At 59.9% G+C, this 47,493-nt stretch carries 46 protein-coding genes and 4 pseudogenes; 23 read left to right on the forward strand and 27 right to left on the reverse strand.

Annotated elements, in window-relative coordinates; translation table 11 throughout:
* Positions 1-134: 134 nt before the first annotated feature.
* From CPY51_RS29230 to CPY51_RS29250, 5 genes and pseudogenes are all read right to left on the reverse strand, one after another.
* On the reverse strand, positions 135-1,013 hold the full coding sequence (locus tag CPY51_RS29230) for an MBL fold metallo-hydrolase (RefSeq protein WP_111163818.1): 879 nt from the start codon (positions 1,011-1,013) through the stop codon (positions 135-137).
* A gap of 122 nt (positions 1,014-1,135) precedes the next feature.
* Positions 1,136-6,622 carry an AAA family ATPase gene (locus tag CPY51_RS29235; protein WP_111163820.1) on the reverse strand — a complete coding sequence of 1,829 codons (5,487 nt, stop codon included), beginning with the start codon at positions 6,620-6,622 and terminating at the stop codon, positions 1,136-1,138.
* 159 nt (positions 6,623-6,781) lie between these two features.
* Positions 6,782-7,612 (reverse strand): alpha/beta fold hydrolase, encoded by an 831-nt coding sequence (locus tag CPY51_RS29240; protein ID WP_111163906.1) that lies wholly within the window; start codon positions 7,610-7,612, stop codon positions 6,782-6,784.
* A gap of 350 nt (positions 7,613-7,962) precedes the next feature.
* Positions 7,963-8,373, reverse strand: coding sequence for a DUF302 domain-containing protein (locus CPY51_RS29245; protein ID WP_111163822.1), 411 nt, complete (start codon positions 8,371-8,373; stop codon positions 7,963-7,965).
* 12 nt (positions 8,374-8,385) lie between these two features.
* A pseudogene (locus CPY51_RS29250) lies at positions 8,386-8,778 on the reverse strand (DUF983 domain-containing protein).
* 380 nt (positions 8,779-9,158) lie between these two features.
* Between CPY51_RS29250 and CPY51_RS29255 the strand changes: the two are divergent.
* On the forward strand, positions 9,159-10,889 hold the full coding sequence (locus CPY51_RS29255) for a PAS domain-containing sensor histidine kinase (protein ID WP_244598820.1): 1,731 nt from the start codon (positions 9,159-9,161) through the stop codon (positions 10,887-10,889).
* Positions 10,890-11,043: 154 nt separating this feature from the next.
* Here CPY51_RS29255 and CPY51_RS29260 read toward each other — a convergent pair whose 3' ends face one another.
* The 6 genes from CPY51_RS29260 to CPY51_RS29285 form a co-directional block, all read right to left on the reverse strand.
* Complete coding sequence (locus CPY51_RS29260; RefSeq protein ID WP_111163824.1) at positions 11,044-11,829, reverse strand: phthiocerol/phthiodiolone dimycocerosyl transferase family protein; 786 nt, start codon at positions 11,827-11,829, stop codon at positions 11,044-11,046.
* Positions 11,830-11,853: 24 nt separating this feature from the next.
* Positions 11,854-12,096 (reverse strand): hypothetical protein, encoded by a 243-nt coding sequence (locus tag CPY51_RS29265; RefSeq protein WP_111163826.1) that lies wholly within the window; start codon positions 12,094-12,096, stop codon positions 11,854-11,856.
* Positions 12,097-12,235: 139 nt separating this feature from the next.
* The gene (locus tag CPY51_RS29270; RefSeq protein WP_111163828.1) at positions 12,236-12,700 is read right to left on the reverse strand and encodes a nuclear transport factor 2 family protein; all 465 of its coding nucleotides are present in this window, start codon (positions 12,698-12,700) and stop codon (positions 12,236-12,238) included.
* Positions 12,697-13,356 carry a pyridoxamine 5'-phosphate oxidase family protein gene (locus CPY51_RS29275; protein ID WP_111163838.1) on the reverse strand — a complete coding sequence of 220 codons (660 nt, stop codon included), beginning with the start codon at positions 13,354-13,356 and terminating at the stop codon, positions 12,697-12,699. The genes CPY51_RS29270 and CPY51_RS29275 overlap by 4 nt, the downstream gene beginning before the upstream one ends.
* 56 nt (positions 13,357-13,412) lie before the next feature.
* Entirely contained in the window at positions 13,413-14,381 is a 969-nt protein-coding gene (locus CPY51_RS29280; RefSeq protein WP_111163840.1) for an MBL fold metallo-hydrolase, read from the reverse strand.
* Between the two features lie 82 nt (positions 14,382-14,463).
* On the reverse strand, positions 14,464-15,453 hold the full coding sequence (locus tag CPY51_RS29285) for an alpha/beta fold hydrolase (RefSeq protein WP_111163842.1): 990 nt from the start codon (positions 15,451-15,453) through the stop codon (positions 14,464-14,466).
* 370 nt (positions 15,454-15,823) lie between these two features.
* Between CPY51_RS29285 and CPY51_RS29290 the strand changes: the two genes are divergently transcribed.
* Positions 15,824-16,657 (forward strand): response regulator, encoded by an 834-nt coding sequence (locus tag CPY51_RS29290; RefSeq protein ID WP_111163844.1) that lies wholly within the window; start codon positions 15,824-15,826, stop codon positions 16,655-16,657.
* A 101-nt stretch (positions 16,658-16,758) separates the two neighbouring features.
* On the opposite strand, the gene CPY51_RS29295 is transcribed toward CPY51_RS29290, so the two are convergent.
* Entirely contained in the window at positions 16,759-17,079 is a 321-nt protein-coding gene (locus CPY51_RS29295) for an NUDIX hydrolase (protein WP_111163910.1), read from the reverse strand.
* A 373-nt stretch (positions 17,080-17,452) separates the two neighbouring features.
* Here CPY51_RS29295 and CPY51_RS29300 point away from each other — a divergent pair, with 373 nt between their 5' ends.
* From CPY51_RS29300 to CPY51_RS29310, 3 genes are read left to right on the forward strand one after another with little or no spacing between them, the layout of a single operon-like run.
* Positions 17,453-18,226, forward strand: a complete 774-nt coding sequence (locus tag CPY51_RS29300; protein WP_111163846.1) for an alpha/beta fold hydrolase — start codon at positions 17,453-17,455, stop codon at positions 18,224-18,226.
* Between the two features lie 51 nt (positions 18,227-18,277).
* Positions 18,278-19,228 carry a helix-turn-helix domain-containing protein gene (locus CPY51_RS29305; protein ID WP_111163848.1) on the forward strand — a complete coding sequence of 317 codons (951 nt, stop codon included), beginning with the start codon at positions 18,278-18,280 and terminating at the stop codon, positions 19,226-19,228.
* A gap of 55 nt (positions 19,229-19,283) precedes the next feature.
* On the forward strand, positions 19,284-19,835 hold the full coding sequence (locus CPY51_RS29310; RefSeq protein WP_111163850.1) for a carboxymuconolactone decarboxylase family protein: 552 nt from the start codon (positions 19,284-19,286) through the stop codon (positions 19,833-19,835).
* 764 nt (positions 19,836-20,599) lie between these two features.
* Here the strand turns inward: CPY51_RS29310 and CPY51_RS29320 are convergent.
* Both CPY51_RS29320 and CPY51_RS29325 read right to left on the reverse strand, forming a co-directional pair.
* A complete protein-coding gene (locus CPY51_RS29320) occupies positions 20,600-20,995 on the reverse strand; it encodes a DUF6130 family protein (RefSeq protein ID WP_111163914.1) in 396 nt (131 codons plus the stop codon).
* A 258-nt stretch (positions 20,996-21,253) separates the two neighbouring features.
* A pseudogene (locus tag CPY51_RS29325) lies at positions 21,254-21,951 on the reverse strand (glutamate-5-semialdehyde dehydrogenase); the annotation flags it as partial.
* A 14-nt stretch (positions 21,952-21,965) separates the two neighbouring features.
* Here CPY51_RS29325 and CPY51_RS29330 point away from each other — a divergent pair.
* The gene (locus tag CPY51_RS29330; protein ID WP_111163852.1) at positions 21,966-22,388 is read left to right on the forward strand and encodes a winged helix-turn-helix transcriptional regulator; all 423 of its coding nucleotides are present in this window, start codon (positions 21,966-21,968) and stop codon (positions 22,386-22,388) included.
* A gap of 1 nt (position 22,389) precedes the next feature.
* On the opposite strand, the gene CPY51_RS29335 is transcribed toward CPY51_RS29330, so the two are convergent.
* From CPY51_RS29335 to CPY51_RS29355, 5 genes are all read right to left on the reverse strand, one after another.
* Complete coding sequence (locus CPY51_RS29335; protein WP_111163854.1) at positions 22,390-22,779, reverse strand: response regulator transcription factor; 390 nt, start codon at positions 22,777-22,779, stop codon at positions 22,390-22,392.
* An 80-nt stretch (positions 22,780-22,859) separates the two neighbouring features.
* Positions 22,860-23,516, reverse strand: a complete 657-nt coding sequence (locus CPY51_RS29340; RefSeq protein WP_111163856.1) for a response regulator transcription factor — start codon at positions 23,514-23,516, stop codon at positions 22,860-22,862.
* Positions 23,497-25,848: a PAS domain-containing sensor histidine kinase gene (locus CPY51_RS29345; protein WP_111163858.1), complete on the reverse strand. Its 2,352-nt coding sequence runs from the start codon at positions 25,846-25,848 to the stop codon at positions 23,497-23,499. The genes CPY51_RS29340 and CPY51_RS29345 overlap by 20 nt, the downstream gene beginning before the upstream one ends.
* A gap of 73 nt (positions 25,849-25,921) precedes the next feature.
* Positions 25,922-26,665: a CbtA family protein gene (locus tag CPY51_RS29350; protein ID WP_111163860.1), complete on the reverse strand. Its 744-nt coding sequence runs from the start codon at positions 26,663-26,665 to the stop codon at positions 25,922-25,924.
* Positions 26,666-26,675: 10 nt separating this feature from the next.
* A complete protein-coding gene (locus tag CPY51_RS29355) occupies positions 26,676-26,885 on the reverse strand; it encodes a CbtB domain-containing protein (RefSeq protein ID WP_111163862.1) in 210 nt (69 codons plus the stop codon).
* 179 nt (positions 26,886-27,064) lie between these two features.
* On the opposite strand from CPY51_RS29355, the gene CPY51_RS29360 reads away from it, so the two are divergent.
* From CPY51_RS29360 to CPY51_RS29380, 5 genes are read left to right on the forward strand one after another with little or no spacing between them, the layout of a single operon-like run.
* On the forward strand, positions 27,065-27,415 hold the full coding sequence (locus CPY51_RS29360; RefSeq protein WP_111163864.1) for an SH3-like domain-containing protein: 351 nt from the start codon (positions 27,065-27,067) through the stop codon (positions 27,413-27,415).
* Positions 27,412-28,080, forward strand: a complete 669-nt coding sequence (locus CPY51_RS29365) for a nitrile hydratase subunit alpha (protein ID WP_111163866.1) — start codon at positions 27,412-27,414, stop codon at positions 28,078-28,080. Before CPY51_RS29360 ends, CPY51_RS29365 begins: the two co-directional genes overlap by 4 nt.
* Positions 28,077-28,409 carry an SH3-like domain-containing protein gene (locus CPY51_RS29370; RefSeq protein WP_018482945.1) on the forward strand — a complete coding sequence of 111 codons (333 nt, stop codon included), beginning with the start codon at positions 28,077-28,079 and terminating at the stop codon, positions 28,407-28,409. The genes CPY51_RS29365 and CPY51_RS29370 overlap by 4 nt, the downstream gene beginning before the upstream one ends.
* Complete coding sequence (locus CPY51_RS29375) at positions 28,391-29,089, forward strand: aquaporin (RefSeq protein WP_111163868.1); 699 nt, start codon at positions 28,391-28,393, stop codon at positions 29,087-29,089. Before CPY51_RS29370 ends, CPY51_RS29375 begins: the two co-directional genes overlap by 19 nt.
* A 1-nt stretch (position 29,090) precedes the next feature.
* Positions 29,091-29,606: a cytochrome P460 family protein gene (locus CPY51_RS29380; RefSeq protein WP_111163870.1), complete on the forward strand. Its 516-nt coding sequence runs from the start codon at positions 29,091-29,093 to the stop codon at positions 29,604-29,606.
* Positions 29,607-29,683: 77 nt separating this feature from the next.
* Here the strand turns inward: CPY51_RS29380 and CPY51_RS29385 are convergent, their stop codons facing one another.
* Positions 29,684-29,992 carry a hypothetical protein gene (locus tag CPY51_RS29385; protein ID WP_111163872.1) on the reverse strand — a complete coding sequence of 103 codons (309 nt, stop codon included), beginning with the start codon at positions 29,990-29,992 and terminating at the stop codon, positions 29,684-29,686.
* Between the two features lie 153 nt (positions 29,993-30,145).
* On the opposite strand from CPY51_RS29385, the gene CPY51_RS29390 reads away from it, so the two are divergent.
* The 5 genes and pseudogenes from CPY51_RS29390 (at position 30,146) to CPY51_RS29410 (ending at position 34,589) form a co-directional block, all read left to right on the forward strand.
* Positions 30,146-31,651 carry a mechanosensitive ion channel domain-containing protein gene (locus tag CPY51_RS29390; protein WP_111163874.1) on the forward strand — a complete coding sequence of 502 codons (1,506 nt, stop codon included), beginning with the start codon at positions 30,146-30,148 and terminating at the stop codon, positions 31,649-31,651.
* Between the two features lie 79 nt (positions 31,652-31,730).
* Positions 31,731-32,116, forward strand: a pseudogene (locus tag CPY51_RS29395) (transposase); the annotation flags it as partial.
* Positions 32,117-32,802: 686 nt separating this feature from the next.
* Complete coding sequence (locus CPY51_RS29400; protein ID WP_111163876.1) at positions 32,803-33,117, forward strand: helix-turn-helix domain-containing protein; 315 nt, start codon at positions 32,803-32,805, stop codon at positions 33,115-33,117.
* 1 nt (position 33,118) lies between these two features.
* Positions 33,119-33,889: a type II toxin-antitoxin system HipA family toxin gene (locus CPY51_RS29405; protein ID WP_111163878.1), complete on the forward strand. Its 771-nt coding sequence runs from the start codon at positions 33,119-33,121 to the stop codon at positions 33,887-33,889.
* Between the two features lie 7 nt (positions 33,890-33,896).
* On the forward strand, positions 33,897-34,589 hold the full coding sequence (locus tag CPY51_RS29410; RefSeq protein ID WP_195909647.1) for an NUDIX domain-containing protein: 693 nt from the start codon (positions 33,897-33,899) through the stop codon (positions 34,587-34,589).
* A gap of 378 nt (positions 34,590-34,967) precedes the next feature.
* Here CPY51_RS29410 and tkt read toward each other — a convergent pair whose 3' ends face one another.
* Together tkt and CPY51_RS29425 are read right to left on the reverse strand one after the other, a co-directional pair.
* The gene (tkt, locus tag CPY51_RS29420) at positions 34,968-37,004 is read right to left on the reverse strand and encodes a transketolase (RefSeq protein ID WP_111163884.1); all 2,037 of its coding nucleotides are present in this window, start codon (positions 37,002-37,004) and stop codon (positions 34,968-34,970) included.
* Positions 37,005-37,346: 342 nt separating this feature from the next.
* Positions 37,347-38,246, reverse strand: a complete 900-nt coding sequence (locus CPY51_RS29425; RefSeq protein WP_111163886.1) for a LysR family transcriptional regulator — start codon at positions 38,244-38,246, stop codon at positions 37,347-37,349.
* A gap of 223 nt (positions 38,247-38,469) precedes the next feature.
* Here CPY51_RS29425 and CPY51_RS29430 point away from each other — a divergent pair, with 223 nt between their 5' ends.
* The 4 genes from CPY51_RS29430 (at position 38,470) to CPY51_RS29445 (ending at position 41,108) form a co-directional block, all read left to right on the forward strand.
* Complete coding sequence (locus CPY51_RS29430; protein WP_111163888.1) at positions 38,470-39,204, forward strand: SDR family NAD(P)-dependent oxidoreductase; 735 nt, start codon at positions 38,470-38,472, stop codon at positions 39,202-39,204.
* 75 nt (positions 39,205-39,279) lie between these two features.
* On the forward strand, positions 39,280-39,879 hold the full coding sequence (locus CPY51_RS29435) for an NADPH-dependent F420 reductase (RefSeq protein WP_111163890.1): 600 nt from the start codon (positions 39,280-39,282) through the stop codon (positions 39,877-39,879).
* 99 nt (positions 39,880-39,978) lie between these two features.
* On the forward strand, positions 39,979-40,401 hold the full coding sequence (locus tag CPY51_RS29440) for a nuclear transport factor 2 family protein (protein WP_111163892.1): 423 nt from the start codon (positions 39,979-39,981) through the stop codon (positions 40,399-40,401).
* 74 nt (positions 40,402-40,475) lie between these two features.
* Entirely contained in the window at positions 40,476-41,108 is a 633-nt protein-coding gene (locus CPY51_RS29445) for a class I SAM-dependent methyltransferase (protein ID WP_111163894.1), read from the forward strand.
* Between the two features lie 16 nt (positions 41,109-41,124).
* Here CPY51_RS29445 and CPY51_RS32590 read toward each other — a convergent pair whose 3' ends face one another.
* The 3 genes from CPY51_RS32590 to CPY51_RS29455 all read right to left on the reverse strand — a co-directional run bounded on the left by CPY51_RS32590 (position 41,125) and on the right by CPY51_RS29455 (position 42,885).
* Positions 41,125-41,274, reverse strand: coding sequence for a hypothetical protein (locus CPY51_RS32590; protein WP_154677745.1), 150 nt, complete (start codon positions 41,272-41,274; stop codon positions 41,125-41,127).
* Positions 41,275-41,281: 7 nt separating this feature from the next.
* Positions 41,282-41,581: a LysR family transcriptional regulator gene (locus CPY51_RS29450; protein ID WP_111163896.1), complete on the reverse strand. Its 300-nt coding sequence runs from the start codon at positions 41,579-41,581 to the stop codon at positions 41,282-41,284.
* A gap of 326 nt (positions 41,582-41,907) precedes the next feature.
* Entirely contained in the window at positions 41,908-42,885 is a 978-nt protein-coding gene (locus CPY51_RS29455) for a L,D-transpeptidase family protein (RefSeq protein WP_111163898.1), read from the reverse strand.
* 369 nt (positions 42,886-43,254) lie between these two features.
* Here CPY51_RS29455 and CPY51_RS32935 point away from each other — a divergent pair, with 369 nt between their 5' ends.
* Both CPY51_RS32935 and CPY51_RS29465 read left to right on the forward strand, forming a co-directional pair.
* Complete coding sequence (locus CPY51_RS32935; protein ID WP_195909648.1) at positions 43,255-44,403, forward strand: hypothetical protein; 1,149 nt, start codon at positions 43,255-43,257, stop codon at positions 44,401-44,403.
* Positions 44,400-45,017: a DNA cytosine methyltransferase gene (locus CPY51_RS29465; RefSeq protein WP_111163900.1), complete on the forward strand. Its 618-nt coding sequence runs from the start codon at positions 44,400-44,402 to the stop codon at positions 45,015-45,017. Before CPY51_RS32935 ends, CPY51_RS29465 begins: the two co-directional genes overlap by 4 nt.
* Here the strand turns inward: CPY51_RS29465 and CPY51_RS29470 are convergent.
* Together CPY51_RS29470 and CPY51_RS29475 are read right to left on the reverse strand one after the other, a co-directional pair.
* The gene (locus CPY51_RS29470; RefSeq protein ID WP_111163902.1) at positions 44,937-46,457 is read right to left on the reverse strand and encodes a Fic family protein; all 1,521 of its coding nucleotides are present in this window, start codon (positions 46,455-46,457) and stop codon (positions 44,937-44,939) included. The two genes, CPY51_RS29465 and CPY51_RS29470, sit on opposite strands and share 81 nt — an antisense overlap.
* A gap of 146 nt (positions 46,458-46,603) precedes the next feature.
* Entirely contained in the window at positions 46,604-46,897 is a 294-nt protein-coding gene (locus CPY51_RS29475) for a LysR substrate-binding domain-containing protein (RefSeq protein ID WP_111163904.1), read from the reverse strand.
* On the opposite strand from CPY51_RS29475, the pseudogene CPY51_RS29480 reads away from it, so the two are divergent.
* Positions 46,842-47,169 (forward strand): annotated as a pseudogene (locus CPY51_RS29480) (efflux RND transporter permease subunit); the annotation flags it as partial. The gene CPY51_RS29475 and the pseudogene CPY51_RS29480 sit on opposite strands and share 56 nt — an antisense overlap.
* Between the last annotated feature and the right edge of the window lie 324 nt (positions 47,170-47,493).

Below are 47,493 nucleotides of genomic sequence, written 5' to 3' on the forward strand. Positions count from 1 at the left end.
CAACACCGCGCAAATGCCTCGGCTACAAGACACCCGCCGAAGTCTTCCGCCAGAAACTCCTCGCGCAGATCAGGCGTACCGGTTAGCCTCCCAGAGCCCGCAGGTCGCGGTTCGCCATGAACTCACAGCACTTCTCAACCGCGCTGGAAACGGTAGGATGTCCCATTTCGCTCGACATACCCTACCCCCGGATAGGTCCAATGGTAACCGAGCACCCGAAGCTTCTCGTTCGCCGCCTTGTCCAACATCGCCGCTCTGTTAGTCAGCGCGATTTCCGGTTCCGTGTCGAAGCCGAAATGCCAGTGCGGGTTCTCGAAGGAGACGATGTCGTTCGGGATGACGTCGCCGGCGATGAGCAGATTTCCGTCGCCCGCCAGTTCCAGAGAGATGTGTCCGGGCGTGTGACCGCGTGTGCTGACCACGTTCATGCCCGGCAGGATTTCGTCTCCAGGCTTCACCATCGTCAGCCTGCCCTTAACGGCGGAGAGATCGCGCTGGGCGCCGCGCGCGAAGGCGTGCAGCGGTTCCGGCATCTTGGCCTCGTAGTCTGGATCCGTCCAGAACGCCAACTCGGCTTCGTTGACGTAGTAGCGCGCGTTCGGAAACAGTAGCGATCCGTCGGCTTTCGTGGTTCCGCCCGAGTGGTCCGGATGGACGTGGGTGAAGACGACCTTGGTGATGGATGAGGGATGGACGCCGAGCGAGGAAAGGTTTTTAGCGAGCCTGCCGTCGCTAGGCTGGAAATTCCCGCCTGCCCCGGTGTCTATCAGGATCAGATCGTCGCCGTGCTGGATGAGCGGAATGTTTGTCTGTAGCGGAGCGCTGTCGGCGTCGCCGCCAAGCCGTCCGATATTGCTTCTGATTTCGTCAGGACTGCCGTCAGGCATGAGTATATCCGACGTCAGTGTAATGTAGCCGTCGCTGAGGACTGTGATGTCGAAGCTCCCATGGCGGAGCTTGTGAAAGCCGCCCGCGAGCACGCCCGGCGGGAGCGCATCCTTCTTTAAAGTCATGTGGGTCTCCTTCGATCAGCTTCGAGGATCTTGCCGTCTCGAACGAAGAAAGGCGAGTGTGTTCCGGTGAGATGTTGTGAGAGCGATCCCGGACGAGATGACGTCGGCGTTGCATACCTCCGTCATTCTGGCGCTGGATACGCGTCCCGCGCCGCCTTCAGCGTAAATGAGAAGACGCTCCCGTTCGGATCGTTCGGTGTCGCCCAGAGTCGTCCCCCATGGGCCTCGACTATCGACCGGCAGATTGAAAGCCCGATGCCGAGGCCGCCCGGCTTGGTGGTAAAGAAGGCGTCGAAGATTGCATTCGTCGTCGACGCATCCACGCCGGGTCCGCTGTCCGCGACCGCGACGACTATATTCCCGTCGCTCGGCTTTTCGGTGCGCACCTGCAGACGCCGCGGTCTGCTATCGGACGATGCTATTGCCTCCACTGCATTAAGGATCAGGTTGAGCACGACCTGCTGCAACTGGGTCCGATCGCCCACCGTCGATCCCGTGTTCGTACCCAGTTCGGTCTCCAGCCTAATGCCATGCCGCTGCAGCTCGCCACGGGTGAGGATTAGAACCCCCTCGATCATCGCGTTCACGTCGACCTCGTCCATTGCCAATGGAGACTTCCTAGCCAGCGCGCGGATGCTCGTGATGACGTCTCCGGCGCGGTGGCCGTCCCGAATGATCCTCTCGGCCGCCTGGCGGGCCTCGCCGACGTCGAGCTGGTCGTCGCTAAGCCAGCGCAAACAGGTCGCGGCGTTCATCACGATGGCCATCAAGGGTTGGTTGACCTCGTGCGCGATCGACGCCGTGAGTTCGCCCAACGCCGTCAGTCGACCAGCGCGGGCCAGCAGTTCGTGAGCCTCCTCGATCCTTTTGAGGTCGTCGATGTCCGTATTGGTGCCGTACCATTTGAGAATGTTACCATGCTCGTCGCGCATGGGCGTGGCACGAATTAGAAAGGAGCGTGCCACCCCGTCGAAGCGGACTAGACGCCCTTCGATTTCGCCGGCTTGACCAGACGCTAGGGCCTGCGCCCATTTTTGAGCGACTTTTTGAACGTCGTCGGGGTGTATCGAACGCGCCCAGCCGCTGTCGAGCGATTCATCCGGCGGTATCCCGGTGAAGTCGTGCCATTGCTTGTTAAACACCAGCATCGACCCATCCGGCCGGCTGTTCCATGCCAGTGCGGGGATCATATCGTACGACAGTCGAAGTTCTTCGGCTGCACGTCGGGCGCGCTCGTGCGTTTCCTGTGCCTCGCGAAAGAGGGCCGCGTTCTCAAGCGAGATCGCTGCCTGGGACGCGAGGAGCTGAAGTACGGCCACCTGGTCCTGGGTGAACAGGTGGGATGACAGGCCGTTCTCGAGATAGAGCACTCCGACCAGTTGCTTCTGCTTCACAAGCGGAAGGCAGAGAATCGAGCTCGAACCAGTCTCTTCCACGTAGGGGTCGGACGAAAACAGCTCGGCGCTCCGGGCGTCGTCAAGGATGACGACCTCCTGCGTCCTGGTCACGTAGGTTAGGATCGTCTCCGGAAGCGCCCGCTCGAAACCCTCGAGCTTGACCGAGACACCCTCGTCATCGGTTAGCGCTTCGGCGACGATGCGCATTTCTCCTCCTTTCGGAAGGAGCAGCAGTCCGCGGACCGCACCGGAATGCTCGACCACAGTGATCATCAGACGCTCGACGAGGCGCTCGAGAACGATCTCGCCGGAAACGGCCTGGGACATCGATAGTACGGCGGCTATATCAAGATGCTGCGCCTCGGAGCCGAGTGAGGTTCTTTTGCCGTTGACGTCCGGGTTCAGACCCGGATTTTCGAGATCGAGCTGCCGGACCTTTCCGTTCGCACCCCACGCCAGATAGCAGGAGCGCGCGTCGCGCAGGAAGGCGGTCGCGCTAGTCTTCAGGTTGCGCTCTGAGCAAAACCGCGAAGCCAGTTCGTTTGCCATGGCTTCGTTCTGGATGAAGCCGTACTGCCTCGCCGCACGAACCGCTTCTTCGTAGAACCCAAGGGCCTCCATGTCGCGGCTTTCCAGCCGTGCCACTTCTGCGGCCACGAGGGCACGACGGTTCCCATGATTCTCGGGGCCGCTCTCGGCCCAGGCGTCGATCTGCTTCTGGTGCTGCCTTATCGCTTGGAAGTGTTCTCGTGGATCGTCGCCGGCTGCGACCTCGCAGACGGCTGCATGGATCAGCGCGGCGTAGAAATGGTATTCGGCGATGTCGATGAAAGACCTGGTGGCCCGCACCACGCTGCGAGCTTCGTGCTCGGCTTCGATCGCCGAAGCGTAGTCGCCCGCGACGTACCGCGCTTGCATCTGTTGGATCCAATACCAAGCAAGCGGGAGGATCAGTTGCGCGCCCGCGTCCTGCAGATGCTGCTGGTACAAATCCTTGTCTGGAAGCACGGAGCCTCCCGGCGCCTCCGGACCGTCGAGGCCGCGCAGCTCCCGAACAAGAAGTAGCTGGCCAATCGCCGCGTCCGCAGCAAGGCTGAAGCCCGTCTTTCGCGCCGATGCCAGGAAATGTTCGGCCTCCTCCTCCACCAGTGCCAGGTCGGCGCCTGCGACCAATAGGTGCGAAACCAGCATTTGCGCGGTCGTGACGATAAACACCAGGTCGCCCGCCGCGACGCCAACTTGGATCGCTTTCCGGCTGAACGTCTCCGATATGCGAAGGTGTTTCTTCCAGGGAACGACGAAGCAGGCGTAGCAGGTGTACGTTCGCGTCTTGAAGCGGTCCATCCCGAGCTCGTCGACCAGTGCGAGGCCCACATCACCGAAGCGGCCGCCGGAATCGTAGTCCCCGAAACGAAGGCCCAGCGCCACCATGATCGAAACGTAGGCATAAGCGGAGGCGTCGCAATTGCCGTGCTGCAGACTGAGCGAGACCATCTGCGTGTAGATGAGGTCTTCGAGATTGCTGTCGGTCAGGATGGCCGGAAGGATCGTGTATGCGAGGACGTCCATCGCGGCGAGCCAGTCGGGGTCCGTCATTCTTGGGAGGTCCTTGAGCCGTTCGATAGGACGGCCCGCGAGTAATCCGCGCAACGTCTCGATGTCCGCCCGCAGCTCCTGTTCGGTCGGATGTGGAGGCCACTCGATGCCGAAGTCGCGAAGATAAGCGAGAGCGACCTCGACGGCCTTCGCCTGATCTCCGAGCGTGACGTAAAGCGACGACCGCAGGCGCACGACCGCCGCGCCGTCTACGCGGTTCCCAGCACGCACCGATAGCTCGAGAAGATGGTCGTCGGCGACCGCGTGATCGCCGGTCAGGTATTCGCATTCCGCCCGCTGGATTTCGAGTGCGAATACGAGGTCATACCGCGTCTCCCAGTGCGACGGTTTTAGGAGGCCCAGGCCTGCGCGGAAATATCTCAGCGCAGAGGGATAGGCGACGGACGTCTTTGCGCGGATTCCGGCCTCGAGGAAGAGTCCAGCGACCTGCTCGCGTTCGTCGTCGTCGGAGACCAGTCCGAGTCCTCGTCCGAATTGGTCGATGACCTCGAATATGCGGTCTCGAACAACCGCCGGGACCAGGTTCGACATCAGAGCCCGGCCGATCTCGATATGAACGATCGGCCTTTCGGACTCCGGCACCAGCAGGTAGGCTGCTTCCTGCACCCTGTCATGCGCGAACATGAAGGCGTCGTCGACGCGCAGCAGGAACCGTGATTGAACTGCCTCCCACAAGATCGCGACGATCTGCCTTCTGGGCTTGCCGGATGCGATGCTCAATGTCGTCAGCGACGCTCCGGTCCCGAGGCAGGCCAGCAGTTTGACCGTCTCCAGCGTCAGACGAGGAAGGCGCCTCAAGTTAGACGCCACGAACTCGGCGACATTGTCGGCTATGCGGGTGTTCCGGATACGGTCGGCATCCCATCGCCACCTGCCCGTGTCTGAATCGTACCATACCAGCCCCTCCTCCTCCAATGAGGACAGGAACTGCAGGACGAAGAAGGGATTTCCTTCCGTCTTGTCGACGACGATTCTCGCCAGGGACCTGACGGCGTCGGGGTCCGATCTGAGCATGTGGCCCAGCATATGTTCGAGGTCCAGGGGCGCCAATGGACCAAGTCTCAATTCCTGAAGCGCGTCGCGATTGTCCCGTATCGCTTTGCGCGTTGCGCTGAACGGATGTTCTGGTGGAACCTCGTCGTCGCGGTAGGCGCAGATGAGAAGCAGGTTTCTAACGTCTGGATCCAGAGTGAGCGTTTCGACAAGCTCGATGGTGGCTGCGTCCAGCCACTGCACGTCGTCGATGAACAATGCCAACGGTCTGTCGGGACGCGCAAAAACTGCAAGGAAGCGACGGAAGACGAGATGAAAACGTGCCTTGGCCTCGTGGGGCTGAAGATCGGGAGCTGGCGGCGGCTCGTCGATGACCAGGGCAAGTTCCGGAACGAGATTGATCATAAGCTGGCCGTTCGGCCCCAGGGCTTCGACAAGTTCCCTCCGCCAGCGCTCCAGGTCGGCGTCGCCGGAACCCAGAATCTGACGGACAAGACCTCGGAACGCCTGCGCGATCGTCGCGTAGGGAATGTCGCGTGTGTACTGGTCGAACTTGCCGGATGCGAACAGGCCGCCGGTTTGCAGTGACTTCCGCAGCTCATGCACGACGGAGGATTTTCCGACGCCGGCCGGGCCGGAAACCAGCACCACTTCGGTAGCGCCTCGCGATTTCACCCGGTCGAATGCCGCCCTGATGGCGCCTGTCTGACGTGATCGGCCATACAGTCCTTCAGGAACTCGAAGACGATCTGCAGCGTCGCTGGAGGCCGCTTCGAACTCTTCGATGCGACCGGTCGAATTCCAACTGTCGAGGCAGCGCCGGAGATCGGCCTCGAGACCCGCCGCGGTCTGGTATCGGTCCTCCGGCCTTTTGGCGAGGAGCTTGAGGACGATACGCTCCAACACGGGCGGGACGGTCTCGTTTCGCTGATGAAGAGGGATCGGCCGCCGCGCGACGTGCGCATGCACCCATTCCACTGCATCGGCTGCCACGAACGGCAGTTCGCCTGTCAGTATCTCGTAGAGGACCACGCCAAGGGCGTACAGATCGCTACGGGCGTCCACCGACCGCTTGATGCGGCCGGTCTGTTCAGGGGCGATGTAGGGCAGCGAATTCAGCTCGCCGCGCTGATAACCTCCCGACGCTTCGCCGTCGTCCCCCTCGAGGCCGAAGCCGGTAAGCCACACCATTCCGGAGGTGTCGGCAAGCACGTTTGCGGGTCTGATATCCTTGTGAATGACGCTCCGAGCGTGGGCCTTACTCAGGGCGGTGGCGGCATTGACCGCGACGGAGAGGACGATCCCGGTATCGAGGGCATTTTCGCCGGAGTTGCTCAAAGGCATGCCGCCGCCGTCTGTCAGCACAAGATAGGTCTGGCCCTCGCGGCGCTCGAGAGCGATCGGTTTCGCCGCCCAGTCGGGCTCGAGGCGATCGGTCAGAAGCATTTCACGTTCGAGCCGCTGCAGGCCTCTATTCGAGGGTTCGGTCGAAACCAACGCCTTTATGAGTACGGAGTCGTCCCCATCCCCTGAGATGCCGCGGTAAAGAACGAAGCGGCCGTCCTCTTGTAGAAGCTGCCGCTGGTATCGAGACATGTCCATCACGATGCTCCGATCGGCCTTGCTACGAGCCGGCACGTGATCCTAGAACAATCGATGATGGCGATGCAAAAAAATTCCGGGGTCGGCGAAGAAGAGGCTAGGCCTGTATCTGCGCCGAGCCACCGTCCGCAAGAGTTCCGGCCCTCAGCCCTTCCATTTTCAGCCTTTGATGAATGCCAATATGTCCGGGTTTAGCACCTCCGGATGGGTCGACAGCATCCCATGCGGATATCCGTCGTAGGTCTTCAGAGTTCCGTTCTTCAGCAGCTTGACCGACAGCAGCGCGGCGTCCTTGTAGGGGACGATCTGATCATCGGTGCCATGCATGACGAATACCGGCACCTCGATCTTCTTCAAGTCTTCGGTGAAGTCCGTCTCCGAGAACGCCTTGATGCATTCGTAGTGGGCGTTCGCGGCGCCCATCATGCCTTGCCGCCACCAGTTGTCGATCAGCCCCTGCGAGATCTTGGCGTCAGTGCGGTTGAACCCATAGAAAGGGCCGGTCGGAACGTCGATGTAGAACTGCGCCCGGTTCGCGGCGAGCGCCTTGCGAAGCCCGTCGAACACCTCGATCGGCAGGCCGCCGGGGTTCTTGTCCGACTTCAGCATGACGGGAGGGACGGCGCCCGCGATCACCGCCTTTGCCACCCTGCCCGGTTTCGCCCGCGCGACGTAATGCACGACTTCGCCGCCTCCGGTCGAGTGGCCGATATGGACCGCCTTTTTCAGATCCAGCGCCTCCGCCACTTCAGCGACGTCGGCTGCGTAGGTGTCCATCTCATGGCCAGTCCGGCTCTGCGAGGAACGGCCATGGCCGCGGCGGTCATGGGCGATGACCCTGAATCCTTCTCCGAGGAAGAACAGCATCTGATTGTCCCAGTCGTCGCCGCTGAGCGGCCATCCATGATGGAAGACGATCGGCTGCGCGTCCTTCGGACCCCAGTCCTTGTAGAAGATCTCTGTTCCGTCCTTCACTTTCACAGTACCCATGAACTTGTTCTCCGTTGTTGTTTGTTTCGATCTGGCGGCGGCTGAGGCCGATGGACCGGCGGCCATCGCCAATGCGGCGACGGATCCTCCAAGAAGGGCGTCTCGTCTCGTTAGGAAAATAGCCGACGTCGATGTCATCTGAGCGATTCTCTGCGAATTGACGAATGACGCACGGGAGCGGCGCCGGCGGTGGTGATATGGTGGCCCTTCGCGCATGCCGGCCGCTTGCCATCAAACCGCGTGATTGTCGCGGTTCGATCGAGGCCGGTCTTTCGAAAAAGTCCGGTCTGGATGTTGGCGGCGGCCGACGAGGTCGCCTCCGTTCAATTCTAGCATCGCCGCGGTCACCTTCAGTCGGGAGTCTTGGTCGGACAAGCCCCACAGGCCTCGTCCGCGATCGCCTGCTGGATAGCATCATATCGGGCCGCGACTTCGCGCTTGACCCCAAGCTCTTCGAACATCTCCGCCATGGGGTGGAAGGCGACCGCCGAATTGTGCCCAGGCAGCTCCCGGATAAGAACTCGTAGTGGGAGGTCGAGCGCGGTCAGCGGTGTCTCCAGCATTACTGGCGTCCCGGCCTTCGGATTGCCGTAGACAAGCACGCGCGTCTCGGGCATCGACAGCCCGTTTTCCCGTGCGGCCTTCGCATGATCGATCTCCGTGAAGATCGTCATCCCAGCCTTTCCGATCGCTTTCCTGACCGTTCCCAGCGTCTCCCCGAAGTCGTGGATCGTGCGGTGCTCGGCGGGTTTCGAATACATGCGTAGCTCCTCTCAGTCGCGATTGGCTTCATCCTGCCGGGAAAGCTTCCCCTCCTCGGCCTTGTAGAAATACTGGCTGGCGACAAGCCACCCCTTGAGAGGGCGCAAGGGCCGAATGCACGTCAGGATCATGAATGGTCCCGTCACGAAGATCTGGGTCCAGATCGACGCCTGGTGGGCGACTGCAAGCCAGACCGAAAGCAAAACCGTTGGGACGCATGCGAAGCAAATCACGAAGAACGCGGGCCCGTCGGCGGGGTCGGCGAACGAATAGTCGAGGCCGCAGACCTCGCACTCCTTGCGCTAGGTAAGGAAGCCGTCGAACAGGCGACCCCGGCCGCATCGGGGGCACAGCCCGCGGACGCCGGTCCTGAGCGGCGACAACGGCGGATATTCATCATCCATTCGCGCCTCCAGTTAGGTGCGTTTCCGGCATTAACGCACCGGCTTCATCCCCTGTCGAGAAGCATATGCCTGCGGTGCGACCGCCATCGTACTTTACCGAAACCGGACGACAGCTTGCCGATATTTCGCGGCCTGCTACTCTGCCGCCCGGTTGCCACCTCATCCGGAAATACTTCATGGAGCTAAGGGCGGGCCTGCGAATGCTTCAAACGCTATCCGCCGACGCGGACTGCGAAGCGATCGCCGATGCCCTGACGACAAGTTGTCTTGCGTATGGGGTTGTCGATAAGGCCGCGGTGGTGCTCATGTCAGATGACGCCTCCGACTCGGATGTCCCCTCCAAGGTCATTGCGCAACTTCGAGCCGGAGAGTCGGCTGCGATGGCAGAGACCACCACGACATCCCCGGCAAGGATGTTCTTACCGCTGCACGGTGACGAGCGCCTCCTCGCGGTTTTGAAACTCGAAATCACGGCACCTCAAGGTTTAGACCCGCAATATCGCGACGAGTTTGAAATCCTCGCTGCGTCTGCCGCCGGGCAGATCGAAAAACGGACCGGACGGCGTGATCTTGACCAAGCGCGCGAGCGTGCGCGGCTGGCCGAGCGAGAGCTTAGACTATCCTGGGATATGTTGCCTGCGCACGCCTGGCATACCAGGCCCGACGGAACCTTGGAAGCGGTCAACAGGGAATGGTCGGGGTACTTCGGTTTGACCGAGGAACAGTCGTCCGGGTTTGGCTACACGCGAGTGTTCCATCCCGACGACATGCAAAAGGTCATGGATGTGTGGATGCGGTCCCTCTCCCAGGAAGTACCGGGAGAGGTCGAGACCCGAATGATGCGCGCGGATGGGGTGGCTCGCTCGTTCCTTATCCGTGCGGTGCCGGTGCGTGACGAGAACGGCAAGGTCATCAGGTGGTATGGCATCAACATTGATGTCGAGGACCTGAAGGTAGCGCAGGATCGGATCCATGAGAGCGAACAGCGTTACGCGGCAACGCTGTCGAGTATCGGCGACGCCGTTATTTCCACAAACGACAGAGGTCGTTTGACATTCATCAACCCTGTCGCCGAGGAGCTTACTGGCTGGACCCAGCTAGACGCTGCCGAAAAACCCGTCGCAGATGTGTTCCAGTTGATCGACGACGCTCGCGAACCAATCGGCGACCCAGTCTCGGAGGTACTCGGTCGGGAACTCGATCTTAGGATCGGCAACCAGTATTTCCTCCGGTCCAGAGCCGGGTTGGAATCGCTAATCGACGTGTCCGGCGCGCCCATCATCGACTCTCATGGCGACATGAAGGGTGCGGTCCTGGTCTTCCGGGACATGACCCAGCGAAACGAAACGGCGGAAGCACTGCGCAAATCCAAGGACGACCTTGCCCGAATGAGCCGTCTTACCGCGATTGGGGAACTGGCGGTTTCGGTTGCCCACGAGATGAACCAGCCACTGATGGCGATCGTTACGAACGCGGCGGCTTCTCTGAGCTGGCTGCAGGGAGAGCCCCCCAACATAGAGGAGGCTACGCACGCCATCGAGTGGGTGCTCCGGGATGGGCACCGGGCCGGAGAGATACTGAGCGGGATCTTGGCTCTGGCAAGGAATTCGCGCCCGAAGGTCGGCCCCCTACACATTCGGGCCGTCATCGAAGAGGTGCTGCAGTTGACAAGGGGCGAGCTCAGGCAAAAAGGGGTGGTCGTCGACACGGTATTCGACGACGCGGATGGCACGGTATCTGGGGATCGCATTCAGCTCCAACAGGTCCTGATCAATCTGATGATGAACGGCGCGGACGCGATGGCGACGATCGAGGACGAGCGAAAGACCCTGGGAATAGTCGCACGGCGGGCGAACGATGGCGTCATCCAGGTGAGCGTTTCAGACAACGGCGTCGGGCTCGATGCCGACACGGCCGATCGGGCGTTCGAGGCTTTCTTCACGACCAAGGCGACGGGAATCGGCATGGGGCTCTCGATCTGCCGATCCATCATCGAGGCGCACGGCGGTCACATCTGGGTTACGACTGAAAAAGGCAAGGGGAGCACGTTCAGCTTCACCCTGCCGCCTCCGTCATCCTCGCAAGAGCCATCCGCAACTCCTGAAGAATAGCGGGGCGTGGGGCGAAGCTGGTATAGGAGAGATGGACGCGTCCATCGAGATGACAGACGCCGATACACTGCTCCTGTTCGAACCCCAGACTGACAAACGGTCCATAAAGGGCTGAAAGATGCAGTTCGCCGTAATCGGTCCGAAAATCGAGCCTTCAGAGGTTCGACAGAACGATCTCGGCGCCGAGCACCGATGCGAATAGTTTTGAAGCCTCTCCAGTCGTCGTAACTTTCCTCATTGCGGCCTCGATCGCGCCGACGTTCGCAACGAGATGATCGCTGGTCTTCTCCAGTGAGAGCGCCGTGGAAAAGTGCCTGGCCTTTTCCCAACCGTCATTTATTTCGGGATCGTCCTCGATGACATTGCCGGCAACGCAGAGACAGAGATGGTCCGTAACCATATGCAGCCTGCGGCGAACATCGATCGGCGTAAAGACGCGGAGCGGCCCGCCGTCGAGGGGCGCAAGCTTCCGTTTCAGCACGCCCGCGAGTGCGGCGGACAATGCGCCATGAACCGTCGTTCCATAGGACCGCGCGCTTGACACGAGCGTCTCGGTCTCCCGTTCGTCGAGGGACAGAAATTGGACGCTCGGTTCGCCGGAAAAACGTCCGTGGTAGGCCACTGGCGGGCGAGACGGTGGCTGCGCCTCGGCAGCCGGGAGTTTGTGGAGATGCAACATGCTGCCGACCATCGCCTCAAGCGATCCGCAAGGAATCCTGTCCTCTATCTCGTGACCGGTAACGGCAAGTAGCAAATCTCTCATCCAGTGGTTCAGTGAGACGCCGTCGGCTATCGAATGGTGGGCGCACAGGACAAGAAAGGTGCGCTTGCCCTCCTCCATGACAACGGCCCGCAGAAGCGGTGGACGCTTCGCCTCGAAGGGCGTCCGGAGCTCGTATTGGATGATGTCGGGGAAGATCGGCGATGGTGCCGCCGGCATGCCTGAGCGGTATAGAGAGCCTCATCACCGGAACGAATGTGGGCTGCTCGCCGGGCGCGGCGCAGATGCCGCTCCAGATCCGGGGCGCGTCGCCCACCCGAGCTCGTCCAGGCAGTCCTGCCAGATGTCGATGGGAATCCTGCCCTCAACGACCGCGACGGTGACGGTGACGGTGACGAAATGGATCGGCAGGTTTTGATCCAGCAACCAGAAGAGCTTCTCGACGGCGCCTAGCGGTCGGGCTGAGATCTGATAATGGGAGTCCACGGCTCCACTCCTTCCCGGCGATTGACCAGAGTGTCGATCTTTCGTTTCGTCGGTCGATGAGGTCATTCTATGAGGTTACGGGTCGGAGGCGAACAAGTTCCGATGAGAGCGGGTGAGATGGCGTTGGTGCGACGGATGCTCAGAAACCGAAGTGGCTCAGGCTCCGGTGCCCATCGGGTCTCCTTCCGAGCGGCCAATCGAAGGCACGCTCCTCGGGATTGATCGGGTGCTCGTTGATGCTGGCGTGGCGATACTTCATCAAGCCGTCGGCGTTGAACTCCCAATTCTCATTACCGTATGCCCGGAACCAGTTGCCACTGTCGTCGCGGTGCTCGTAAGCGAATCGCACCGCGATCCGGTTTCCGGAGAACGCCCACAATTCCTTGATGAGCCGGTAGTCGAGTTCCTTCGCCCACTTGCGCGCGAGGAATGCTTCGATGGCGGGACGGCCGACGACGAACTCCGCGCGGTTCCGCCAATGGCTGTCGACGCTGTACGCGAGGGCGACCTTCACGGGATCGCGGGTGTTCCAGCCGTCCTCCGCCAGCCGCACCTTCTCGATCGCGGACTGGAGAGTGAAGGGAGGCAACGGTGGCCGGGTCATGTCTTGAATCCTTTGGGTGAGACTATCCGTGCGCCATTGGGCGCCGCGGATTTGAGTGTTGCTATCTCGGCTTCCAGTTCCTTGATCCGCGTGTCCCTGCTCTCGATCGCCTTCAGGACTTCGTCGGCCTCGAACCGGAGCGGAATATGCTGCGGGCAGTTGGCGTCCCAGGCTTCGACATGGAAGAGGATCACCTGCTCGGGTCTTGCCTGATAGCCTTCCGGCATCAACTGCTCGATGAGTGCCACGTCACCCTCTACAACGGTCGCCGTGCCCCAGATCTTCACCCGCGACCGGCTGCCGTAGTCGATCAGGAAGAGTTGCGCCTTGTCGTTGTCGACGAGGTTTCCCTGAGTGATGTATTGGCGGTTGCCAATGTAGTCTGCGAATCCCAGCGTGGTTTCGTTGAGGACACGGAGGAACCCAGGCGGCCCGCCCCGATGCTGGATATACGGCTGGCATTCCTTGTTGGCGGTGGCCATGAAGATGCTGATCTGCTTCTCGATGAAGTCCTTCAGGTCGGGCGTGATCGCTGTCGCCCATCCGCCGCGTTCCTCGACGCGGGCGTAGGACCGGCGCGATCCCTTCCTCTCCTGGACCTCCTTCACCGACGGCGAAAAGGCGACGTCGCTCGAGACATGTTTCTCAATATCCACGGTCGCCTGCCCTCCTTGTGTATCGACGGCCTCGCGCCGCCGCGGAGAGTTTCAGCTCAGACGCCTTCATAGGCAAGGCGGGTGAACAGCGCCGGAGAGATCGCCCAGTTTCCGAAGACGGGATCCCACGTCGCGGTGGGCTTTGCGGCGATCGTTTCATCGACACTTCTCCCATCCTTTTTCAGCTTGGCGACGTTTTCTCTGACGCCGACGAGCATGTCCCGCCAGGCGATCAGATCCTTCTTGTTCCCGATCTCACCGTGCCCCGGAATGACGATCGTCTGGTCGTCCACCATCTTGACGTTCGCTTCGGCGGCCTGGATCTGTCCGTCGATGCTCCCGCCTGTCGAGTAGTCGATGAAGGGATAGACGCCGTTCCAGAAGGTGTCGGCCACGTGGACGACGTTGGCTTCCTGGAAGAACACCGAGATGTCGCAGTCCGTATGGGCGGGCCCATAGTATTTCAATGCGAGCGTCTGGCCGTTCAGCTTCAGCGTCTCCTCGTCGCCCTTCATTAGCATCGTCGGCAGGGCGCTGTTCGGAAACGCCGGAAAGTCGAAGTCCCAGTCTTCGACACGGGTGGCGACCGTCAGATGCTTCAGCGTGTTCGGATGCGCCATGATCATGGCACCTTCGGAGTTGAGCCACTCGTTGCCGTCGGCATGGTCGAAGTGCCAGTGGCTGTTGATGAGATGCTTGATGGGCTGCGGACCGAGGTCGGCCAGCGCCTTCTCGATACGCGGGCGGGTCGCCGTGATCCCGGCGTCGACGAGCAGTTTTCCGTCGTCTCCGACGAGGACGCCCATGTTGCCGCCGGAACCGGACAACGCGCTGATTCCACCTCTAAGGTTGGTGGTTTTGATGTCTGCGACGGCAGCGGCCTCACGGATCTGGACGACGAGACTTTTTGCGGCGGCGAACACCTGCGACGGGGTGAGCCAGCCGCCCGTGGCCGCGAAGGTTGCGCCGCCGAGGCAGCAAAGGCAGAAGCCACGTCTCGAGAGGTTGTAGTCGTGCTTGGTCATTTTCCGGCTCCATCGTGTTGTGGCAGTCGCGGTGAAAGGGTGCCACCACGCAGGGAGGCGTGCGTGGTGGCGAGGCCTCGATCTAGTTCTGACTGAGTTTCCGATCGAGGAAATCGTGAATGAGTGGGGCCATCACCGGCAGCTTGTCCTCGAGTGCGAAGTGGCCTGTATCGAGTAGATGCATCTCGGCGTGCGGCAGGTCGCGCAGGTATGGGGACGCACCGTCGGCCGGGAAGATCTTGTCGTTCTTCCCCCAGACGATCAGCGTCGGCGGTTTCTTGTCCCGGAAGAACTTCTGGAATTCCGGATAGAGCGGGACGTTCGTTCCGTAGTCGTGGAAAAGGTCGAGCTGGATGTCATTGTTTCCTGGACGATCAAGCAACGGCTGGTCGTGGCCCCAGTTGTCGGGGTCGATGTGCGCCAGGTCGCTCATTCCATCGGTGTACTGGAACTTCGTCGTCTCCGGTTTGAAGAGCACCAAAAGAGCTGCCCGGTTCGCCGGCGTGTCCTCTTTCCAGTAGGCCTTGATCGGATCCCAAAACTCCTTGAGACCCTCCTCGTAGGCGTTGCCGTTCTGGACGATCAGCGCCGACACGCGGTCCGGATGCTTGAGGGCTAGCCGGTATCCGACTGGAGCGCCGTAGTCCATGACGTACATCGCGTATTCGTTGATCTTCAGTTTCCCAAGGAGGCTGTCGACGATGTCGGCGTAGTGCTGGAACGTGTAGGCGAACTTCGTGTGGTCGGGCGCGGCGCTCTGCCCGAAACCGGGATAGTCCGGCGCGATGACATGATATTTGTCGGCGAGGATCGGGATAAGGTTCCGAAACATGTGGGAAGAGGTCGGAAATCCGTGAAGGAGAAGAACGACCGGAGCGTCGACAGGCCCCGCCTCGCGGTAGAAAATGCTCGTGCCGTCGACGTCCACCGTGTGATAGGTGACTTGCGGGACGACCAGCTTGTGCTCGGCGGCGACCTTCTTCGCCGCATAGGACGTGGCCGGCAGCACTGTCGACGCCGACAACGCGATCGCTATGGCAAATGCAGTCCTGGTCATGATGGATCTGTTCATTTCAGCCTCCGGTTCTTTCAATGTGGATGCGGGTGCGACCGCGCGTTGCCTCGCTGATTTCGCTATCATTGCTACGCTTCAGGAGCGGAAGCGGCGAGCTAGTTGTCGTAAGGCGTCGTGAGTTTGCGTGAGGCGAAATTCCGACCGACTTCGCCAACTCGGTCGAATACCTAGCCATTGGTCTAGTTCTCCACGACGTTGTCAGGCCCGGACTGGCCATTGGTCGGATTGTTTGCATGCGGGGCCGCAGCTAGGCTTCCCCCGCAATCGCAGCAATTTGAGATCGCCCCACGCGCGTGGGGTACGGATTTGTTAGAGGCCGATCTTCAGCAGTAAGATGAACAATTGCAGCCGACGGGGGAAGTCAGCAATGCAAGTCCAATTCAACGATACGCTCGATCAACCGAACTCTTCGGACGGCTATACGCCTTACCCTTCCAGAGAGGCAAAGCGCCGGCCTTTCGACGGCTCCATTCGCTTTGGACGTTTCTGCGCCATTCCGCATTCCCGTCAGCTCCTACTGGATGGGCGTCCTCAGGATGTCGGAGGCCGCGCGTTCGATCTTCTTATGGTCCTTTTGAAGTCCAACGGCAGGATCGTCAGCAAGGACGAGATCCTTAACGAGGTGTGGCCGTCGATGGTGGTCGAGGAATGCAATCTCCGCTTCCAGGTGAAATCATTGAGGCGGGCGCTGGGCAGCCAGGGCGACATGATCAAGACGATCGTCCGAAGAGGTTACATGCTCATCAGAGACGACATGTCGTTCGAAGCGGGCGCGCGGTTCGACGCGGCTAGGTCGCCAGCAGTTTCGGAAATCGATGCTCCAGTGGTGGCGAAAACCGCCACGCCGCACATCGTCCTAATTGAGGACGACGAAAGCGTCAGGCGCTCGATATCGACGCTCCTGCGATCGGTCGGCCTCGGCATCGCCGCTTTTGAATCCGTCAATGACTACCAGGATCGCGGAAACGAGGATCAGCCCGATTGTCTTATCCTCGACGTCTGCCTGCCTGGTAGAAGTGGCCTAGACTTTCAGGCCGATCTCTTGAAGGCGGGAATACACTACCCGATCATCTTCATCAGCGGCCATGCCGACATCCGGATGTCGGTGCGGGCGATGAAGGCCGGCGCGGTCGAGTTCCTGACGAAGCCCGTTCGACATCAGGATCTGCTGAGCGCGATCGATATGGCAATCAACGCGTAGCCGCCATCTGATGGCTGCAGCGGAGCGTTGGCGCCGATCCGACGTCGTCAACGAAACGGGGTTCGCCTGGAGAACTTCTAAAGCAATCCCTTCAACTCGGGCTAGTCAACGAGAAGGGCGGCTTCGGACGCCTGCAACCATACGAGGTTGCGCTGTCCCTGCTCCGGAAAGTGCGACCGGGTCGTCGGCGTTTCCAGCAATGTCAAAATGCTCGCCGATGGACGAAGGGTGCCATCGGTGGCCAGACCTTTCATCGCCCAACCCTTGGGAATCGTCCAAAGCTTTGCTTCCCGCGTCGTTATGAGGAGAACCTCGACGCCGTCCTCCGCACACTTCCGATAGCATAAACCGCCGACCTGTTGAGCGGTCGACCCGTGCAACATGGCGTCAGCGTACTCGGCTAGGCGCGACAGATACGACATCGGTTTCTTCATGTTTCGTATGTGGCGCAAGACGAGTTCTCGGCAAGTCGGGGCCTCAAGCGCAGTTCGCAAAGGATGAAAGGGGCACATTGAAAAGGGAACCCGCAGGTCTCAGCGGGTTCCCATTATGCAAGTCACTGCACTGCCATGCTTTACATGAGTGCTGCACATATGCCCTTGCAGCATTACCAATATGGGCTCTCGTGGTTAATCGAGCGTTAAGTAGAAATGTCCGACCGCGCCGCACCGGATTTCACACGGCATCGCGACAACTCACACCAACTGACAGGCGAGCGTAGTAGCTTCACAGCAACGAAAACGAAGCGCGTCCGGGTCTCAGAGACCCCCAGCGCCCAGCGTGAGGTCACTCGCAATGAACAAATTGTTGTCCGGCGCGGCAATGGTCGCTGCTCTCCTCTTGGCTCAAAACGCGATGGCGGCGTCGAAGCCGACGATCGTCCTGGTCCATGGGGCCTTCGCGGAATCGGCGAGCTGGGACGGCGTCGCCGCCAAGCTGTTGAAGGACGGATATCCTGTCGTCGCAGTGGCCAATCCGCTCCGAGGTCTCAAGTACGACTCCGACTACGTCTCGGCGGCCCTGAAGTCCATCGACGGGCCTGTCGTCTTGGTCGGTCACTCCTACGGTGGCTCCGTCATCACCGACGTCGCGGTGGAAGGAACGAACGTGAAATCGCTTGTGTTCGTCGCTGGGCTTGCACCGGACAACGGCGAGAGCGCGGGAAGCCTTGGCAAGAAGTTTCCGACCGGGACGCTCGGCGACGCCCTGGCGCCGCCCGTCGTACAGCCCGACGGGAAGCACGATCTCTACATCCTGCAAAGCAAGTTCTGGAAGCAGTTCGCGGCCGACGTTCCGGAACCGAAGGCAGCGCTGATGGGCGCTGAACAGCGTCCTGTCACCGCCGAAGCCCTGGACGATCCTTCAGGAGATCCGTCGTGGAAAAAACTGCCTTCGCATTTCATCTACGGCACCGCCGACAAGAACATTCCAGCAGAACTCCATGAATTCATGGCAAAGCGTGCGGGCGCAAAGGAAACCGTCGGCGTAAAGGGCGCATCGCATGTCGTGATGATCTCCCATCCCGACCTCGTGTCCGCGATGATCGAGCGGGCCGCCGCCGACAAGTAGTGCGGCAACACGACGGCCGACAAATGGCGCCCTTTTCAAGAGGAGCAGCAGATGCAGACCGATACCGCCATCAAGGTGAGCTTGGGTAGGATACGCGACGTCTTCGAAACGATCGACGACTGCCTGCACGTCGAGCACTACAGCGTCGCCGACCCGAACATCTCCTTGGCGAAACTGACGCGGGAGAACGGAAACCGGGCGATCACCACCTCGCTCGGGTCCGGCGCCGGGACGTTCGTCGTCGCAGCCCGTGACTCCGAACTGCGTCTGGAGCAGAAGGGCCGCGTCCTTTTTCAAGGACTGATGATCGAGGACAGCGTCACCTTCGTGGAAGGTCCCGATCCCATTGCCGTCGAATTGCAGTCCGAGGCATGTCTCTATGTGCTCACCTTCCTGCGTGAGCCTTACCGGGGGCCGTGCTCCGTTGTCGGAGGACGGTTCAACATCCGCGACATTCGCCTCGCGGAGCTGATTGGCGAGATCTCCGAAAGTTCGCCTGCCCGGCGATGCGAAATCACCAGAGACTTTTCGAAGCTGGCATTCGAACACTATCGATCGCTGCCCAGAGTGCATCCCTTATCGGCATGGCGGCTGAGCAGAGTGAGACGCTACGCGGAATCCCGTCTTGATCGGCGGATGTCACTGGAGGAGCTGGCCGACGTCGCGGGGTTCTCGCGGGCGCATTTCGCGGCGACGTTCAAGGCCGCCACCTCGATGAGCGCTCATGAATTCCTTCTGCGGATGCGGATTCAGGCCGCAGCCAGGATGCTGATTACCACCGACGTGGCCCTCGTCGAAATCGCCCTGCAGACGGGTTTCCAGAACCAGCCACACTTTACGACGGTCTTCAAAAAGATCACCGCCGTCACGCCGCGAAAATGGCGGGACGCCCGTCGGTCCGCCGCAATGGCGCGTAGCCTCGAGCATGCGGTCGACGGCCCACTCGTCATCGAACATCTGCCACGTGAGCCGGAAGGATTCCTTCCGCACGATCTGCATTGAAGAGCCGCTTAACGCACAACGACTGCCGGAGCTGAAGCCACAAAGGAGATTGAAAATGGCTCGACTTCCAATTTTCGCGACACTCGAAGAGGCGCCCGAAGCTGCCAAGCCGACGCTGGAGGCGATCAAGAAGCAGATCGGCGCGCTGCCCAACGTGTTCCGCATGATGGCGAACAGCCCATCCGTGCTCGAAGCCTATGCAGCAGCCTTGAATGGTGCGCTTGGCAAGGGCAAGATCGACAAGAAGATCCGCGAGCGGATCGCATTGGCGATCGCCCAGATGAACGGCTGCGAATATTGCCTTGCCGCACATACCTATACCGGCACCCACGTGACCAAGCTCAGTCTCGAGGAGATCGCGGCTGCACGCCGCGGCGGATCGTCCGAAGCAAGGGCCGATGCCGCGGTGAAGTTCGCGGTCAGGGTCGCGGAAGCCAGGGGCGGCGTCTCCGAACAGGAGGTGGAAGGACTAAAGGCGGCCGGCTTCGATGACGGCGAACTGCTGGAGATCGTCGCGCACGTAGCGGCGAACACCTTCACGAACTACATGAACGAAGTCTTTAAGACCGACGTCGACTTCCCGAAGGTCGACCGCGAAGCCGCCTAGGGTGACCATGACGGCGCCGCTCTCCGATCGTGTTCTAATTCCGGTGGGCGGCCGCGTCGGACCAACTCGGGATGCTGGCAAGAGTCTCAGATGCGCCGATATCGTTGATTTAGTCGGTGCTTGATCGGCTTCCTACCTCGTGATTCACTCTCATTGTTGCTTCGAGAGCACGTACATTATTGATGCCGTCATGGGAAGCTCAAGTCCAAACCGAGCATCCTGCTAAGGATCAAGGCGACGAGCCCCACGCCTATTAGCGCTAGAATGAAGACTGCGGCCATCTTGCCGCCCGAGCGTAGTACCGCTCGCCTCTCCCCTTTCTCCCCTTGATCGTAATGCCACTTGATGGCGAAGAACATGGCCGTGCCTAACGCGAGAACCTTAAACGTAACGAAGACTATAGGGACCCAATCCATCATAAAGACCCTCTTGTGCATCAGCTAGGCGCCTTATGATCTCATCTTAGGCAAACGCATACTACTTGTTATGCAACGCTGATATGTAACAGCAGGTGGCGGCTTCCTGGCCTCGGTCGTTGGGTTCGGGAATGACCCCTTTGGGCCGTCAAGCGACCCGGTTGTAGATACTAGATGATCGAGAATATTTCCGTGAGATGTCGTTACTTCCCCTAGCCGCAAACGAACATGCCCTCGCGACGAGGTCCGCGAGGGCATGTTCTCCGGAGATCGCAGCCTGTAAGGGGGCAGGCTTCGCGGGAAAGGCGCGGTCCGCGGGCGATCGCCTAAGAGCTCGAACCCTTGGTACTATCCCTTCGCTGGCACCAAGAATTTGACCGTCTGCTCTGTGATGACGTGATGCCTCGGATCGGCCAGTTGGACGAGAACCTTGTGCTCGCCGGCCGGAAGTCCGACGACGATCAGCGTCTCGCCGCTGGCATCGACGAAGTGCCACGGCAGATCGTCGACGGTCACGTGGACGTGCCCTATGCGCGGCGAGACCAGCAGCGCACCTTCTCCAAAAACCGGAACGATGCGGATGTTCTCCGCCCGATACTGGATGAAGACCAATCCTCGGGACAATGGCTCCGGAAGCGGCGGATCGACGATGAGCTTCGGTGGCGGCTCGTCCTCGATGGCGATCAGCGGAGAAGGACCGATAACGTCTCGCGCAGTCTGGGACGACCGACTGGAGGGCGTCATCCCCGCGACGGCCAGATATTGGAGAGCGTGATGGCCCGCTCCTCCGGCAAGAACCAGATGGATCATGTCGACGGCGTTCGTCATGGCGGCCCTCCAAGCTTGGTTGCTATGATGGCGTGACCCGGACCTCGCGCGACGTCCGCCATCTCGTCGGCGATCTTCTGCCGGGCCGAGGGTCAAGTCGAGTGAGTTGGCGTGAGGCTAGGTGGTATGTCGTTTGGGAAGACCAGACCCTGCGGCCCAGTCTCGACGGGCATATCAGGGTCGAGCCTGCCCTGTCCCGATGACCTGCCACTTGTATGTCGTCAATCCTTCGAGCGCGACTGGACCGCGGGCGTGAACGCGGCCCGTCGATATGCCTATTTCGGCGCCGAGTCCGAATTCTCCACCGTCTGCATACTGGGTGGAAGCGTTCCACATGACGATCGCGCTGTCGACGCCCGTGAGGAAATCCGCGGCCACCGCCTCGTCGTCGGTGATGATCGCATCGGTATGATGGGAGGCATGTTGCGCAATATGCTTCATCGCACCTTCGACGCCGTCGACGATAGCCACCGAACAGATCGCATCGAGGTATTCCGTATCCCAGTCCTCCGGCGTCGCGGCGGCCATCCGGGGATCGAGAACCATCGCCTCCTCGTCTCCCCTTAAGGCGCACCCGGCATCGGCCAATGCGACGACGAGCCTCGCAGAGTGGGCATACGTCCGGTCGATCAAGAGTGTCTCTGTGGAGCCGCAGACGATTGTGCGGCGCATTTGGCATTGACGACGATCCTGTCGGCCATGTCCGGATCGGCTGCAGCATGGACGAAGGTATGGTTTATGCCATCCCGATGAGCGAGAACGGGGACCCGCGCCTCTCTCTGTACGCGCTCGACAAGCTCCCTCCCGCCGCGAGGAATGATGACGTCGACGAGCCCGTGGCTCCGTAGCAGAGCGCCTACTGCCGCGCGATCCGGAATGGTGGTCGATGCTGATCCTTCGAGAAGCACTTCACGGCTATACGCGTTTCGACCAATTCGAAAGGAGCCTCGGCATTGCACCGAGCATGCTGGCCCGAAGATTGAAGGCCCTTGTGGAAGCCGGAATGCTGGAGCGCATTCGCTATGAAGTGAAGCCGCAGCGATACGAATACACACCCACGGACCGATGCCGCGATTTCGAATCCGTGCTCCAATCGATGGTCGCGTTTGGAAATCGGCACTTTGCGCCGGAGGGCAAGAGCGTCTTGCTAGTGAATGATGAAACCGGGGGGGAAGCCGAGCCGCTGTTGATCGATGGCGTAAGCGGGCGATCGATGTCGGAGCCGCATTTCAGGTGGGCGGCTGGTCCTGCGGCGGACGACGCCCTCCGCGAACGATATGCTCGATCCGCGAGGCATGAAGGACCGTAGCCTAAGCGCCCTGCTGCGTCGCCAGCGCACCCCTGATAGCCTCGAGGAGATCCGTGGGACTGACGGGCTTCAAGAAAGTTTTTAGAGCGCCTGAATTCCTGGCGCGATCGCCGGCCGCGACGTTGGAATGGGCGGTGATCAGAATTGACGGAATCCTTCTGGTCATTCCGGATAGCCTGTCCAGCAGGTCCAGTCCCGAAATCCCGCCGAGCTGGATGTCTGTTACCAGGCAGGCCGCCGTGTGCAGTTCCGCCGAAGCGAGGAATTCTTCGGCCGACGCAAAGGCGACCACCCGCATGCCGTTGGCGCGCAGCAATCCTCTAAGCGCGTCGCGGACGGGCTCGTCATCCTCGACGCAAACCACCAGGGAGGTCTTCGGCGCATCAACCATCAATCGATCCTTCGCAGTAATTCTATCGCCTCGGTTGAAAATTCGCAACGCGACCAACGTCGTGGAAAACTCTTTTAGAACTAGCCTTTGGTAGAGGTGCTCGCCTGCTCGCCCAACTCGAGCAAATCATAATGCCGCACCAGTTCGGGAAGGGTATGAACATGCATCTTCTGCATGACGTTTCCCCGGTGAAGTTTGACCGTCGCCTCCGTGATCCCCAACGCGGTCGAGATCTGTCTGTTACGCTGTCCCTCCACCACCCGGATCAAGACTTCCTGCTCACGTTTCGTCAGCGTCTCGTAATCGGCTCGCGCACTCGCGGCCGCCTCCTCCTTCATCGTCGTCCGGCTGTCCCGCTTCATCGCTGCGTGCACGGCATCCAGAAGGTCCTGCTCGCGAACGGGCTTTGTCAGGAACTCGACCGCGCCCGCCTTCATCGCGCGCACGGCGATCGGTACGTCGGCGTGGCCGCTCATGAAGATCACCGGTCGGTGGAAGCCGCGAGTGCGAACCTCTTCGTAAAATTCGATGCCGCTCTGGCCGGGGAGCCGGACGTCCAGGATCATACAGGCGACGGACCCAAGCTGTCCCCTTGCCGAAAACTCCGTCGCCGAGGAAAATGCCGTCACGTTGAACTTCATGGACCGTAGCAGGCCGACAAGCGACTCGCGCACGCCGACGTCGTCTTCGATGACGACGACCTGCGCGGAGGCGTCTTCACGTTGCTTCTGGTTCATTTGCCCCCCTTGCATATGGTATCGCGAACTCGAAGACCGACCCTCCCGACGCCCGAAGTCGCGCGGACAACGTTCCGCTATGCGCTTCGATGATCGACCTGCAGATCGCCAGGCCCATGCCGGTGCCCTCCGGCTTGGTGGAGAAGAATGCTTCGAATATGCGCTCCGACGCAATAGGGTCGAGGCCATGGCCGTTGTCCTCGACCCGGACGGCGGCGCCATGAGAGCCGCGGTCCTCGCTGACGACGACGATGGTCCGGGCATGATCCTTTTCCGTCATCGCCTCCGCCGCGTTGAGCATGAGGTTTAGAAGAACCTGTTGAAGCTGGACCTTGTCGCCCCGGATCGGACGGATGGCCTGCGACAGGGAGACGGTTGCGCTGATCTGGCGGCTGCGAAGTTCGCTTCGCATCATTGTCATGACGTCGGCGACGACTTCGTTGATATTGACGATCGCGATCGACGGTCGCGAATTGCGCGCCATGTTCCTAACGTTCAACAGAACGTCTCCCGCCCGCTTCCCCTCCTTGACGATCCGTTCCGCGGCCATTATCGCTTCGTCCAGGTCGGGTTCCGGGCGGTCGAGCCAGCTCAGGCATGTGGCCGCGTTCGTGACGATGGCCATGAGCGGCTGGTTCATCTCGTGTGCGATGGAGACGGTGACGGCGCCCATCGCTGTCAGGCGGTTCATTCTGACGACGTCGGCTTGGGCTTTCCTTAGCGCCTCTTCGCTGTTCACACGGTCCGTCAAATCGATGATCGCCCCGAACACCTCGGGTTCCTGTTCGGGGTCCGTTTCGACGCGGACCATGCAGTGAACATGCCTGATCGAGCCGTCCGGCAGCAGTAGCCTATGTTCCGCCTCCCAGGGGACCCGATCCCGAATACCCGAGGCGTAAGTCTGATCGATTCGCTCGCGATCGTCGGGATGGACCCTCATCATCACCGCGTCATGCGTCAGAGGTTGGACAGGATCCAGTCGGTATATGTTGTAGGTCTCCGCCGACCAGATGATCTCGCCCGTCGAAGGCTTGATCTGGAAGCTTCCCACGTGGCTGAGCATTTGTGCTTCCGCGAGCGAAGCCTGTGCTCGTTGGGCGTCGGCGAGCGAACTGCGTATGCGCTCCTCTGAACGCCTGGCCTCGGTGACGTCGACGATCGTGCCGATATAGGCGCGCGGGTGGCTTCTCTCGTAGATCAGGCGGCCGCGGGCGTGAATGAACTTCACCGTGCCATCCGGCAGAACGAAACGGTGCTCGACGTTCAGTTCGTCGCCCTGGAGGGCCCTGCCGTGAGCCTCCGCGACCATTTCCCGATCCTCCGGATGCACCCTCTCCATCAAGGTCTCGAACGTTATTTCCGTGCTCGGAAGACCGACGATGTTCGTGCACTCGGCAGAACAGGTGAACACGTCCGATATCATGTCCCACGACCAACTTCCGGTCTCGATGATCCGCTGCGCTTCGGCCATCACGGCCTGGCTCTTGGCAAGTTCGAATTCCGCGCGTTTCAGGTCGTCGATGTCGGTGTTGATCCCGTACCACTTCCGGACCTTGCCATCGTCTCCGATGAGCGGGACAGCCCGGAGCATGAAGTATCGCGCCTCGCCGTCGTGCCTGAGGATGCGCGCCTCGACGCCGCCGGGCTTGCCAGCGACGAGTAGTTCGGTCCATGCTGCAATGACCTTTTGAACGTCGTCGGGGTGGAACGATCCGAGGAAGCCCATGCCGAGCGCGTCTTCACGCCCGATGCCTGTGTAGTCATGCCACTGCCTGCTCGCCTCTTCGAGCTCGCCACCGGGGCCGCCGATCCAGGTAAGGGCCGGGATCATGTCGAGGTTGAGCCTGAGCTCCCGCTCGACGGCAGCCGCTTCCTCCCGGACCGAACGCAGCTCTTCATCGGCCCTTCTCTTCTCCAGCGTGACGGTGAAGGCTGATGCAAGCCATTCCAGGTTTTCGACGAGACGTCTGGAGACGGGTTTTTCCTCCGCCTCCAGATAAAGCACTCCGTAGAGGCGCTCCGAGAGCCCGAGAGGAACGCATATGATCGAACGGGTCGGGTCGGAGACAGCCATTGTATTTCTGGAGCCGACCACTTCGCGAAGAACGGTCCCGTCGAGTTCATAAAGAGCCGCGGGCTTGGACAAGAACACGACACCTTCGGCGTTCGCCTCGACAGCGACCATGAGCCCGTCGTTGGTGGACGTCACGATGAACGCCCTTTCCGCTCGAGCCGAATGCATCGCCGCGATCACGAACTGCTCGATATCGCACTTCTCGGCGCCCTTTCGGAGCGTCGTTCCTGGGGGGTCCGCATGCGAGACGTCGTTCATCGGTGCGACTGCTCCGGGATCACATGCCGGGATGCTAGTCCTGGGGGCGTACGAAAGCCAGTTCGGAACGCAGTCAGGCGTTCGGTATCCTATGACGTACGACGCCCGCCGGGCGATCGTGCTCGACGACGTGTTCGGCCACTCGACCAAAGAGGAAGCCAAGCCCTCCCCAGACGATCAATTGCATCAATGCAGCGTGGAGGCGGAATTCGAACAGGAGACCTCTGGGGAAATCGCGGGGCGTTTCCGATACCGCAGGCATGATCGTCATCAACACGGCCGCAAGCGCGACCAACAGGCCGGTCGCTATTGCGAGCGACAATGCCATCCCCATCCGCCGGCGTATCCGGAAGGCGATCCAGACCGACGCGGCCATGCACACGGCCGATGCGAGGATCATGACGAAATAGAGTTCCGTCCTGACGCCGATCGTCTCCGCGCTCCCGACACCAGGCGGGCTTGCCGGGTACTTGAGCTGGGGAACCAGTACGAGGGCGACGTAGCCGGTCAGGGCGAGCGTCCAGACGGCCGACCGCGGCCGGACACTCAGACGGCCATGAAGGAAGGCCATCCCTATCGCAAGGAAGCCACCGAGCGCCGTGCAGTATGCGGCGACGCCCGTGAAAAGACCGGCGTTGCGTTGGGTGCTCCTAGAGATCGTGCCCTTCTCGACAGCCGCATGCTTGTGAGCACCGCCCTCCTCCAGGGAGATCGCGCGTTCAATGGTGGGTTCGGCGTAGACGCGTGCGAACGAAAAGGCGAACAGCGCGACAACCAGTCCGGACAGCAGTCCTGCGAACAGAAGTCTCTGAATCATGACGGTCGCCTCAGTGGCATGGAAAGCCGAGCAGATGCCGGCCGTCGTGGACGAACTCATGAACGGCGTCGCCCTGGATGAGCGACGTCGCGCCCTGCTCCGCACCCACGAAGTACAGGGCCATCAGCAGAAGGAGGCCGGCGAAGACGGTCCACGAGAGCAGTTCCTGAGGGGAGATCGGCGACGGACCTGGTGCTGGGTGGACGACTATGTGGGTCATCTTCGAATTCCTTTATACGGGGTGGAAATCACAGCCATCAGACCACATTCACCTGGCGCCGTTTATCGAAACCGTCCGATTGCGCGCGCCGTCGCCGCCCGTCACTGCATCGCACGAATTCGAAAGATCGGCCGGCCATGCACTTCTAGTCTCCCTCGAGAAACCTTTTGGAGGATCGGATGAAGTCCGCCCATGCACCAACCAGAAAAGTCGATGGCGTCGTGCCCGCCTTTGGCGAGCTGCCCATCTTCGCGGTCGGACAGTCGGTCAAGGTCTCGAACCGTGCACCCGTTGGCCACTACCGCGTCCCGACCTACCTGCGTGGCAAGACAGCCATCGTAGAGGCGATCATGGAGCCGAAGGCGGTCAACAACGAAGAAGAGGGGTTCGGCCGCAACGCGGGAGCAGTTCGCCACTACTATCGAATTGCCGTGCCGATGACGTCGATCTGGAGTGACTACGCGGGTTCGCCCGGCGACGGCCTTCGGATCGAGGTGTTCGAGACATGGCTGGAAGGAGTTTCACGATGAGCGGGCACGAACACGAAGACCACGGCCATGATGATAACCGTGATCATGACCACGCTCCGATCGTCGCGCCGGAAGCGCCCGGATACTACGACGTCATGGAGACTGCGTTTCAGGAACTGATGATCGAAAAGGGCTACTTCACCGCTGGCGAAATCCGGCGGCAGATCGAGGTGCTCGATTCCCGCAACCCGGCATTAGGTGCGAAGGTTGTCGCTAGAGCATGGCTGGACCCAGAGTTTAAGGGCCGCCTGCTGGAGAACGGCAGGACGGGCTGCGAGGAACTCGGCATCACCTTCTACGACGAAACCCAACTGATCGTGCTTGAGAACACATCGGAGGTCCACAACCTCATCGTGTGCACTCTCTGTTCCTGCTATCCGCGGCCGGTCCTGGGGCTTCCACCCGACTGGTACAAGCTGAAGCCTTATCGGGCGCGTGCGGTCTACGAACCGCGGAAGGTGCTCGAGGAGTTCGGCACGAACATCCCAGACGACGTCGAGATCCGCGTCAGCGACTCCACCGCCATTCAGAGGTATTTAGTCCTACCGATGCGTCCGGCCGGGACGGACGGTCTCGACGAGGAGCAGCTCGCCGCCCTCGTCACCCGCGACGCCATGATCGGCGTCATCCAGATCCAATCGCCAACCCAGGGAGTTGCGGCATGACCGGCAGCGAACAATTTGTAAAGCGATTGCCGAACGACATCGGCGGGCTCGAAGCACCGAAGATCGAAAGAGTGGAGCACGAACTGCTGCCATGGGAGAAACGGTGCCACGCGTTGGCGGACGTCCTCGACTTCCACAAGATCATCAACACAGAGGAGAAACGACGCGGCGTCGAATCCTTGGGGTCCGACCTGGTCGGCAAGCTTTCCTACTACGAGAGATGGATTGCCGCCTTCGCGAATATCGCCTTCCAGAAAGGTCTGCTCACGCCCGAGGAATTGGCGATGAAGATGGACGCCGTGGAGGCGAGATGGGCGTCGCACGCCTAGGGGTGGGTGGTACGCCATCGCGCAAATGCTTTGTCGAGGACGATGCGACCGTTTCGCTGTTCCGTCGGTCGCTGGCGGAAGGCGTGGGCACGGCGATGCTGATGATCGCGGTCGTGGGTTCAGGTCTTCACGATGGCAGCTCGCAATCGTCGTCAGCGATGGCGATCGCCGGCAGTCTGATCGGCTTGATACTGGCTTTCGGTGCGGTGTCGGGCGGACACTTCAATCCGACGATCACTTTGCTGCAGTGGGCCATGGGGAGAAGACGGCTGGATTGCACGGTCTGGTACGTTACGGCTCAGATCGTAGGAGGCGTGGTCGGTGCGCTGGTCTCGACGGTCATCTTTTCTGAGGCGCCCGGACTGCCAGGTTCGCAATTCCCCGCTATCTCGTTACTGGCGAGCGAGGGAGTGGCTTCGTTCGGCCTGATGACCGTAGTATTCTGTTGCTCGCGAAGCACGAACAAATTCGTGGGTCCGTTCGCCGTGGGCCTGTGGTTGATGGCCGCTATCCTATCGACCCCGACAGGATCTATCGCGAACCCTGCGGTGGCGATCAGTCTGCTCGCCACGCCCGCGAGCGCTTCGGTGGTCGCCGCGACGCTTTTCGTGATCGTTCAGATTGTCGGAGGAGGCCTTGCCGCACTGACGGTAGCGACGATCTATCCCGATGGAGGTTGAAATGCGAAAACTCACTGCGGTGGCCTCAGGCATTGCCGCGATCGGCCTATCGGTTGCCGCGGCAGGTGGCGCGACCGAAAACGTCTCACCGATCTACGGCGTCAGCCTTCCGGAGGGATACCGCGGCTGGCAGATGATCACTGTCGCCCACGAGGCAGGCAAGAACAACGATATCCGCGGCATCCTTGGAAACGACATCGCCGTGAAGGCGTTCCGCGAGGGGACGCGACCCTTCCCCGATGGATCGGTGATCGCCCGTCTGGCCTACGTCTACAAGTCGTCTCCGGAGAACGACGCGGTGTTTCCGACGCCACAGTCCTTCGTCGCGGGCGCCCCCACGAACGTTCAGATCAGCGTGAAGGACTCGAAGAGGTACGCAGAAAGCGGAGGCTGGGGATACGGTCAGTTCGAGAACGGCGTCGCCAACCAGAGCGAGCCCCTCTTGAAGTCCTGTTTTGCCTGCCATACGAGACTGGATCGCTCAAAGGACCTCGTGTTCAGCCAATATTCTCCGTGAGGTTTGGACATCGTTCGCCGCCGCTGCAAATAAATTCGTTCCAGCGATGGCCCTCCCCAGCACTGTTGGTTTTAGTTTTACTTCCCGAGCCAGCGATACTCCTCGATGGAAGCCTTGCCGGACTTCTTGTCGTACAGGCAGATCATGCTGACGTTCGTCTTCACCTTCCCGCGGCCCATCGCTCCCTTGAGCAAGATGGCGATCTTACCAACGGAATCGTCGAACACGACGGGTGTTGACGCCTCCGGCGTGTCCAGCCCCGACAGTCCGATGCATGTGCCGTTCGCCTTTGCAAACAAGGCATTCCAGGCACCGTCACTCGACGCGAAGGCCTGTCCGCCGACCAGGAAAGCGATAGCGGTAGCCAAAACTGTCTTGGGCATCATGGTGCAAATCCTTTGTACGATTATCAATTCGGCGGGCCGCCTTGTCAGTCCATAGCAAGGCGAAAGGATGGCGCCGACCCTCTCCTTTGGGCTGTTTGGCCGCATGCGGGGGCGTCGTAGCGTGACTTAAACGGGTCAAGTGAGGGAGAGTTCATGGTCAGCTTTACGCATTTCGTCCAAGACCCGATCGCACAGTTCGCGGCGCTTGTGGCCCTGGCCTTGATTGCGCGCATTCTTGCTCGTGGGCATTCGGGAACCCGCTTCTCCGCCAATGTGGTTTTCTTCGCCCTCCTTACCGTCCTTCTCGTCTCCAATAGCGTTGCACCGTGGATCGGCGACACGACGGCAGAGGACCTGACCCACCACATATTCATCGGACTTGCAAAGGCGACCTGGTGGATTGGCGGCGCCATGACGCTGGTTAGCGGGGTACGCCTCTTCCTGATTTTCGAGCGCAAGCCGAGAGAGGGCCGGCTGATCCAGGATCTGCTTGTCGGACTGATCTATTCAGGTGCGGCACTTGCCGTCATCGCGTTCGTCTTCAGCCTGCCGGTTGGCACGTTGATTGCCACATCAGGTGTGTTCGCCATCGTTCTCGGTCTAGCTCTTCAAAGCACTTTGAACGACGTCTTTTCCGGTATCGCGCTCAATCTCGGAAGGCCCTACACGGTAGGCGACTGGATAGCCTTGGAAGACGGCGTCCAAGGCCGCGTCGTCGAAACGAACTGGCGCGCCACGCACCTGCTCAACAACACGAACGACCTCATCATCGTTCCGAACAGCGCGCTGGCAAAAGCCCGCTTGACGAACCTGACTGGGACGGACGAGATACATGGCGCCACGATCACCGTTCGACTGCTGCCTACACGTCCGCCGGCCGTCGTCGAAGAGGCCATGAAAACCGTGTTGTTGAGTGCCAACTGCATTCTCACGTCCCCTCCTCCGTCAGTTTCGATCGTCGGTGTCGACTCCTCGGCGATCGAGGTCGAACTGGCATTTAAGGTGTCAAACCTTTCGCGCGCGTCGGCAGCCAGGAATGAGATTTATGATCTCGTCTTCAGACATGCGAAGGCCGCAGGTCTCCAACTTGGCGCCCCTCACGGCGCACAGGCCGACGCCATCCAGAGTTCGGATGGCATCAAGCACCCTGGAACGGCGTGGCGATTGCTGAACTCGATTGCTCTGTTCTCCACGCTCACGGAAGACGAGATGGAAAGCCTTGCCGCCAGCATGAAGCGTCTCACCTTCAAGAAGGACATGGTGATCGCACCGCAGGATGCCTCGATGACCTCATTGATGATCGTGCGTAGCGGCGTTGTCGTGGTGGAGAAGCAAACCGAAGAAAGCTGCGAGGAGCTCACGCGTCTCGCTCCCGGCGACTTGTTCGGAGAGCGTGGTGTCCTGATGGGAACGCCGGAAACCGCTCGAATTCGGGCGCTCACATTTGTCGTCGTATACGAGATATCGAAAGATCATCTGGCGACCGTGATGCACGATCGGCCATCGCTTTCGGACGAACTCGGTCAGCTCCTTGCGAAGAGAATGCAGTCGGAAGAGCATTTAGGGACCGGTCGTGACAAGGAAGCGTCCGGTCAGCCTACCTCTTTGGCGGAGCGCATCCGGCACCTCTTCGAAGTGCCGCATACACTAAAGAAATGATGCTTGGGACGCTACTGTATGTCGGTGGTGCGCGCGTCGGAACGCTTGGATTTGAACCGACGTATGCGCAGAGGACGCGTTGCCGGCGCTCGTGCCTATAGGTGCAGCACTTCTTGTGATGAAGACACCCGATCCCCAATGCTTTAAATCCGGTCGTGATTTTGCCGCGTGGATTGGTTTGACGCCGAAAGATCATTCGAGCGGCGGCAAAAGGCGGCTCGGTGGACGCATGCGGGTGACGAAGCCCTGCGAAGTGTGCTGGTGTCTGGCGCCACGAACGTGGTTCGACACGCCCGTCTGGGTCGAGGCCAGATCTCGCCATGGCTCATGGCGTTGATCAAACGCAAACCCGCAATGCTGGCGGCCGTCGCTCTTGCCAACAAAATGGCTCGCATTGCCTGGAAACTACTCGTCAGCGGCGAAGCTTATTCCGGATATTCGGCATCTCGATTAGCGGCTGGGTGAACTAACCCCGCCTTCATCGCTGACACATCTTGCAGAAGGACAGGTAGATGGTGTGATCGATCGGTCCAAGACGAGAGACAATCCGTAAGTCGCAGAGGCTTTCAAAGCCGCTGAAGTGTTAGGAACCCTCGTTGCGGAAACCATCTTGGCCAGCGGTCATATGCAGCCGCATCAACAGGCCGGACATATGAGCGCAAGCGATCAGATCACATATTACCTATCCCCTTGTGAGAAGGAGACCGTCCACATATGCGACTTGCGATAGATAACAGTGGCCTATCGTTTGCAAGGAACACGACATTAAACGCACCTACTCCCAGATCGACATGGATGAACATCGTCGATATCGGTCACCGCAACCCTGGCAAAACTCGAAGTAAACCCTGACTTCCCGGCCTTCGGCCAAGGCGGGTGACTCTGTTTTCGAAATCAGAACCCACGGTCCGGTATCGATTTCGCGGTATTAGGTAGCGACTGCCACCAGCTATCACTTCGACATTATTGGGTTCGTCTTTCAACCCGTGAGGCCCTATGACGGGATCAATATGGTCGACAAGCCTTGTTGTCGAATGCTTGAGGCTGTGTCCGAATCCCTCCACGCTCCTGGGACGAGCGGGTAGTTCTTGAATTTGTTCTAAAAGAACATATATGTATACAAATAGGTCAATATGAGAAAGCGAACGTTTATGTCCAAGAGCTCCACGTCGCTTGAAGTACTAACTGACGCAGCGCTGATTGCGCTGGAAACACTTGGCTCTCATCTGCGCACCGCCCGCGAGCGTAGAGGAGACAGCCTGAAGACCATGGCCGCGAGGATGGGGACTTCGATCCCTACGCTGCGCAGGATGGAAGCGGGCGATGCAAAGGTGTCGATAGGTGTTTACGCGGCGGCGCTTTGGATCTTTGGGAAGTCTGAGCAGCTAGCTGAAATTCTCAAGCCTGGCGAAGACGAGTACGCCACGATGCTCGACGTGAACCGGGCGAGCCGAAAGAGAGGGTAGCATGGGCGACTTCCGAGGAAATTTTCTTGCAGTCTGGTATCTCGAAAACCCGCTCGAGCCGCGCCTCGTTGGGCGGGTGAAGCTCGAGGCGAGCAATCGGAGGTGCCTTCTTGAACTGGATGACGAGTGGAGGCGTTCGGGGTTCCCCCTCTCTCCGGACCTCACCCATGACAAGAAGCTGCATGCTCCCTTGAAGGACATGGTGGCTCCTGGCGCAATCGAAGACGCCATGCCCGATCGCTGGGGTGAGCGCATGATTAGGGTCGTCTCACGCCCCTCGCGCGTGAGCCCCCTCGACAAGCTCTGGTATGCGGGCGACCGCCGTTTCGGTGCGCTTGGGATGTCTTCCAGCTTTGACAAGTATAGTCCCGTCGACGAACAGCCACTCATGAGTTTGGATTCCCTTCAGGAAGCGGAGGCGCTGATTGCACGCGTCCTCGAGCGTGAACCTCTTAGCGAACGAGAAAGACAGCTCATTGCCAGCGCCGGCAGTATGGGCGGCGCCCACCCCAAGATGCTGATCGACGATGATGGGGAAGAGTGGATCGCCAAGTTTCCGCGTGGCAGCAACGTGGATCAACTCCTTGTCGAGCATGCCTGCATGGAGTTGGCCCGTCGAGCCGGACTATACGTCGCATCGTCACGGGTCATTCCCGGCGGTACAGCGGAATTGTTCATACGGGGATATCCCGTCACGAACCCGGCGGCGCTGCAGCAATTCGCGCCGGTGCGGAACGTCTCTGACGTCTGCCTTCCTTGCCGTTTACAATGAAGTCGAGTTGACGACGCCAGCATGCGCGGCTCATCAAAACGTCCATCGGAAGACCGAAATCGTCGCGATCTGCCAAATTTCAGAGCGACGTTTGGTTCAGCGCGTTATATACGGCGAACGAAAATACGCACTAGGAAGAGAAGCGATGGACCGCGAGGCCACTGTCGCCCGCTTGGAAAAAGCACTGCGCGATGCCGAAACACTCGATAGCTGGAACAAGCAAGGTGAGGCCTTTCGCAGCTTGCGTGATGATATCGAGGCGACGATCCTTGAACTACGAACGGCACACGACAACCCCGCAACGGTCGTCGTCGTCATGGCCGAAGTCAATGACGGCTTGCTAATGATCCGTCGCGCCCTGCCCGACGGGTTCGGAAAGCTTGCGCTCCCAGGCGGTTTCCAAGGAAGAAACGAGACTTGGCAAGAGGCAGGTGTACGTGAAGTCCACGAAGAGACTGGCGTGGTCCTCGACCCCCGAAAGCTGATTCTCCAAGCGGTTGAATCTGTGGAAGGCAACATCAATCTGCTTTTCGCTTTCCATACCGCCAAGATTGTCTGGGGAAGCTTTGTGCGTGACACAAAGGAGGTTCTTTCCGTTCACATCCAGACAGAAGCGGTCGAGTGTGCGTTCGAGACGCATACAAAGCATGTGCGCAGGTATTTCTCCTACCTGCGCCGACTGGTGTCATCCGCGAGCTAGGGCATGTTGACAGATGCGACAGCCGAACCCTCGCTCGGTGACGTCCGGGAAGGTTTTCGAGCCTGCGAGGTAGACGTCTTCCACCTTCAGCGTCTTCATGAAGCTTTCGGCCTGGGCATTCCCATTCTGATAAGGGTTTCCCACGGCGCTCATGGAGTCTGAGTGCTCGTCCGCCCTACCACCTTGAACAACAAGGCCGCCAAGGCCAGCGATCGCGCGCTCAACAATCCTTCCGGGGTTGAAGGCAAAAATGGTCTCCGTTCGGTACAACAGAGAGGCCAGGTCCCGGCGTCGGACAAGTTACCGCCCAAATCCCTCAACGAAGACACTTAGGACGACGAGCTTCCTGAAACCAACATGCTCGATGACTGATTTGTGTCAACCACCCAGTGCTGCGATCGCCTGGCGTCCAGCTCGGACGACCGCGTCCGTAGTGATGTCAAACTTTTTGTAGATGTCATCGATCTTTCCGGATGCTCCGAACTCGTGCATGCCCACAAAAAGGCCGTCCAACCCCAGGTCCCGATCCCAGGAGTCCTGCACGGCTGCCTCGACCGCAACACGAGCACGGGTTTCGCCAAGGACCTTCTTCTGGTAGGCAGGGTCCTGCTTCCCGAAAGCCAGCCTGCACGGCATTGACACCACCGCTGTACGAACTCCCTCACTTTGGAGAATTGCGCGAGCTTCGACCGCTAGGTGCAACTCTGAACCGGTGGCCAGGATCGTCAGTTGACGGTCACCCCCTTCGGCTTCTTGAAGCACGTAGGCTCCCTTCGCGGCAAGGTTCCCCTCGGAGCGTTCACGCCGCAACAGCGGCATGGGCTGGCGAGACAGAGCGATCAAAGCCGCTTCCCTCGAATTGTCCATGATCGCTTCCCAGCACTCAGCCGTCTCAATCGGGTCGCCGGGCCGGTAGACGGCAAGGCGTGGTATGGCGCGTAGCGCACTCAGATGTTCGATTGGCTGATGTGTTGGTCCGTCCTCGCCAAGACCAATCGAGTCGTGGGTCATGACGAAGATCGTTCGGACCTCCATCATTGCTGCAAGGCGGATCGAGGGCCGACTATAATCGGAAAACGTAAGGAATGTACCCCCGTAGGGTATCAGGCCACCGTGGAGCGCCAGACCGTTCATTGCCGCGGCCATGCCGTGTTCGCGAACGCCATAATGAATGTAGGAACCGGCGAACTCACCGGGTTTGATCTCGACCTGATTCTTGGCCTTGGTGTTATTTGACGGCGTCAGATCGGCCGATCCGCCAAGAAGTTCAGGGATGGCATCGAACAGGTGATTAAGTACGATGCCGCTTGCCTGTCGCGTCGCCAAGTCCTTTTCCGAACCTCGTACCTCCTGCTTTGCTGCTTCGATCGCGGACCGCCAACCTCTTGGAAGCTCCCCTTTCATCCGCCGCTCAAAGTCGGCGCGCCTGTGGCCAGAGTTCTCGACGCGGGTGGCCCAGGCAGCCCGCTCGGCACCCCCCTTTGCGCCGATCCGTCGCCAGTCCTCAAGAAGTTCATCCGGTATTTCGAATGGTGGTGCCGTCCAGCCCAAGATTTGGCGAGCGCCGGCGATTTCCTCTTCGCCAGGGGCATCGCTATGGGCTTTCTGCGTTCCGGCCTTCGTCGGGAACCCAAAGCCAATGATGGTCTTGCAGGCGATCATCGACGGGCGGTCGGTCACCTTGTGGGCCTCGAAGATAGCGGCGCGGATGGCGTCGGTGTCGTGTCCGTCAATTTCCTGGACATGCCAGTTCGCCGCCCGGAACCGCGTCGGCTGGTCATCGGATTCGGCCAAACTGGTGGCACCGTCGATCGAAATGGAGTTGTTGTCCCAGAAGGCGGTCAGCTTGCCGAGCTTCAGGTGTCCGGCCAGCGATATTGCCTCATGGCTGATGCCCTCCATAAGGCATCCATCGCCAAGGAAGACATAGGTGTGATGATCCACAAGTTCATCGCCGAAAGAAGCATTCATGATCCGCTCCCCGAGCGCAAGGCCAACGGAGTTCGCCGTCCCCTGCCCTAACGGACCCGTTGTTGTTTCTATGCCGGTCGCATGATGATACTCGGGATGCCCAGCCGTCCTGCTGTCGATCTGACGGAAGCGCTTGATCTCCTCGATCGTCATATCCCTGTAGCCCGTCAAGTAAAGCAGGCTGTAAAGCAGCATCGAACCATGCCCGTTCGAGATGAGAAAACGGTCGCGATCGAACCAGTAGGGATCGGCGGCATCGAATTTCATGAACTCGGAAAACAACACGGCGGCGATATCCGCCATCCCCATTGGCATGCCGGGGTGACCGCTCTTTGCCTTTTGCACCGCATCCATCGAAAGGAAGCGGATGCAATCTGCAAGATTTCTGAGCCGCCGGTCTTTCGGCTCGGGAACCGTTTTGAAAACAGTGGGGGTGTCGGGCATGGCGTGCTCCAGGTTTGCGTGGCGTTCGAACCGGAACTCGTAGAGTTCCCTAGCTCTTCATCGATGCCAGCAAAGCGGGCAAAGAAATGGAGGGCAGCTAAACCTGACTTAGGGCTGGCTCTCGAAATGTGGACTCGCAAACTGAAACAAATACGCGGCAACTGCCACCTGCGGGTCTGTTGACGCGCGCTATCAAGCCATCTCGTGCTGGCTTGACTCCATCGCGGACTAGAACATAATAAGAACATTGCCGCACGAAGCGGCACTCAAATTCACGCCGAAGCTTTGGCTGCTGTGAACCACACAGGAGGACGGTGAGATGTTGATTAAAGACAGCTATTTTCAAGCCCCGAGTAATTTTTTTGTACGCCCCGCGAGAAGCGGAGCGTACGCGGCGAGCCTGCGGGACGCGAACTCCGTGAATAGCTGCACGCGCTTCGTCTTGCGTGTTTCCCCATGTGTGAGAAGCCAAAGCGTTCCGTACATGTGCAGGTCGGTCCCCGGCACCCTCACCAGTAGAGGATCGGCCTCCCCGACGAAGCATGGCACCGTCGTCATTCCAAGCCCCTGCCGCACCGCGACGATCTGTGCCTCTGCGTCCGTGACCCTGATCGGAGCCTCGACGGTGCGAACCTCACCTTCGCTCGCCCAATCCGGAATTCCATGACTGCTTATGACGATCCACCGGATGGGAGGCGAGCCCGCATGCCACGCGGCTAGTCGATCACGGGACATGTAGACGCCGCCAAATACATCCGGTCCCTTCAGGCCGTGAAGATTGAACGGCAGGGTCTTGCGGTCGTAGACAACACGGATCGCCACGTCGGCCTCTCGGTTGGTCAGATTTGCCAGCTCGCCGGACGACAAGATTTCAATTTCGATGTCTGGATGCAGACGCGCGAATTCGGCGAAGTCCGGCATAAGCAGGTGCGTCGCGAGGGTCGGTGCCAACGTCACCCGCAGAAGCCCGCGCACGCTCTGGTCGCGCCCGAGGACGCGCGTCTCCAACTGGTGCGACGACACTTCCATCTGCTCCGCGAGTTCCCGTACCTCTTCACCCGCTGGCGTCACGCGGTAGCCCGAAGGCAGCTTTTCGAACATCTGCGCCCCTAGGCGTGCCTCGAGTTGGGCGACGCGCCGCAGCACGGTCGAATGGTTCACACCGAGCGCCTCAGCCGCCGCGCGCAATGAGCCTCCGCGTGCCACGGCAAGAAAGTAGCGAATGTCGTCCCAGTCGATCATGGTGCAATTCGGCACCGCGCGGGGCGCCTTCTAAACAATGTATCGGGCGCATTGTACAGCAATACAGGCAAAATGTCGCGGCGGTGTTCTCGTCCTGCCGGATCGATTTTGCACCACCGATGTGCGCGCTTCCGCACTCAATGTCCGACTTCGGCAGACCTATGTTCTGGTTCTCGGCGGCGGCCCCGACGACCTCCGCGCAACGCCAACGTAGGATGAAAACATGACCAGACTTAATGGAAAGACCGCCGTGATCACCGGCGGAGCTACCGGCATCGGCCGCGCCGCGGCAAAACGCTTCATCGAGGAGGGCGCCTTCGTCTTCATCTACGGCCGCCGGCAGGAAGCGCTCGACGCCGCCCTGGCCGAGCTGGGACCCAATGCCCGCGCTGTGAAGGGCTCGGTCTCGGATGAGGCTGACCTTGATCGCCTCTATGCGACGGTGAAGGCAGAGCGCGGAACGCTCGACATTGTCTTCGCAAATGCTGGGGCCGGAAGCCCGCTTCCGCTCGGCCAAATCACCGCCAAGCACATCGACGAAACTTTCGAAACCAATGTGAAGGGCACGATCTTCACGGTCCAGAAGGCGCTGCCACTAATGGGCAAGGGCGGTTCGATCATCCTGACCGGATCGAGCGCCGGCACCACGGGCGCTCCCGGTTTCACTGCCTACAGCGCGAGCAAGGCGGCAGTGCGAAACCTCGCGCGGACCTGGGCGGAGGACCTGAAGGGCACCGGGATCCGGATCAACGTGCTATCGCCCGGAGCGACGGCGACCGAACTCGCAAAGGAGGCGCTGGGCGAGGAGGGCCAGAAGGCCTACGGCGCGATGACGCCGCTCCAGCGCATGGCCGATCCAGCGGAGATCGGGGCCGTGGCCGCCTTTCTTGCGTCAGATGACAGCAGCTTCATGACCGCCAGCGAAGTCGCCGTCGACGGCGGCCTGGCACAACTCTAACGCACCACGCCCACCAGGCGCTCCGTTCGAACGTTCGGAGCGCCGTAGGACGGGATAAATCCAAGGAGAATAGATATGAGCTACGCAATTATCGGCTTCGGCAATATCGGCCAGGCCCTGGCCAAGGCGTTTGCCCGCAACGGCATCGAAGTATCCGTGGCAACCACCCGCGACCCGGAAAGCTTTGCAGCGGCGGCGGCTGCGATCGGAAAAATGATCATTCCCAAAACGCTGGCGGAAGCCGTTAAGGCGGACATCGTGTTTTTGGCTGTCCGTTTCGAGGCGCACCCGGATGTGGCAAAGGCGCTTCCCAGCTGGCAGGGGAAGACCATCGTCGATGTGACCAATGCCTACGGCGTGCCCCCTGAGGAACTGGGAGGACAGCCTTCTTCCAAGTTCATCGCGCAGGCTTTCTCTGGTGCACGGCTGGTCAAGGGCTTCAACCATTTGATCGCTGCCACCCTTGCCCAGGATCCGGCCGTGCACGGCGGCAGGAGAGTCGTGTTCCTGGCGAGCGACGATGACACTGCCGCAGACCAGGTTGGTACGCTCGCGGAAAATCTCGGTTTCTCGCCGATCAAACTTGGCGGGCTTTCGGAAGGTGGACTGCTTGTGCAGGCGCGCGGAAAGAGCTGGGGTCAACTGATCTTTAAGGACCTGGTCAAGTTCGACTGACCAATCGGGATCGTAATTTTGATGCGATCCCGCTTCATGGACCACAACGTGTCCAACTAGGTCGGGCACAATCCGACTGACGGAAAACGGAGAGATACGATGAGCATCGAAAAGAATGTCCAGATAGTGAAAGACTTCTTCGCAGCGATGGGCAGCGAAAACAAGCAAGATCTGCTGGCCATTATCGCCGAAGATATTGAGTGGATCATACCAGGTGAAGGCTGGCCGCTGGCCGGCACGCACCGCGGGCACGCAGAACTCGGAGCCGTGCTCAAAAAGGCCTCCGAAGAGGTGGAAATGACATACCCAAAGCCCCCCGAATTCGTGGCGCAGGGGGATCGAGTAATGGTCGTCGGCGTCGCGACCGGGAAAATCAAAGCAACGAACAAGCCGTTCAAGGACGATTGGGTCTTCGACATCACCGTTCGAAATGGCAAAGTGACGAAGATCCGGGAGTACATCGACACGCAAGCACTGGCGCGGGCCTCCGAGACGGCCGCGAGCGCCCGCCCTGATCATTGACAGTGAGAGCATCTGAAGCAGTTACGGCGGTGAACCCCGCGCAAACGCGCAGTTTTTTTGATACGGAGATTCCAATGTACGACCAATCCAAGATATCCGAGTTGATCCGGTTCGCACAAGCCAAAGAGGGCTCCACTGTCATCGATGTCTACCCAGGCGACGGCGACTGGACCCGTCTCTTCTCCGACGTCGTGGGTCCCGAAGGACGGGTTTACAGTTTTGTGCCGGCCGAAGTCGCCCATTTCAAGAACGATCCGGTCGGCCAAATGCAGACGCTGGCGAAGGAGCCAGGCCGAGAGAACGTCGAAGCCGTCACTTCAGACCTCCTCGAGATGCCGAAGGTCACGCAGCCAGCAGATGTCCTGTGGCTGCACCTTTTCTATCACGATCTCCACACCGAGCTGATGCAGGCCGGGGGTGCGACGGCGGTCAACTTCAATCGAGCAGTCTACGAGCGGCTGAAGCCCGGTGGGTCCTATGTCATCGTAGACCACACAGCCGCCGTCGGGACTGGCATGAGCGACACTCAGTCACTGCATCGGATTGAACCCTCATCCGTTCGGGCGGAGGTGGAGGCCGTCGGCTTCGTACTGGACGCGGAGAGCACCATGCTCGCGAACAAGGACGATCGGCACTCTGTCAAGGTGTTCGATCCCTCGATTAAGGGTGAGACCGATCGCTTCGCCTTTCGGTTCGTGAAGCCCTGAAAGATGTTGGTGGCGACTACGTTCCGATCGAAGCAAGACCCATTCGCAGGGCGACGTCGATACCCTGTTCGATCAGCCTGACATTTCTGTCATCAAGAAGGACCGAGATGTCGGTGCCGGGATGGGCCTCGACAAACTGTGACAGCTTGGGCGGATGCACTGGCACATGAAAGTCAGTGTGCCGCTGATCGTGATCTGACAGAGAAATTCTGCCACTTGCTCCCGACGGCGGAAAGCGCAGCTTCGGCATCCTCGACAACCTTGACCCCGTGTTCGTAGAACACTTTGCCCGGTTCGGTTGGAGGGAGCTGTCGTTTCGACCGGAGACATAGTGGCGCACCGAGTTCACGCTCAAGATGCGCAATGGTTTTGGAGAGGGCCGATTGCCCGACCTTGAGAGACTTTGCCGCGGCGCTGAACGAATTGCTGTCATAGACGCGGATGAAATAACGCATCAAAGTGAAAAGATCCAAGTTCTGCCTCCCATGACGGCAACACGAGAGCGACGATAGCAGCTCTACTTGCCGACCGTCACCACCTGCGCGAAAAACTCGCCTTGGCCGCCAACGCTTTAAGCCGTGGCCTGGCGTGAGGATAGACGCCGACATTTGATCAGTCCTGACAAGGCCGGAATCTCGCCGAAATCGCATCGTGTACTTGGGAAGCCGATTTCTGCAGGCCGGATCGCGACATTTTGGGGCTCACGACGTTCGCACATGAGCTTTGCGCCTCAGGCACCCGGAGCGGGTTTGAATTTTCGAAGGCCGAATGAGGACGACAATTGGACCTGATAGAAACGTTAGTCCTTGAAGTCGACGACGACGCCCGGCTTTACCATTCCCGCCAGTTCCTCCGCGTCCCAGTTGGTCAGGCGGACGCAGCCGTGCGATCCCGACTTGTCGATCATTGCAGGTTCCGGCGTGCCGTGTATTCCATAGGTGGGCTCGGTCAAGTCGATCCAGACAGTGCCGACCGGTCCGTTCGGGCCCTTGGGGATGGTCAGGACCCCATTGTTCTTTCCCTGCTTAAAGTTCCGCTTAGGGTCGTACCTGTATGTCGGCATCCTTGCTACGCCCTTAACTTTGTGCCTGCCGGAAGGCGCCGGATTATCCTGGCTTCCGATCGTCGCCGGATAGACTGCGAGTACAGATCCGTCCTCGGCAAAAGCGACGACCTGGCCGTTCCGCTTCCTGGCTTCGATGCGCTTAACCTTCCCTTCCGTTGAAGATCCGGTCATCACGACATTGACCGTCTCGCCGGGCGCGAATTTAGCACCGGGGTTCAACATCTTCAAAAGGTCAATGTCCATGTGGAATCGCTCGGAAAGTTTCTCTGCCACGCTGGTATAGCCGAGGGTTTCCATCTTTGCTTTCTCGCCGTAGTCTTCCGGGATCTTGTCGACGAGGCCGGTCGCATCCTTATCCGAGACAACATAACGCTCGACGATCGGCGTCTTATCCTCGAGGCCGGCAGCCACCTCGGGATCAAGCTTTCCGTCGACCGGAAGACCGCGCATCGCCTCAAAACCAGCCACGGCCTTGCTGACGTTTTCCCCGTAAAATCCGTCGATCACCCCCGGAGACGACCCGTTGCGGTCAAGCAACACCTGAAGACGGATAATGGCGGGGTTCGGATCGGAAGATGCCTTGGGTGGTCGCTCTGATGCGATGGAAGCAAGAGATGCGGCATCAATAGCCTCCGGTCGCAGCTCTTGAGCCGCGACATTGCCAAAGGAGACGACCAATGTGAACATGGCAATTGACGGAAGTGTTTTCATGTTCACTGAATGGACAGCACTGGAAGTAGTTCCGCAACCGGTCTCGCGCGTTCGCAATGATTTCGGGGACTTTGATGGGAATGAAGACCTCTCTCGTGACTGCTGGTCGCAATGACGACGATAGAGGGGATCACGTGCAGATCCGGTCATGCCGCCGGATTCTAAATTTTGAGCGCCGCTCGGTTAACGCTGCCGTGCCCTTCAAGCAGTTCGAGCCGCCGCCATTGGATTGATTGGGATGTACTTGCAAGGCCGACCCATGCGTTTCCAAGGCGCCCTACCAATTTTGGCATGAAGGCTGAGAGCGCTATGTGATCGCCATTTTCCGTGCCACATCTACCAAAGAGGATTTGCCGTTTCGAGGTTCTGATGTGGAAGATAAGTTGCGTCGTCCTGCTTGCCTACGCCTGCATGGCGGGTCCCATCCTTTCGGCAGACCGTGCCGAGCGCCTGGCTGTGCCGAGCCCAGTCGGCAAAGACATCGCGGCCATGCCGCAGATCGCCGCGCCAGTCGACGATGCCGAACGCCGCATCAACGCCGGATTGAAGCGCCTGGATCTCAATGTTCTCAAGGCATCCAGGGACTGCAAGGGTGGCGACTGGCAACGCTCGGTGGACGTTGCCATGAGGGGGCCCGGGTTCCTCAGCCTAGTCATCACGGATTCCTTTAATTGCGACGGAAGTGCCCACCCCGACTCGGGCACCATGTCTATCGTCTACGATCTGACGACGGGACAGCCCGTTGACTGGACGCATCTGCTTCCGGCCACCCTAACCGGCACGGTCGCGTTGGCGCAGCAGGCAGACGGCACCAAAGTCGTCACCCTGGCTTCCAAGCGACTGTTTGATCTCTACATGGCTGGATACGGTGCTGGCGAGGCGGCGGGTGGCGACCTTGAAGATTGCAAGCAGGCTTTGCTGGACGAGGCGGCAGACGGACCACCGGGCATGATGGTCTGGCTGGACGCAAAGGGCGGCGGGTTGGCGCTCCAACTCGGACTGCCACATGTGATGGCCGCCTGCGAGGAGCAGGTCGTCATACCCGCGGCAGTGCTCAAGACAGAAGGTGCGCAGCCCGCGCTGCTGAAGGCTTTCGCAGCGACCATCCCGGCGACGGCACCGCTTGCGCAGACCACGCCCGCCCCCGCAGAAACAAAGTTGCCGTTGCGACCCGGCTACTACGTCAACGCGGATGCGCCATGTGGAGAGGCATCCCAGGCGATCGTCATCCAGTTCACCGGTACGGCGTTCGAGGGAGGCTCCGACCTTTGCACGATCGATGGAGTGGCGCGCGATGGCACGTCCTACACGATAACGGAGAAATGTCAGGAGCAGACGACGGGCAAGAGGCACACCGCGAATGCCACCATCGTCATCCCGGATTCCGGTGCCTTTGACACTCGGGTCGGAGGCGGCACGACGCGCTACCGCTACTGCCCAATCTCCTCCTTGCCGACGTCCTGGCAAAACTCGAAGGAAACCGTGCCTGACTTCCCGGCCTTCGGCCAAGGCGGGTGACCCTCCATGTTTTCGAAATCAGAACCCACCGTGCCGGTATCGATTTCGTTAACGTTGGCCACCTGTCCAAATTCTTTGGCGTTCGAGCCGTCATGGAAGCGCAGCCAAGGGCGTTTCTCTTCGAAAATGTCGAGGGACTTCTGCACGCTCGGCACGCCGATTACGTTGCGACGCTTCTTCGGAAGCTCGCACATGCGGATTATCAGACGGAAATCCATCGGAACAACACGCGGGACTACGCCGTCCCCCAAGACCGCTCTCGCATCATGATCGTCGGCTTCCGGAAGAACCTGCCAGGCGTCTTCCGGATGCCGCCTAAGTTCCGGGAGCTGGCGAACAGGGGAGACGTCGTGGCGGATCTGATGAGCGCCAACGGCTGGAGCGGCGTCGGTAAATGGGTGCAAATGATGCGGCCGGATTTCGACCGGTTCGGCAAGCCGATCGGCTTTGTTACCTCGCCCCTTCCAGGGAATGGACGCCAACTCTTTTGCACTGAGGTTCGGCATCGCGGCATGCCGTTTGTCAACCGCAGCCTAAAGACCAGGCTCAGGTACCTTATCGTCCTCGTCCGCTGCGGCCTCGGGGTTCAAGGCGTCGCGTATCGCAGCTTCTAAATCCTTGATGTCGTCGTCCGTCAGCTCTTCGAACATTTCCCGCTTGCGCTTCGAGATCGAGCCATTGTTTTGAAGGTAGAAATTTACGAACATCGAAGCCCGTCTGTCTGGCATGTCGATGACATCCCTGACTGCGTTATAAGCGGTGTCGTAGATCGACACGAAATCCAACTCTTCTTTGAAATCGATGCGGATCGTCTCCGAAATCTTTTCGTAGAGATATTCGACAAGCTCGGTCGCATCGAAATATCTGTAGAGGGTCGAAGTGTCGTTTGTCACCACGACCTGCTGCGCTCGGTTCATTTCCCATTCGATCAGTCCCATTGTCGGTCCAGAGACGGACTCCAAGGCCGCATCATAGGACTTTTGATTCCTGACGATCGCGGCAGAGATCGGGAAGAGTATGTCGTCCGGGGTGAACCCTTCCCTCGACAACACATGATGTATGAGGAAGCGGTGGATGCGCCCATTACCATCTTCAAACGGATGGAGGAACACAAAGGAAAAGGAAATCGCCGCCGCCGCCGCCACCGCGTCGTCGCAGCCCTTCAGGCGCTCTGACATCGACGCCCAGTCCTTCATCATGGAGGGAAGATCCTCAGGCCGGGGGCAGACGAAGTGAACCTTTTCGCGATATCCAATTGTCTCCCCGACGAAGTTCTGAAAATCCCGGAATCCCTTGGCGGCATATCTGGGATCAACGATCTTATTCTGGAGGTCGACGAGATCCTGATCGCTCGATGGATTAAAGGACGCCGTTTGCCGCAGCGCTTTTACGAAGCGCTCAGCCTTCTGACCTGTTGCACGCTCGTGCTCGATCTCGTAAGAAGACTTGGTCTCCTTGGTGTAAAGGAAGTTCACCGCTCGCGCGAGAACCGTCGCATCGCAGTCCTGAACGAGCTCAAGAACTTGTTCGTCAATCCCTTCAGCCTGGTATCGCTTAATCGCTGACGAGAGGCGGACAGTGACGCAAAAGCCGGGCACACCGAGCATGTTATTTGTGACGCGATGGCGAACCGAATTGATACCGACGGATCCTACGTTCAATTCCGGATTAAGGGCTTTAGTATATTGCACAACCGGTGCGTCGGTCAGGTTCAAGGTTTTCCCGGTGAAGAACTCGTACAGAAACCACGCACGACGGGAGAACGCCCCGGTCGGTTCGGCACGAACCATTTGCTCGATGACGCCCGGATCAATCGCCCGCATGGCGGCGGCCATTATAGCGCTGTCGATGGGCTCGTTTTTGAGGGCAAATTTGAGGTGGCCTGCAATTGTGTCTTCAGGCGCGTAGGGGTTACTGTATTTCTCGATCGTGCGACCATTCCCGGTCGTCGTGCGCCGTGCACCCGGTCCGCAGTAGGAGGTCACTGCTGGAGCAGGTACACGGAGATACAAGTTCTCAACGAGCCAAAGCTGCCCGACCGGGACGTCCACCATCACAATCCTCCAAAAACGTTCAGCGATTTTTAATATTCTTTCAGGTTTCGAAGCAAGTCTCAATAAACGTTGAGAGTGCTAGAAAAACGTTCAACAGTTGGCGTAAACCTCAAAAAACGCTCAAGAACATCAGACCGCGCAATCCTTCAATCTTGCCGGGCGTGAAAGTATCTCTCAAGATCGTAAATTGGAGGGTCGCCGAAAGATACGATGTCGTGCTGCAGAAGGTCATCGTTCGAACTGGGCCTTCCGCGAACGTCGAGGTAGGCGGGCGCCGCGCAGATAACCCGCCTATTGGGTGCAAGCTGCCGCGCGAAGAGGCTGGAGTCGGCAAGTGCACCGAACCGGATCGCCAGATCGTATCCGGCGTCGAGGAGCGGCAGGGCTGCGAGGCCGAGGGGGCGGACGTTCACCCGTTCCGATCTCAACCGGGCGATCATGGTGGGCGGTCGAGCGGGTGCGGCCGAAGATGATGACGGTGGTGGCCCTGATGGCGGGTCTCGTTCCGATCCTGTGGCAAACGGGGACGGGATCGGAGATCGAGCAGCGCATCGCGGTTCCGATGATCGGCGGAATGGTCTCGTCGACTTTGCTGGCGCTCGTGGTCATCCCAGCGGTCTACGGCTTGGTAAAGGGCCGCCGGCTGCCGTCGGCATCCCTGTCCGATCCATACACTGCCGAGAGCGACGAAAGACTCGAGGCCGCCGAGTGAACCACACTGGCGAGAATAGGCGCGGCATCATGGACTGGACGACGCTTCGGGATCGCTTGAAGAAAATTCGTCCATGACGTGGGCGTCCGGATGCGCTTCGAGACGCGGGCGGGCCGCGTCCTCCTCCAGGATTCGTGCGCCGTCATGATCGGACGGCGCACGACCGTCGCCATCGGCGCGGCGACCACCGCACGTCCAGCCCTGGCCACAATGGATGGTGTCGCCGGTTGGCGGCCTTAGTGACTATGCATGTTCGCGAGGTGAGCTGCGGTGGGTTCGTCCAACTCGGGCTGCAATGTCACGTGACTGATGTTGAAATGCTCC

Source organism: Arminella tubonensis, from assembly GCF_003240585.1.
In the GTDB taxonomy this organism is placed as follows: Bacteria; Pseudomonadota; Alphaproteobacteria; order Rhizobiales; family Rhizobiaceae; genus Rhizobium; species Rhizobium tubonense.

What these genes read in the sequence shown, in the direction of transcription:
- CPY51_RS29230 (WP_111163818.1), bottom strand. Translation starts at nt 1,013, where the DNA reads ATGACTTTAAAGAAGGATGCGCTCCCGCCGGGCGTGCTCGCGGGCGGC.
- CPY51_RS29235 (WP_111163820.1), bottom strand. Translation starts at nt 6,622, where the DNA reads ATGGACATGTCTCGATACCAGCGGCAGCTTCTACAAGAGGACGGCCGC.
- CPY51_RS29240 (WP_111163906.1), bottom strand. Translation starts at nt 7,612, where the DNA reads ATGGGTACTGTGAAAGTGAAGGACGGAACAGAGATCTTCTACAAGGAC.
- CPY51_RS29245 (WP_111163822.1), bottom strand. Translation starts at nt 8,373, where the DNA reads ATGTATTCGAAACCCGCCGAGCACCGCACGATCCACGACTTCGGGGAG.
- CPY51_RS29255 (WP_244598820.1), top strand. Translation starts at nt 9,159, where the DNA reads ATGGCAGAGACCACCACGACATCCCCGGCAAGGATGTTCTTACCGCTG.
- CPY51_RS29260 (WP_111163824.1), bottom strand. Translation starts at nt 11,829, where the DNA reads ATGCCGGCGGCACCATCGCCGATCTTCCCCGACATCATCCAATACGAG.
- CPY51_RS29270 (WP_111163828.1), bottom strand. Translation starts at nt 12,700, where the DNA reads ATGACCCGGCCACCGTTGCCTCCCTTCACTCTCCAGTCCGCGATCGAG.
- CPY51_RS29280 (WP_111163840.1), bottom strand. Translation starts at nt 14,381, where the DNA reads ATGACCAAGCACGACTACAACCTCTCGAGACGTGGCTTCTGCCTTTGC.
- CPY51_RS29285 (WP_111163842.1), bottom strand. Translation starts at nt 15,453, where the DNA reads ATGAACAGATCCATCATGACCAGGACTGCATTTGCCATAGCGATCGCG.
- CPY51_RS29290 (WP_111163844.1), top strand. Translation starts at nt 15,824, where the DNA reads ATGCAAGTCCAATTCAACGATACGCTCGATCAACCGAACTCTTCGGAC.
- CPY51_RS29295 (WP_111163910.1), bottom strand. Translation starts at nt 17,079, where the DNA reads ATGTCGTATCTGTCGCGCCTAGCCGAGTACGCTGACGCCATGTTGCAC.
- CPY51_RS29300 (WP_111163846.1), top strand. Translation starts at nt 17,453, where the DNA reads ATGAACAAATTGTTGTCCGGCGCGGCAATGGTCGCTGCTCTCCTCTTG.
- CPY51_RS29305 (WP_111163848.1), top strand. Translation starts at nt 18,278, where the DNA reads ATGCAGACCGATACCGCCATCAAGGTGAGCTTGGGTAGGATACGCGAC.
- CPY51_RS29310 (WP_111163850.1), top strand. Translation starts at nt 19,284, where the DNA reads ATGGCTCGACTTCCAATTTTCGCGACACTCGAAGAGGCGCCCGAAGCT.
- CPY51_RS29320 (WP_111163914.1), bottom strand. Translation starts at nt 20,995, where the DNA reads ATGACGCCCTCCAGTCGGTCGTCCCAGACTGCGCGAGACGTTATCGGT.
- CPY51_RS29330 (WP_111163852.1), top strand. Translation starts at nt 21,966, where the DNA reads ATGCTGATCCTTCGAGAAGCACTTCACGGCTATACGCGTTTCGACCAA.
- CPY51_RS29335 (WP_111163854.1), bottom strand. Translation starts at nt 22,779, where the DNA reads ATGGTTGATGCGCCGAAGACCTCCCTGGTGGTTTGCGTCGAGGATGAC.
- CPY51_RS29340 (WP_111163856.1), bottom strand. Translation starts at nt 23,516, where the DNA reads ATGAACCAGAAGCAACGTGAAGACGCCTCCGCGCAGGTCGTCGTCATC.
- CPY51_RS29345 (WP_111163858.1), bottom strand. Translation starts at nt 25,848, where the DNA reads ATGAACGACGTCTCGCATGCGGACCCCCCAGGAACGACGCTCCGAAAG.
- CPY51_RS29350 (WP_111163860.1), bottom strand. Translation starts at nt 26,665, where the DNA reads ATGATTCAGAGACTTCTGTTCGCAGGACTGCTGTCCGGACTGGTTGTC.
- CPY51_RS29355 (WP_111163862.1), bottom strand. Translation starts at nt 26,885, where the DNA reads ATGACCCACATAGTCGTCCACCCAGCACCAGGTCCGTCGCCGATCTCC.
- CPY51_RS29360 (WP_111163864.1), top strand. Translation starts at nt 27,065, where the DNA reads ATGAAGTCCGCCCATGCACCAACCAGAAAAGTCGATGGCGTCGTGCCC.
- CPY51_RS29365 (WP_111163866.1), top strand. Translation starts at nt 27,412, where the DNA reads ATGAGCGGGCACGAACACGAAGACCACGGCCATGATGATAACCGTGAT.
- CPY51_RS29370 (WP_018482945.1), top strand. Translation starts at nt 28,077, where the DNA reads ATGACCGGCAGCGAACAATTTGTAAAGCGATTGCCGAACGACATCGGC.
- CPY51_RS29375 (WP_111163868.1), top strand. Translation starts at nt 28,391, where the DNA reads ATGGGCGTCGCACGCCTAGGGGTGGGTGGTACGCCATCGCGCAAATGC.
- CPY51_RS29380 (WP_111163870.1), top strand. Translation starts at nt 29,091, where the DNA reads ATGCGAAAACTCACTGCGGTGGCCTCAGGCATTGCCGCGATCGGCCTA.
- CPY51_RS29385 (WP_111163872.1), bottom strand. Translation starts at nt 29,992, where the DNA reads ATGATGCCCAAGACAGTTTTGGCTACCGCTATCGCTTTCCTGGTCGGC.
- CPY51_RS29390 (WP_111163874.1), top strand. Translation starts at nt 30,146, where the DNA reads ATGGTCAGCTTTACGCATTTCGTCCAAGACCCGATCGCACAGTTCGCG.
- CPY51_RS29400 (WP_111163876.1), top strand. Translation starts at nt 32,803, where the DNA reads ATGTCCAAGAGCTCCACGTCGCTTGAAGTACTAACTGACGCAGCGCTG.
- CPY51_RS29405 (WP_111163878.1), top strand. Translation starts at nt 33,119, where the DNA reads ATGGGCGACTTCCGAGGAAATTTTCTTGCAGTCTGGTATCTCGAAAAC.
- tkt (WP_111163884.1), bottom strand. Translation starts at nt 37,004, where the DNA reads ATGCCCGACACCCCCACTGTTTTCAAAACGGTTCCCGAGCCGAAAGAC.
- CPY51_RS29425 (WP_111163886.1), bottom strand. Translation starts at nt 38,246, where the DNA reads ATGATCGACTGGGACGACATTCGCTACTTTCTTGCCGTGGCACGCGGA.
- CPY51_RS29430 (WP_111163888.1), top strand. Translation starts at nt 38,470, where the DNA reads ATGACCAGACTTAATGGAAAGACCGCCGTGATCACCGGCGGAGCTACC.
- CPY51_RS29435 (WP_111163890.1), top strand. Translation starts at nt 39,280, where the DNA reads ATGAGCTACGCAATTATCGGCTTCGGCAATATCGGCCAGGCCCTGGCC.
- CPY51_RS29440 (WP_111163892.1), top strand. Translation starts at nt 39,979, where the DNA reads ATGAGCATCGAAAAGAATGTCCAGATAGTGAAAGACTTCTTCGCAGCG.
- CPY51_RS29445 (WP_111163894.1), top strand. Translation starts at nt 40,476, where the DNA reads ATGTACGACCAATCCAAGATATCCGAGTTGATCCGGTTCGCACAAGCC.
- CPY51_RS29455 (WP_111163898.1), bottom strand. Translation starts at nt 42,885, where the DNA reads ATGAAAACACTTCCGTCAATTGCCATGTTCACATTGGTCGTCTCCTTT.
- CPY51_RS32935 (WP_195909648.1), top strand. Translation starts at nt 43,255, where the DNA reads ATGTGGAAGATAAGTTGCGTCGTCCTGCTTGCCTACGCCTGCATGGCG.
- CPY51_RS29470 (WP_111163902.1), bottom strand. Translation starts at nt 46,457, where the DNA reads ATGGTGGACGTCCCGGTCGGGCAGCTTTGGCTCGTTGAGAACTTGTAT.
- CPY51_RS29475 (WP_111163904.1), bottom strand. Translation starts at nt 46,897, where the DNA reads ATGATCGCCCGGTTGAGATCGGAACGGGTGAACGTCCGCCCCCTCGGC.